Here is a 42,021-nt window from a genome sequence, read left to right as displayed (position 1 = left end):
AACCTGTGGATGGTCATCAAGACCGAGTGCATCCGCGGCCGCATCTTCGCCACCAGAGCCGAAGTGAACCTCGCGCTCTTCGAGTACATCGACGGCTTCTACAACCCCCGCCGCATCCAGAAACGACTCGGCTACCTCAGCCCGATCGAGTACGAGGAGAAGCACTACGCCGACCAGGCAACGACCGAACAAGTGAACCTGAAACCACGTCAAACCGCCCTGACCGGCTAGTCAGCCGCCCCGCACAGCGGGGGAACCTCAGAGGACGCAGCCGCCTTCGCCTTGGGAAGGTGGCTCGCCGAGAAACGGCGTTTTCCGCAGGCCCTCTCGCGAGAACAACTGGACGCCCTGGAAGCCCTCGACATGCGCTGGATCTCACGCCACCGGCACCGCACACCCTGAACCGCCGTACCGACCGGCAGACCACGGGACCACGGGCGTCCCTCCGCTCCGCCCCCCCTCGCGCACGAACAGCTGTACCGGATCCTCCCGGCAGCACCCGCCGCACCCGCCCAACAGACCCGGAACCCGAGCCCCGGCTGACATCACCAGACGTACCGCAGCCCAAAAGCACGAAAGAACCGAACAACCTCAACCAGGAGTACAGCATGATGACGACACCGCTCCACTCGCCCGGCCGGCTGCCTGTCTTCAACATCGGCCTCACCCACGTCACACTCCCCGCCTCACAGGTACAGGTCAACCGTCTGACCGAACTCATCAATGAAGTCACTCTGGGCACCGACGTGATCGTGATCGTGGTGAGCCCCGCCACCCACCTGGCCGAGACCGGCGTCGATCCAAGCCGCTTTATCTGGCCGACCTGGCAGGGAGAGGCCATCCCCGAGGCCCACCAGAAGTGGAAGGCAGTCTTCGCCACCGAGGACCGCACCTTCAGGGGCCTCTACTGCGAGGGCCCCACCCTTGAAGAGACGCAGACTTTCCGCGTCCCAGCCACCGTTCTGTCCGACGCGATGTGGAAGATGGTCCAGAACGAGCCGCCCTGCGCGGTCCTGTGCACCGGCCTCACCGGGGACCCCTCCGCAGCCGAAATCACGACCGCCCTGGAAGAAGGAAGGCTCCAAGCAGTCCTGGTGGAAGCCCTGTTCGCCTAGCCTCCAGACCAGCCCCGCGGCATCCCCTAGCGTTGCACGACACGACCCACGCCCGACCGGCCCGGCCCGCAAGCCCCCGTAACACCACTCAGCGAAGGACACCCGACACGATGGATCCCGCCGGCCACCGTTCCATCGCGCACTGAGGATCTTGTTTCATGCCCTCCGAGGAGCCCATCGCCGAGATCGCCGCCGTCACCGCCTCCCGCGCCCGCCCCGTCCGGCTCCCGCTACGCCCGGACCAGCAGCGGGCCGTGGACAGTGCGGCACGTCACCTGGCACGCGCACACACCCGCGGACACATGGTGTCGGCCTGCGGCACTGGAAAAACGCTCACCGCGCTGCGGACCGCCGAAGCCCTTGATGCCCGGCACCTGTTGATCGCCGTGCCGAGTCTGGACCTCATCTCACAGTGGGTCCGCACAGCCCGCAACGACGGACGTCCAGAGCCGATGATGGCCGTCTCTTCCCTGGCTGCGGCCAAGCACCCGGTCCTGGCTGGAGCGGCCGTGCAGAGCACCAACAACCCGGAGTTCCTGGCGACCTGGCTGGCCCGGCACGAGCGCGCCACCGTCTTCGTCACGCTCGACTCCCTCCCGAGAATCGAACAGACCCAGCACACCCGCGCTCCCGCACCGACCTTCGACCTCCTGATCGTCGATGAGGCACACCGCACCGCGGGAAGCTGGGACAAGGACTGGACCGTCCTGCACGACCACACCCGCATCCGCGCCGACCGCCGTCTCTACCTGACCGCCACCCCCTACGAATGGGACCCACCCCGCCTGACCGAAGCACCCACCACCCGCCCCCAGCCCAGGCGCACCGCAGCCACCGCACCCGCCTGGGACACCCCCGCCCTCGTCGCCTCCATGGCAGACCCCAAAACCTTCGGCCCCCGCCTGCACACCTACAGTCACGCCGACGCCATCGAGGACGGAGTCCTCGCCGATTATCAACTGGTCGTCCCCACGATCACCGACACCCACCTGCGCACCGTACTCACCACCCCCGACACGCACGCTGGCTTCGGCCCGGCCGCACGCCGCACCACCGCCCTGCACCTGGCGATCCTCAAATCGATGACCGAACACGACCTCCACCACGTGATCGTGTACTTCCAGCAGGTCGCCGACGCCACCGACTTCGCCCGCCAGTTCCCCCACACCCTGCGCACCCTCACCGAAGCCCAACGTCCCGCCTGGACCAGCGACCTGGTCGTCCAGTCGATCAACGGCACCCACAGCCCCGGCCAGCGCCACGACATCCTGACCGACTTCGCCGCCGCCGACCGCGCCGTGCTGACCAACGCCCAGGTGCTGGGGGAGGGCGTGGACCTGCCGGCCGTCGACGCCGTCGTCTTCGCTGACCGCACTGCCAGCGTCCGCCGCATTGTCCAAGCCCTCGGCCGCGCCCTGCGTAAACCTCCCACCCAGGCCACGAAGACCGCCAGCCTCGTCATCCCCGCCTACGTCCCCCACGGCGCCGATCCCACCGACCTCCTCGGCACCCCCTACGAAGCCCTCTGGCTCGTCACCGCGGCCCTGCGCCACCACGACCAGACCATCGCCGCCCGCGCTCCGCGCACCACCGCCAAACACCGCCTCGGACAAGGCACCCGCACGCTCCTCGCCCGCCGCTTCCGTTTCGACTTCACCCTCGACCCCGACGCCATCGCCCGGGCCATGGACCTGATCGCCTGGCCCGCCGACAACGCGGCCCTCTCCGCCCCGCGCCGGGCAGGGCTGGCGGCCGCGACCCGCTTCCACGCCGAACACCACCACCTGCGCGTCCCCACCGACTACGAGGACGCCTACGGTTACCGGCTCGGCAGCTTCATCGCCGGCCAGCGCACCGCCCGCAGACAAGGCATCCTCACCGAGGACTGGACCGCCGACCTCGACGCGCTCGGCATGATCTGGGACGACCACGAAGCAGTCTGGCAGGGCCACCTCACCACCGTCACCGCCTTCCACACCGAGCACGGCCACCTCGCCATCCCTCTCCACCAGCCCGGCGGCCAGTTCCTCGTCAGCCAGCGAGCCCTCGCCCGCAACCACCGCCTCCACCCCGACCGCCACGCCCAGCTCACGGCCCTGGACCCCCACTGGACCCTCCCGCACGGCCCCGACTGGCACCGCAAATACCACCTCCTGCGACGCCACATCGAAGCCGGCCACAGCCCCACCACGCTGCGCCGCGACACGGTGATCGACGAGGTGAAGGCGGGAAGCTGGCTGCACCGCCAGTTCTCCACCTGGGACCAGCTCGCCCCCGGGCAACGCGACCTCCTCGCCCGCCTGCGGCTGACCCCGAACGCCACCGCCCTGCCCCCTGCGAGGCGGATGAGCCCCCCCGCGGCGAAGCGGCTCCGCCGTTCCTTCGAGCAGACCGCGCAGATCCTCCGGGTCTTCGTCGAGCACTGGAACCGGCCGCCCGGTGCCCGGGAATGGGTTGAGGTCGACGGAGAACGCGTCATGATCGGACCCTGGCTCTGCAAGACGCGTGCCAAAAGGAACGCCGGTCAACTCACCTCGGAACAAGATGACGTGATGGCAGAGATTCTCAAAGCGGACTGGGCTGCCTGTGAATCCGGGTAGGGACCTCTTTTGGGTAACTGTCCCGCAGTCGGTGAAAGCGGTGGATGACCCGGCTGATCGAGGAGTTGGTGATCCACGTTCAGGCCGAAGGACCGCAGCTGACCGGCGCAGGTGGAGACGGCGCTCGAGTTCCTCGAACGACAGTGAGCATGGAGTGCTGTTGACGCCCGGGCCGAGGAGGCTGTCCTCGAGTCCCGCGCGGCCGGGCCGCAGCGTGCCGTAGCTCGCGACCTGCGTGCGCACGTGGTCGGCCATGACGTGGGCGACGAGGTCGTCCGTGGAGGCGAAGTGCGCGGAGAAGGCTCCGTTGGCGAGCCCGGCGTCCGACATCAGCGTGGAGATGCCCGAGCCGTCTATGCCGTCCTGCTTGAACCGCATCGTCGCTGAGGTTCCTCACGGTCTGCGGCCTGGGAGCGAGCGCACCGGTCAGGCTGGGCGGCGACGGCCCTCACCGTCGCCGCCCAGTCAGCCAAGGGCCTGCGCCGCCGTTGCGAGCAACTCCGCGGATGTCCCGGCAGGCGGGGCGTGTGGCGAAGCTCGGGCAGTTCCGGGGAGCCCCGGAACTGCCCTTCGACCCTCGGCATGGAGCTGAGGGCCGCCACCGCAGACAGCCCGCAGCGCCATCCATGGAGGTCAGGTCCGCGCAGAGACTTCAGTGTGGGCGGCGCGCAGCGAGACCTTGTCGATCTTGCCGACCGCGTTCTTCGGGATGGCTTCCACCACGAAGAACGCGGTCGGGCGCTTGAAGCCGGTGAGGCTGCGTGCGCAGAGAGACTGCAGCGCCGAGGGATCGACGGTCGAACCCGGTCGGGGCTGGACGTAGGCGACGACGACTTCTCCCCATTTCTCGTCGGGGACGCCGATCACGGCGGCCTCGAGCACCGATGGGTCACCGACGAGGACGTCCTCGATCTCCTTGGGGTAGATGTTCTCCCCGCCACGGATGATCATGTCTTTCGAACGTCCGACCAGGGTCAGGTATCCGTCGGCGTCGAGCCGGCCCACGTCGCCGGTGTGCAGCCAGCCGTCGACGAGGACGTTTGCTGTTTCTTCCGGGCGGCCGAGATAGCCCCGCATGACGTTGGGTCCCCGCACGACAATCTCTCCTTCCATGCCCGGCGGCACCTCGCTGCCGTCGGCGTCGACGATCCGGATCTCCTGGCCGGGGAAAGGCAGTCCCACGGTTCCGGCGCGTCGGGGGCCCGCGACAGGATTGATGGTGGATGCGCAGGTTCCCTCGGACAGCCCGTACCCCTCGACGAGCGGAAACCCGTAACGGGCCTCGAACCGGGTCAGCAGCTCGGCGGAGGCGGGTGCCGCGCCGCAGACTCCGAAGCGCAGGGACGACGTGTCCGGGCGGACCTGGTCCGGAAGCGCCGCGAGCATGCTGTAGATCGTCGGCACGGCGCTGAAGAAGGTGGGGCGCTCGCGCTCGACGACGTCGAAGAAGGTCTCGGGATGGAACCGGTCGGCGATGGCAACGCTCGCGCCCGCCAGCAACGGGATGAGGGTGCTGACCACGATGCCGTTGACGTGGAAGAGCGGCAGGATCAGCAGGCACCGGTCTGCCGGCCCGACCTCCAGCGCCCGACGCCCCATGTCCGCCATGGCGTCGATGTTGGCGTGGTCGAGCATCACCCCTTTGGGAACCCCGGTCGTGCCGCTGGTGTAGATGAGCAGGGCCAGCGCGGACGGGTCCGCAAGGGGTGTTTGATCCGGCTCCGCCGCTGCGTGGTGCAGTTCGCCGACGGCGAGGACGGCAGCCCCGTCCGCCACGGCGGCCTCACCGTCCTCGCTCACCAGGAGGCGTGCGCCGGAGTCCTTGAGCTGCCGGGCGACTTCGACGTCGGTCATGCTCGGGTTGACCGGCGTGATGGTGGCGCCGAGCCGCCAGGCGGCGAACAGCAGGACCACGAACTCGACGCGATTGGTGAGCCTGAGGGCCACGACGTCGCCGGGGCCGACCCCGAGGTCCTTCAGGTGACGTGCCGACGCCTGGACGCGACGCAGCAACTGGACGTTGGTGAGGGCCTGGCGGCCGTCCGAGACCGCGGCCCCATCAGGGTCGAGGGCCGCGCGGCGGTCGGGCAGAGATGCGAAATTCATGGCGAGGGCGTACCTGTCTGGGTGTGATGCGGTCCGGTCACGCAGCTGATGTGGCGGTTGCCGGGGTCAGCTGGCGGGTGAGGAACTCGATCTGGTCGCGCACCAGTACTTCGAAGGTCTCGCCGGTGTAGAAGTCGAAGTGGCCGGCGTCGTACCTCTTGATCTCTCCCTTGGGTGCGGTGCGCGCGTAGCGGAGGGTCTGGGCGGGAGGCGTGACGGAGTCGGTGTCGCTGACGCAGAAGAGGATCGGCATGGCGATCTTCCTGGCCGCGCGCCCGGGCCGGTAGGCGAGGATGGTCGGGATGACCCTCGCCGCCACCTCGTTGCGGAACGTCGTTCCCGCAGGCTGGAGCGCCTGGTATCCGGGCAGGGCGTCCGGGGCGTTCATGAGGGCCGGTGTGCCGGGGGTGGCGGTGATCGGCACCATCGCGGGTGGTTTTCCGCGGCCTTTGGCTGCCAGATCGCGGGCTATCACGGGGAGGACTTTGAGTGAGGCGGCAGGGCCGAGCGCGAGCGCGGAGGCGAGACCGTCGGTGAAGGGGCATTGGGACACTGTCGCGCGCAGTTCGGGGTGGCGGGAGGCGATGGTGATGGCATGGCCGCCGCCGAACGAGCTGCCCCATACGGCGATGCGGGTGCGGTCGACGTCCGTGCGTGCCTTGGCGTAGGCGATGGCGGCGTCCCAGTCGGTGAGCTGACGCTTGATCGACAGGAGTTGGCGTGGGTGGCCGCCGCTGTCGCCGAAGTGCCGGTAGGTGAAGGCCATCGCGGCGATGCCGGCCTGTGCGAAGCGCTCGGCGAAGGCGTCCAGGCGCATCTCGCGGATGGCGCCGAGGCCGTGCCCGAGGATGACGACGGGCGCAGACGTGACGCCCGTGGGGAGGTAGAGCCAGCCGGCGCAGGTGCTGTCGCCGGAAGGGAACGTGATGTCGTGACGGGTGAAGGACTGCGCAGTGGTCATCGTCGGTTCACCGCCCGCTCGTCGGGCGAAGGCCCGGCATGCTGCCCGACGCGAGGGCCCGGGCGTAGGTGCCCGGTGTGTAGAGCGGGAGTTCGCCGGTGGCGTCGGTAGTGGCCTGGTGGTCGAGCATCAGCCTCTGGCCTTCCTCCGATATGACCCGGGTGAAGAACTCGGCGCGTTCGACGTGCAGGCCGTCCTCCAGTGACATCGAGCCGCCGAAGTACACCGACCTCTTGGCGGCCGCGACCGACCCCTTCGACCGCTTCCCGAAGTGCTCGGCGAGTTCGACCGCCTGCGCGACCACCTTGTCCTGCGCGACGACCTTGTCCACCGCCCCGTTGGCGAGAGCTTCCGCGGGCGTGAACGGCTTGCCTTCGAGGATCGCGGCCAGGGACCGGTGGGTGCCGATCAGGCGGGTCAGCCGCTGGGTGCCGCCACCGCCCGGGATGATGCCGAGGAGGATCTCCGGCTGGCCGATGAAGAATTCCCCTTCGGCCATGACCCGCAGATCGCACGCCCAGGCGAACTCCGCACCGAGGCCGAGAGCCGAACCGTTGAGGGCGGCGACGTAGAGCACGCCGCTGGCGTTCATCCGCAGGAAGGTCGTGTGCAGACGTTCCAGCTGCAGGGCTCCCCGCATCGGGGTCCTGCGCATCACGGGCCCGAGGACGCGGGAGCGGTCCACGTGCTTCGCCAGGCGTACGACGGCCGCGGCACCGCGTCGGCCGACCGTAGGGCTCGCGGCGCCCTCCTCCTGCAGCCACCGGACCGCGGCATGGCTGACGAACCGCTCGGGATGCGCCCCGGTGAAGACGACGGCACGGACGTTCGGATCGCGGTCGGCTCGGGCCACCAGCCTGTCCAGCTGCTGGGCGATGTCGAGGCCGAACTCCTGATGCGGGCCGCCGTCGACCCGGACGATCAGGACGGCCCCGCGATCTTCGACCGTCAGACGGCCCTTGTCTTTGTATGGCATGAGTTCTGCTCCCGTGCTGAGTTCATGGCGGGGTGGGAAAGTGCGCCGGGGCGGCCGCGGATGCGTGTCGCAGCGATGAGGTCGGGTTCGCCCCGACACGCTGTGCCCGCACGGGCGGCAGGAGACTGGACCAGCGCGTGATGACGTGTCCGAAGGCGGACGCGTGTATCGAAGGCGGCACGTCACGTGCGATGTGTACTATTGCCGTGAGGAATTACATAACCAAGTTATTTCTAGTGTGTCAACGGTGGAGGCGTGCGGTACATGGCAGGGCGGGCGAGGCTCGAAGACGCACCGGAACGACTTGTGCAGGCGGCCATCGGCCTGCTGGCCGAGCAGGGTCCGTCGGCTGTGAAGGCGCGCACGGTGGCCTCCGCGAGCGGACTGTCGACGATGGTGGTCTACAGCCACTTCGGCGGGATCCCCGAGCTGATGAGCGCTGTCGCCGACCACGGGTTCAAGGAACTCGGCGCGGCGTTCGGCCGGGTACCGGTGACGGAGGACCCGATCGCGGATCTCTTCGCCATGGCCCTGACCTGCCGTCGGCAGGCCCGCGCGAACCCTCACCTCTACGACCTGATGTTCGGACTGTCCACTCGGGCGACCTACCGGCCTCTGCCGGATACGGACCGCCGCCTGAGCGGGCACTCCCCGGCCTTTCGGGAAGCCCACGCCCATGTCACCGCGGCATGCGAACGGCTCGTGGACTCCGGCAGGGTCGAGCGGCAGGAACCCGAAGCCGTCGCCGCCCAGTTGTGGAGCTACGTGCACGGTTACATCACCCTCGAACTGGCTGAACACTTCGTCGAGTTCGGCGACGCCGTGACGCAGGTCCTCCTGCCGATGGGCGTGAACTTCGCTGTCGGGCTCGGTGACCAGCGCGAACGTGCCGAAGCCTCCCACGAGGCCGGCGCGCGCCTGTACGACTCGATCGCCCAAGGCCGCTGAGAAGCCTGGTCGTCGGGTGCTGCCCCGGTGCGCGGCCGGCTAGGACGCCCTGGTCTGCGCGGGAGGGGCATCTGTGCCGGGCGTGAGTTGGTCCTGCCTCCCCAGCGCCGCGACCTCCCGTTCGAGGGACGGCACCGCCCGGGCCGCGAAGCGCCTCGCCCAGGGCCAGGCCAGCGGTGAATTCAGCGCCGCCTTGGCCCAGTTGGCCACGACGACCGCACGCGGGACGTACACGCGGGCGCGCCGGCGTACGAGTGCGTCGACGATCGCGGCGGCCGCCCGGTCGGAGCTCGTGGTGACATTGCCCGGATAGGGGAGTCGCGCGCGCAGGTCCTGGAACGAGGGGAGGTCCGCCTCGGCGCCTCGCACGAGGTCCGTGTCGATCCAGGAGGGGTGCACCACGCCGACCGTGACTCCGAGGTGGGCCACCTCCTGCCGGTAGGTCAGGGCGAGCAGCTCGGCCCCGGCCTTGCTCGCGCCGTAGGAGGCCATCGCGGCCAGCGGCATGAACGACAGCGCGGACGCCACGACCAGCACGTGGCCCCGGCTGCGCTCCAGGTGCGGCGTCGCGTACTTGAGGGTGCGGAACACACCGTTCAGGTTGATGTCCAGGACCCGCTCGAACGACGCCTCGTCCGTCTGCCGCACCGTCCCGTACGCCACGACGCCGGCATTGGCGACCACGAGGTCGATGCCGCCCATGACCTCCGCAGCCTCGTCGAGCGCCGACCGCAGAGCGGCCCCGTCGCGCACATCGGCCTCGTGCCACGAAGCGGCGGGACCCAGCTCGTCGGCAAGAGCCCGCAACCGATCCGCTTCGAGGCCGATCACCGTCACCCGGGCCCCGCGGGCGGCGGCCAGGCGGGCCACCTTCTCCCCGATACCGCGTGCCGCACCGGTGACAACCAGCTTTCTGCCCAGCAAGTCACGTTTCATGGCGGCAACATAACTTCGTTATTGATGTAGCACAAGAGACCGCGTACCTCGGTTGCCTGCGCCCGGACCGGTCGCCGCCTTCGGCCTCGGCGCCCTCAGGGCAGGCGCGGTGCCGCCGAGGCCGGAGTACGCGAAGCCGACGTGGCTCGCGGTCGGTGACGGCTGCATGGGCCTGCGACGTGGCAACGGGGCGCTGAAGCCCCGTGAGATTGTCGCCGTCGAACGACCTGTAAGCGGGCAGACTGCCTCGAAGCCGCCGACGACCGCGAAGGCGAGCGGCCTCGAATCAGTGGACCGGGGCGGCTGGCCGGCCGTGCAGCCCGGCCGTCACAGCCGAGGCGTATCGCCCCGGACTGTCGAGATCTCCTCCTGCTGTCAAGCCCTTTTCGTGCCGCTCTGCTCGCGGACGGCATCGAACATGGCGGTGAGGGCGGGACTTGCGGCGAGGCTGCCCAGCAGGGTGTGGAGCGAGTGCTGTTCAGTGGTGCCGAGGTCGGCGAGGATTTCGCTGTCGAGACCGACGAGTGTGCGGTTGAGGTCGGCCAGGACCTTGCGCCCGTCGTCGGTGATGTCGACGGCGTACCGGCGTCGGTCCTGCGGGTCGCGTGTCCGCTCTGCGTATCCGGCCCGCTCCAGGTCGTCGAGGCTCGTCACCATCGTCGCCGGGTCGATGCGCAGGAACGAGCCGAGCGCCAGTTGCGGCATGGCTCCATTGTCGGCCAGGGCCTGCAGGACGCTGTAGTGGCGCACGCGCAGGCCGGTTCCGCTGATGCCGTCTTCGGCGATCCTGAATGCCACCTGTCCGAGTTTGACCAGCAGGCAGATGGTGTGTTCGGCCACGGTCCCCGGTACCAGCGGAGCCTCGGACATCGTTTATCCCGCCTATGGTTAGCCCTGCGTATCGTCTGGCTCCATCGTACGAGAAGGCCTGAGGCGGCCGGACCCGTGAGGTGACCGGACCGGGGCAGCGATCTCGGTGCGCTGAATCGGGGCTCGAGGGCAGGGGATGCGCGGGGCCGTCAGCCGGTGATGGTCCGGCCGAAGATCTGCCGGGCGATGACCCACTTCTGGATCTCGTTGGTGCCCTCGTAGATCTCGCCGATCTTGCTGTCCCGGTAGATCGCCTCGACGGGGCCGGGGCTTCCGTCGGCGCCCAGTTCGCGGGCGAAGCCGAGGCCTCCGAAAGCCTGGACGGCGTCGCGCGCCATGTCCACCGACAGCTTGGTGGCGTAGTACTTCGCCATCGCGGCCTCGGGTTCCGGGGACGGGTTGCCGGCGTCCAGGCGCAGGGCGGCCTTGGTGACGAGGGTGCGGGCGTTGTCGATCTCGGTGGCCCGCTCGGCGAGCAGGAACTGCCAGTGCTGGTTGGCGGCCACCGGCTTGCCGAAGGCGTGGCGCGTCGACAGGTGGGCCACGGTGTGGTCGAAGGCGGCCTGTGCCATGCCGACCCCGGCGGCCGCGATGCCGATCCGGCCGTAGGTGAGGGTGGTCAGTGCGTGGCGCAGTCCGTGTCCCTCGGCGCCGCCGAGGAGGTCGCCGTCGGACAGGTGTACGTCCGCGAAGCGGATGTCCGCAGTGAGCTGGCCGCGGTTGCCCATCTTGCGGTCGGCAAGGCCCACTTGAACGCCCGGAAGCGCTGTGTCGACGATGAACATGCTCAGCCGCTCGCCGGTGCGGGCGAGAACCACCACGAAGGCGGCCACGGGCGCGTTGGAGATCCACCGCTTGCGGCCGTTCAGCACCCAGCCGGTCTCGGTGCGTACGGCCTCGGTCCGAACGGCCTGCGGAGACAGGTCGCTGGAGGCGTCCGCCTCGGTGGTGGCGAACGCGCCGACCACCGAGCCCTTGGCGACCTTGGGCAGCCAGCGCTGCTGCTGCTCCTCGGTGCCCTGCCGCAGGGCGTTGCCCGCCAGGATGCAGTGCACGTCGAAGACGGCCGCGACGCTGCTGGAGTAGTAGGCCAGTTCCTCGATCGCCGCGGCGGTGGCGGCCGCCGGGTGGGTCAGACCGTCGCCGCCGGCCTCGCCGGGGAAGGGGATCCGGAAGACCCCCGCCGATGCGAGCGCGTCGAACACCTGCCGGGGAAAGCCGTCGGTGCGCTCGTCGCCGTTCGCGATCGCCGCGGCGTGCGGAGCCACTTCTTCTTCCGCGATCCGGCGCACGGCGGCGCGTACGGACTGGGTCTCTTCGGGGGCGAGGAGCTCGTGGTAGAGCCGGTCGCTCTGGCGTGCGGGAGTGAAAGTCATGCGCGGACCATATCATTCGCATCACATATGATTAGTTGTCCAATCGATTGTGGAGGTTCGACCATGACACGAACGCTGGCCGGCAAGACCGTCCTGATGTCGGGAGGCAGCCGCGGCATCGGACTCGCCATCGCCCTGCGCGCGGCCCGCGACGGTGCGAACGTCGTGATGCTCGCCAAGACCGCCGTACCGCACCCCAAGCTCGAAGGCACGGTCCACACCGCGGTCGACGAAATCGAGCGCACGGGGGGCAAGGGGCTGGCCGTCGTCGGTGACGTCCGCGACGAGGACGACGTACGCACCGCCGTCAACGCCGCGGTCACTGCCTTCGGCGGCATCGACATCGTGGTCAACAACGCCAGCGCGATCGACCTGTCGTCGGCGGAGCAGCTGGAGATGAAGCGGTACGACCTGATGCAGGACATCAACACGCGCGGCACGTTCCTGCTGAGCAAGGCCGCGATCCCGCACCTGCGCGCGGCGGACAACCCGCACATCCTCACGCTCTCGCCGCCGTTGAACCTCGCGCCGCACTGGGTGGGCAGGCATCTCGGTTACACGCTCTCGAAGTACGGGATGAGTCTGTGCACCATCGGGCTCGCCGAGGAACTCGCCGCCGACGGCGTCGCCGCCAACTCGCTGTGGCCGCGAACCCTGATCGACACCGCCGCCGTGCGCAACGTGGTCGGCGGCGCCGGACAAGCCCGCAGTCCGCAAGATCATGGCTGACGCCGCGTACGCCGTCCTCACGCGTGACGCGCGCACGTGCACCGCCAACCTGTTCATCGACGACGAGGTCCTGCGCGACGAAGGCGTCACCGACCTGTCCGTCTACAGCCCTGCCGGATTCGAGGGTGATCTCGCGCTCGACATATTCGTCGACGCTGCCTGATCCGGCTCGGTTTCGAGGCGGGGGGCGGGCCTCACCCCGCTCGCGCGGCGGCGATCCGCGCCGCCGGTGCGCAAGGCGTGCGCAACTCGAATGCCATGTCGCGGCCGCCGGTGAGGAGCCGGGAGATGGTGGTCTTCCCGACCCGGGCGGCCCCGCACACATCTCGCGGCGCTCATCGGGCTCTGGGCATACCGGCGGGGTGCTGGAACAGCGTCCCGCGGCGTGGATCTCAGGAGCTTCGGTCGCCGGGAGCGGCCCGCTCGCTCGCCGCCTTCCCGGCTCAGCAGACCCCCCGGCCACCGATGGTAAGTGGATCGACTTGCCTCCGGGGTGTGCGGGAGCTACCTTCGAGTGGTGAGTCCACCGACTTACCTTTCGTCTCGGCAAGGAACAATCATCATGAATCGTCTTGCGGGCAAGCGCGCCCTCATCACCGGCGGAACGAGCGGGATCGGCCTGGAGACCGCACAGCGATTTGTCGCGGAGGGGGCCGACGTGCTGGTCACGGGCGTCACTCCGGCCAGCATCGACAAGGCGCGGCAGATCCTCGGGGACAAGGTGCCGGTGGTGCAGGCCGATGCACGCGATCTCGACGCGCAGCGCGGCCTGGCGAAGCAGGTGCGTGAGCACTTCGGGAAGCTGGACGTGGTGTTCCTGAACGCCGGTGTCTCGGACTGGCGGCCGTTCGAGGATCACACGGAGGACAGTTTCGACCGGCTCTTCGACATCAACGTCAAGAGCGTCTTCTTTCTCACGCAGGCCCTGGTGCCCGTGCTGGCCAATCCGTCCTCGGTCATCCTCAACGCGTCCAGCAGCGCGCACGGCGGCTACGGGCATTCGAACGCCTACGCCGCGACCAAGGCGGCTGTCTCCTCTCTGATGCGGTCGTGGAATGCGGACCTGCTCAGGTCGCACGGCATCCGGTTCAACGCGGTCAGCCCCGGCCCGGTGGACACCCCGCTGTACTCCAAGCTCGGGATCGAGGACCCTGCGCAGCAGGCGGCGGTGCTGGAGGGGATCAGCGCCGGCATCCCGCTGGGCCGCATGGGTATGCCCGAGGAGGTCGCGGAGGCCGTCGTGTACCTGGCCTGCGATGCCTCCGCCTTCGCGGTGGGCCAGGACCTTATCCTGGACGGCGGCCAGACCGTCCTCTGACAGCGGGGACGCGGCCGGGAGACGGGCGAGGAGCGTGGGTATGCCGGTGGCGGACCGAGCGGAGACCGGTGGCGATACGTGCCAGGCCGGGTCTGACGCGCAGACCAGAGCCGGCTATCACGCGCAGATCAAAGCGGAGAACCGCGCGCGCATCATCCGCGCCGCCCGCGACCTCTTCCTCGCCCGGGGATACGACAAGACCTCCCTGGCTCAGATCGCCAGGGAGGCCGGCGTCTCCACCGGCACCCTCTTCAAGCGGTACCCCTCCAAGGCCGCGCTGTTCGCGGCCGTCACCTCCGAACAGTGGCAGCTGGATGTGGAGTACGCCGAGCCGCCCCCGCCCGGTGATCCCCGGTACGGTCTGGACCACATCGGCCGTGACTACGCCTGCCTGGTCGCGCGGCCGGGCACGGCGGCGCTGTGCCGCCTCATCATCACCGAGCTGCCCCAGATGCCGGAACTCGCCGACATCGTCGGCACCGGCTTCGCCATCGACCGCGGACCCTTCTTCGACCGGCTCCGCGACTACCTGGACGCCGAGGCGCAGGCCGGCACACTCGACTTCCGTTCGGCCGGCGGACAGCCACAGTCGGCGGCCGAGGTCGCCGAACAGTTCCTCGGCATGATCTGCGCCCAGTTCCTGTGGCCCCAGCTCGTCCGGACCGACTTCGTCCCGCCCAACCCCACCGACGCCGCGATCGTGGACGAAGCCGTCGCCCTCATGCTCAGCCGCTACGGCACCGGAACCTGACCCCCGGACCACCTGTTCACGCTGCCACAACGCCAAGACGTCAAGACGTCATCCCTGCCATGACAGCCGCGGGTAGGGGTGACTCGACCGGCAACGAACACGGGCGAGCGCGACCGGTCCTTCCAGCAACCAACAGCGGCAGTCGGCCGAGCCGGGTCGGCACTCCACACCGTCGAGTCCGTCGGCCGCGTGCCCCTCGGGCTCCAGCCCGCCCCGTTACTCCGCGAGCAGCCGGCGCAGCCACTCCCTCTGGGCCGTCTGGCAGGCCTGGGAGAGGGTTGCCTGGGGGATGAGGCCGTCAAAGCCGTGGAAGCCGCCGGGCCATACGTGGAGCTCGGCGACTTTGCCGGCCTGCCACAGGCGGGTGGCGTAGGTGACGACCTCGTCGCGGAACGTCTCGGCCGAGCCGACGTCGAGGAAGGCCGGAGGCAGCCCGGACAGATCCTCCGCGCGGGCCGGGGCGGCGTACGGGGAGACGTCCGGGCCACCGCGCCGCTCGCCGAGCAACGCGGTCCACCCGGTCTCGTCGGCCGTGCGGTCCCACACGCCGGGGGCCGCCACCGCGTGGCGTACACCTCGCTGGACCTGACGGTGAAGTTCCTGCGGCGGATCACCGTGGACACGGGCACGGTGCGGGCGATCGGCACGGTTGTCAGCCAGAGGCGTCAAACTGTCCAGCGCGTGCGAGGTGATCCACACCGACGTCCGTCGGTGTGGAACGTGCTCCCCGTGGCTCATGTCCTGGGGCAGCCGTTCACGGCGTGTGATCGGTGCGGCGGAGAACCGGGCGCAGGGTTTCGATGACGCCGGGGTCGTCGACGGTGGAGGGGATGGGTTCGTCGTGGCCGTCGGCGATGCCGCGCATGGTCTTGCGCAGGATCTTTCCCGAGCGGGTCTTGGGCAGGGCCGCTACGACCGTGACGTCCTTGAGGGAGGCGACGGCGCCGATGCGCTCGCGGACGAGCTGGACGAGTTCGGCCTCGACCTCGCCCGGTTCTGGGTCGCTGCCTGTCTTGAGGACGACGAAGCCGCGCGGGATCTGTCCCTTGAGGGCGTCGGCGACGCCGATGACGGCGCATTCGGCGACGTCGGGGTGGGCGGCGAGGGCTTCTTCCATGCTGCCGGTGGACAGCCGGTGTCCGGCGACGTTGATGACGTCGTCGGTGCGGCCCATGACGAAGACGTAGCCGTCGTCGTCGATGTGTCCGCTGTCGCCGGTGAGGTAGTAGCCGTCGTAGGCGGAGAGGTAGGAGGCGACGTAGCGGTCGTCGTCGTTCCAGAGGGTGGGCAGTGCGCCGGGTGGCAGGGGGAGCTTGACGACGATCGCGCCGTCGACGCCCGCGGGTACGGGCTCGCCCGAGGGGTCGAGGACGCGGACGTCCCAGCCTGGGAGCGGGCGGGTGGGGGAGCCGGGTTTGAGGGGAGCGGTTTCGATGCCGACCGGGTTGGCGACGATGGGCCAGCCGGTTTCGGTCTGCCACCAGTGGTCGATGACCGGGATGCCCAGGAGGGCGCTCGCCCAGTGGTAGGTCTCGGGGTCGAGGCGCTCGCCGGCGAGGAAGAGATACCGCAGGCCGGTCAGGTCGTGCTCGGCGGTGAGTGTTCCCTTCGGGTCCTCCTTGCGGATGGCCCGGAAGGCCGTGGGCGCCGTGAACATGGTCTTGGCCCGGTGGTCGGCGGCGACGCGCCAGAACTGGCCGGCGTCCGGTGTGCCGACCGGCTTGCCCTCGTAAAGGATGGTCGTGGCGCCGGCCAGCAGGGGCGCGTAGACGATGTACGAGTGCCCGACGACCCAGCCGATGTCGGAGGCGGTGAACATGGTCTCGCCCGGGCCCACGTCGTAGACGGCGCCCATCGACCAGTGCAGGGCGACCGCGTAGCCGCCGCAGTCGCGGACGACTCCCTTGGGTTTTCCGGTCGTCCCGGACGTGTAGAGGATGTAGAGGGGATCGGTGGCGGGGACGGGAACGCAGTCGGCCGGGGACGCGGCGGCGACCAGATCCGCCCAGTCGAGATCGTCCGGCCCCAACTCGGCCGACTCCTGCGGGCGTTGCAGGATCACGCTCTTCTCGGGCTTGTGGGCCGCGAGTTCGATCGCCCGGTCGAGCATGGGCTTGTACGCGATGACCCGCTTGCCCTCGATGCCGCACGAGGCGGAGACCACGACCTTGGGGGCCGCGTCGTCGATGCGCAGGGCGAGTTCGCGCGGGGCGAACCCGCCGAAGACGACCGAGTGCACCGCGCCGATCCGCGCGCAGGCGAGCATCGCGACGACGGCCTCGGGGACCATCGGCATGTAGATCACCACCCGGTCGCCGTGTCCCACGCCGAGCCCCGCCAGAACTCCGGCGAAGGCCGCCACCTCGTCTCTCAGCTGCGTGTAGGTGTAGGTGCGGCGGGCGTCGGTCACGGGGGAGTCGTAGACGAGCGCGGGCTGTTCACCCCGGCCGGCCTCGACGTGCCGGTCGAGTGCGTTGAAACAGACGTTGAGCCGTCCGTCGGGAAACCAGCGGTAGAAGGGCGCGCCCGAGGAGTCCAGGGCGCGTCGCGGAGTGACATCCCAGTCGATGCCTTCCGCCGCCTTCAGCCAGAAGCTCTCCGGGTCCTCGGTACTGGCGCGGAAGACATCCTCGTACGTTCCCATCGCGCACTCCTTTGTGGCATCGGGACGGTGGTGTGGTTGCGTGCGGAACGGTGTCGGGCACACGTACCGTATGCCGGTCGGCGTGGTCGAGCAGGATGCCGCTGACCGGTGGGCCGGTCACCGGCATCGCGGTGGTGCGGCGGCCTGGCGGGCAGACCTGAGGTCAGGCGCGGCTTTCGCTCACGCGCCGAGGTGCTTGCGGAGCCACTGGCCCATCTGCCCGATGGCCTGGTCCACCTCGGGTACGCGGCCCGCGCCCAGGACGAACGAATGCTGCCCTTCGGGCATCGCGTGGGTCTCGGTGGTGACCTTGAAGTCCGCGAGGCGGCGGCCGAGCTGCGCACCGTCGTCGGCGAGGGTCTCGTACTCGCCGTAGTAGACGAGCGTGGGCGGCAGGCCGGTCAGGTCGGCGTTCACGAGGCTGATCTCGGGGGATGTGAAGTCGACGGCGGGGTCCTGCAGCCAGGCGCCCCGGAAGAGTTCCAGCGTGCCCCGGCTGAGCATCTTGTCGTTCGTCTCGTTGGCGTCCACTGCCGGGTTCTGGAGCGTGAGGTCGGTCCAGGGGGAGACGCTGACGATCGCGCCGGGCGTGGTCTCGCCCTTGGCGAGCAGGCGCAGCGGCAGCATCACCGCCAGGGTGCCGCCGATCGAGTGGCCGGTGCTGCCGATGTTCTGCGGCTCGTAGCCCTGCGCGAGCAGCCACCGGTAGGCGGTCTCGGCGTCGTCGAGCTGCGCCGGATAGGGGTGTTCGGGTGCCAGGCGGAAGTCCACGACCAGCGAGCGGGCGCCGGCCGCCTTCGCGATGTGTCCCGCGGCCTTGCGGTCGGAGTGCATGGAGGCGGTGACGGATCCGCCGAAGTGGAAGTGCAGCAGCGCGCGGTCGGGATCGGCGCCCTCGGGGACGGCCCACAGGGCGGGGACGCCGCCCGCGTCCGCTTCGGCGTAGGTGACGCCTTCCGGCTCGCTCGACGCCTTGTGGTTCGAGTCGACGATGTCACGGATGACGGCCAGGTCGAGGCCCGGTGTCGACGACTTCGCGCTCACGCTCGCGAGGAACTCCGCGAACTCGTGTGCCTGTGGGCTTACTCCCATGGTGGTGCTCCTTCTCGGGCGGGTGCCGTGCCGGGTTCCCCTGCGGCAGCCGGGTCGATGTGCAGGTCATGACGCTACTGTCTGAGTATATGAAAGTAAACTCAGATGTGGTGAATCAGCCTCATGGATGCGAGGAGGCCCTTCAGGGCATCGCAGACGGGCCCCGTCTCGACCGGGGAGGCGTCCAGCGGCGCAGTCGCCCGCGCCCTGGAGGCCGGGGGTGAGACGTGGTCCGCTCTGATCCAGTGCGAGGTCGTGCAGTCGGTGGGGTGCTCGGTCACAAGGCGGCTGCTGGAGGGAACGCCGATGACGAGAGCAGGATCGAAACCGGACGGACGCAGGGCGAACTGCCGTGTCGCGGTGATGAGTTCGACCGGGAGCCTGGGGTAGCGGCGGCGAACGCGTCCCAGGGCGGGGGGCGAAGGCGGTGCCGCAGCCCCGCCGTGGCCGCCGGTAAGCTCGTCGAGCCGCTCCGCGCCGTGTGCAAGGGTCTTGAGGTGCCTGGTGCCTGCCCCTCAGGTCCCGCGGACCTGCTGGACACGGCGGGGGACGCCCTGGCCGGCGGCCCCGATGAGCCGGTGGACGTCGTCCTGAAGCGTCTCGCCGGCCGTTCCCCGGTGGCAAAGAGCAGGCTGGCGGAGGTTCGCGGGGGCGTGGACTGGGCTTTCGGCGCGTCGGCCCTCGGCGAGATCGACAAATGCCTGCGTCACCTCGACACCCCTTGGGCCGCAGCCGCGTTGGGCGCCCTGGAGTCCGCCTCGCCGCAGAGTCTGGAGATCACCCACGCCCTGCTGGCCCGAGGCGGACAGCGCACGTTGCGCGAGTGCCTGGAGGCCGAACTCGCCCTCACGCGCACGACCATCCGCACGCCGGACTTCCTGGAGGGCGTCAGGGCCGCCCTGGTCGGCAAGGACCGCACTGCCGCCTGGCAACGTGCGTCGCTCGGCGGACGGACGCTGGCGTCCTGAACACGTCCGCCGTGAGCAGGACATCGCCTTGCGCGAGGGGAGGGGCAGACGGGCCGCGCGTCAGCGAAACGGGAACGTATGGCCTCGCGGACTGCCGCGGGCAGACGTTCGACCGGGCCGGGAGCCGTGCGGCAGCCATACTGTCCATGACAGCCGGTTTGCCGCTGACGGGAGCGGTCTGACTGCGTCCGTACAGAGCCGGATCTCATCGACGACGGCGACAGCGTGCCACCGTCGTCGCGGTTGCGCGCGTTCTGGACCGGGTGGTGGCGAGGAGCGATCTGCGGGGATCTGGGGCGGCAGGGCACACTTCGCGCGGGCATCCGAAGCCGCGCGCCGCGCTGTGCCGCGGGCATACGGCGTGCCGAATGACCCGAACCCCTGCAACTTGCAGCTCTCCGCGGCATAGTCGCGATGTGGACCGCCAACGGGGCCGTCCTGTGATGACCGTGCCGGAACGGAGGGGCTGTTGCCGGCCGCGTCTCAGTCGTTGCCGGGACCCATGGAGACCACGACCTTGCCGGCCTTGGTGCGGCCCTGCTCGGCATATGCCATCGCCTCGAGCGTCTGGTCGAAGGGGAAGGTGCTGTCGATGACCGGGCGGAGCTTTCCGCTGTCGTAGAGGGCGCCGAGTTTGCGCAGCTGGGAGCCGCTGGCCTGCATGAAGAGGAACTCGTAGCGCACGCCCAGCGCCTTGGCCCGCTTGCGGATCTTGCGGCTGAGGGTGTTCATGACCAGGCCCAGGACGGAGGGGGCGCCGAGCTGCTTGGCGAAGGCGGCGTCGGGCGGCCCGACGACACTGATGGCCAGACCGCCGGGCTTCAGCACGGTCAGCGACTTCTCGAGGTTCGCCCCGCCCACGGAGTCCAGCACCAGGTCGTAGCCGGAGATCACCTTCGAGAAGTCCTCCTTGGTGTAGTCGACGACGAGGTCGGCGCCGAGGCTCCTGACCAGCTCCTCGCTCCTGGTGTTCGCGGTCGTCGCCACCGTGGCGCCCAGGTGCTTGGCGAGCTGGATGACCGTCGACCCGAGGCCCCCGGCACCGGCATGGATGAGTACCTTCTGCCCCGGCTTCACGTGCGCGCGCTCGACGAGGACCTGCCAGGCGGTCAGGGCCACCAGCGGCACCGCGGCTGCCTCCTCCAGGGAGAGCGAGGCCGGCTTGGGGGCGACATCGTCCGCGTCGACCGCGATGAACTCCGCGAAGCCCCCCACCCGCAGGTCGCGCGGACGGGCGTAGACCTCGTCGCCGACCTCGAAGCCGCGTACGGCGGAACCGACCCGCGTCACCACGCCCGCCACGTCGTGGCCGAGCACGAACGGAAGCTTGTACTTCAGCAGCTGCTTGAACTCCCCGTTGCGGACCATCTTGTCCAGCGGGTTGATGCCGGCGGCGCTCACTCTGACCAGGACGTCGCGGTCCCCGACGGCGGGCTCGGGTACCTCTGCGGCGCGTACGCCGTCCTTGCCGTACTTCTCGACGACGAACGCCTTCATGCCGGCGGCCTTCCTGTGCGGGTGTCCGGGTGGTTGATGCGGTTCTTCCGGCAGGTCCCCCTGCGCGCCCGTTTCTCGTGTGCGGGCCGGGTGGATGTGCCGACCATGACGCTACTTGTTGAGTATAGAAAAGTAAACTCAGATGAGGTTAGAATCAGTCCATGGATGCAACGACCGAAGCTCTGCAGGACGCCGGTGTGGACCCCCGGCTCGACCGGGACGCGTCGAACTGCTCGATCGCCCGGACCCTTGAGGTCGTGGGCGAGAAGTGGACGATCCTGATCCTGCGCGAGGTCTTCTACGGCTCGTCCCGTTTCGGCGAGTTCGAACGCGTCCTGGGCTGTCCCCGCAACCTCCTCGCGGCGCGGCTCAAGATGCTGGTGGAGGAAGGGATCCTGGCCACCGAGACCTATAAGGAGCCGGGCTCGCGGAGCCGGCCGAAGTACGTGATCACCCCCAAGGGTGTGGATCTGGTCCCGGCCGTGATGGGGCTCCTGCAGTGGGGTGACCGCTACCGCGCCGACCCGGAGGGCCCGGCCATGCTGTCCAGGCACCGTGGATGCGGCGCGCACGTCGACGCCCAGATCCGCTGCGGCCGGGGCCACGCCGTACAGCCGGAAGACATCGAGAGCGTCCCCGGCCCCGCCTTTCGTCTGAGGTCCGCCGAGTGAACTGACCGCGGTGGTGCCAGGAGCCCTTGGGGCTCAGTCTGCCGGGGTGTGCTCACTCCGTCTGGCCCGGGCCTGGTGGAGGCGGACCTTTGTGCGGTTGCCGCAGCGGGACATGGAGCACCAGCGGCGGTTGCGGGCGGGGGAGCGGTCCACGAAGCGCAGGGCGCATTCGTCCGCGCCGCAGACGCGTACCCGCCGGATCTCGGCGGACAGGAGAAGATCGACGGCGTCCTGGGCGATCAGCGCCACAGCGGCTGAGGCATCGGTGGCGATGTTCGCGGTTCCGGCGGGCTCCAGGCGCCCGTCCGTGACGGCGATCTGCAAGACGGGTCGAGGAGCCCTCGCTGCTGATCGGTTGAGCATGGTGATGTCGCCGGACAAGGGCAGCCGGTTGTCGGCGACCGCGAGTACGGCCCGGTCGACCGTCTCGCGCAGCCGTCGGCCCGAGGCCAGGACGGCGGCAGCGCCGGGGTCCGGGATGCCCGGTGTGAGCAGGCCGGCCTGCTGAAGCCAGAGAGCCAGGTCGCCCGGATTCCGGAGAGTCTCCTGCGGTGCGGTCCGCCACCGGTAGCGGAGGGTGTTGGTGAAGTCCAGGCAGACCCGCCCGCCGTCCCAGATCCACATGCCGTCCGTTGCCACGCCTCCATTCTGCACGTTAGCTTAACCGTCTAAGGCGGTTAGTCCTGCCGGGGAGGCGCATTGATGGGACAGCCGGCAGTGACGACCGGAGTGACGCAGGTGCACGGGGTCCGCCTGCACTACGTCCGGGCGGGATCCGGCCCCCTGCTCGTGCTGCTCCATGGCTGGCCGCAGACCTCCGACTGCTGGCGGCCGGTGCTGGCGGATCTCGCGGCCGGCCACACTGTCGTGGCGCCCGACCTGCGCGGCTACGGCCTGAGTGACAAACCCGCGGCCGGTTACGACAAGCGGCGGATGGCTGCCGACATCGCCGGTCTCGTCGAAGCGCTCGGCTTCGGGAAGGCCGCGGTCGTGGGGCACGACCGCGGCGCCCGTGTGGCGCACCGCTGGGCGCTGGACCGCCCCGAGCAGGTGGAGCGGCTGGCCGTACTCGACATCGTGCCCACCCGGGAGATGTTCCGTCGCCTGGACGCCTCCCTCGCCTCCGGGTACTGGCACTGGCTGTTCCAGATGCAACCCGACCTGCCGGAGCGCCTCGTGGGACGCGACATCCGCGGATATCTCGAGTACTTCTTCGAGCGCTGGACCTACAACCGCCACGGCCTGACACCCGAAGCAGTCGATGCCTACGTCCGGGCGTTCTCCCGTCCGGGTGCCCTGCGCGCGAGTTTCGACGACTACCGCGCCATGGAGCAGGACGTCGCCCTCGACGACATCGACGCCGCCGAGGGCCGGCGCCTCACCATGCCGGTACTGGCGCTGTGGGGTTCCGTGGGGCTGCCCTCCCGCCTGCCGACGCTGGAAATCTGGCGCGAGTACGCGGACGACGTCACCGGTGCCGAGATCCCGGAGTGCGGCCATTTCATCCCGGAGGAGCAGCCGGCAGCGCTGCTGGCGCATCTGCGGCCCTTCCTGGCTGACGCAGGGGCTGTGTAGCGCGGGTTTGCGTCCATGAGTGCATCGGCGGTCTCCTTGGAGAGCACCCACGATCAAGAGCGGCGAACGGATGCGTGCGAAGCCGGGAGTTGAACAGAGTGGTCAGCGGTTGGGGTGCCGGGTTCCCTGTGTGAGGTCTCGGGGAGGACGGCGATGCCGTAAGAGCTTCCTGCGCACAGGCCGATGCTTGCGCCCATGCCGAGACTGCCGCTGAGGAAGCCGACGCATACCGGGAAGGCCGGCGCGACGATGCGGCACCTCGCCGCGAAGAACGTGATGTCCCTGCGGCGGCCCATGCGGTCGGCCAGGGGTCGAGGACGAGGAGGAAGCTGACTGAGGAGTTCACGCCGTAGCCGGAGGCCCGCATCATCTGCGGCAGCCCGGTGCTCACGCCGTACACCAACAGCAGACCGCAGAAGGAGGCGAGCCAGAGCAGCGGAGTCGCCCAGCGCGCGTCGGGGTGGAACAGTGCCCGCACCGCGGCCAGGCGGACCCTGGCTCCGGCGGCCGGTGCGGCGACGACGGTGGGCCGGGGCAGGCCGTAGCGGTCCGCGACCGCGTGGGCCCTGTCCCGCTCACCCCGTGCCAGCAGCACGCCGGGCGCTTCCGGCAGCAGTGTGAGCAGCAGAGGCACGGCGATCACGGCCGGCGGCACGCCTGCCCGGAAGACCCGGTGCCAGCCCGCAGCCCGGGCCAGAGTCCGTCGCCGCCATGCCGCCGGCGTGGTACGAGGTCATGAGCAGGCCCGTGGTGAGGGCGGCTCTGCGCGGTGGTGCGAACTCCATGACCATGGCCAGGCACAGCGGCATGAGCCCGCCCGGCCCGAGACCGGCGATGAACCGGCCGCACCCGATCAGTCCGCCCCCTCCCGCCGTGGCGCAGATCGCCGAGCCGCAGTGAGCGCACCCGCGAGCATGCCGAACGTGGTCCAGCTGCCCATGGTGCCCGCCCGCACTCGCCTGGGTCAGGCCGAGTCCCGCGTTGTCGGGCATGTGGGGCATCACGGCGCCGTAGAGGTTGATGTCCATGCCAGTCGAAGATCACGGCCAGCCAGCACAGGGAACACCGTGCGGAACGTGCGGGAGGGAGCCGACGCGGCGGACGAGGGGAAGGAGAGCATCTGCGTCCGTGGAGGATGTGGGGGCCTCGAAGCGCGAGTCTGTCGACAAGCCGGTTCGTCTAGTGAAACATGGTTCACCCCAAGGCGAGCATGAGTCTCGGACGACGGTCGGCCGGTGTCAATGGGACCCGCCGGTACTCCGTCTCGGTCACCCCACTTGTGCATCCCGTGCGTGGACCGTCTGCCCGGCAGCCGGTCCTCTGAGGAGTCATGATGAGCAGTAGCGAGTTTCCTGAGGTCAGGACGGCGGCGGGCGCGGTGCGCGGTCGCCGCGAGGGTGGCCTGGAGGTCTTTCGGGGCATCCCGTTCGCCCAGCCCCCGGTGGGTGCGGCGCGTTTCACGGCGCCGCGACCGGTGGACCGCTGGGACGGAGTGCGTGAGGCGTTCGCGTTCGGACCGCCGCCCCCGCAGGAGCCGATGGGCCCCGAGGCGGAACTTGCCGCCGGCCTTCCGGCTGGTGACGACTGGCTGACGGTCAATGTCTGGACGCCGGAGACGGACCCGGCCGCACGCCGGCCGGTGATGGTGTGGATCTACGGCGGCGCCTACAAGTTCGGCTCCGCCGACGACCCGGCCTACGACGGCAGTCGGCTCTCCCGCGACGGTGACCTGATCGTGGTCACCCTCAACTACCGAGTCGGGATCGAGGGGTTCGCCCTGATCGACGGCGCACCCGCGAACCGCGGACTGCTCGACCAGGTCGCCGCCCTGGAGTGGGTGCGCGAGAACATCAGCGCCTTCGGCGGCGATCCCGACCAGGTCACCGTCTTCGGCGAGTCAGCGGGCGCCGGGTCCATCGCCGCGCTGATGGCCATGCCGCGAGCGCGGGGTCTGTTCCGGCGCGCCGTCGCCCAGAGTGTGCCGGGTACGTTCTTCTCCGCCGCGCTGGCCGGTGACATCGCCGAAGCCCTGGCCGGCGGGCTGGGGCTGCGTCCGACGGTCGCAGATCTGTCCGGTGTGGACCCGCGCAAGCTGCCCGGGGCAGGAGCCGCGCTGACCGCCGGGATGCGCGGGTACGTCGACCGCTGGGGCCCGGTCGCTCTGACCCCGACCCCCTTCTCGCCCGTCGTCGACGGCGATGTCCTGCCCACCACCCCGTGGCAGGCACTCGCGAGCGGCGCCGCGCGGGACGTGGAGCTGATCGCCGGGCACAACCGGGACGAGTACCGTCTCTTCCTCATGCTCGGCGGGCTGCTCGGACAGGTGGACGAGGCCCTGGCCTCGATGGCGCTGGGCCTGTTCGGACCGGCACCCGACGGCGAACAGACCTACCGTGCAGCGTTCCCGGACGCCCCGTCGGAGTACCTGTTCGAGCTGGTCCAGTCCGACTGGCTGTTCCGCATGCCCTCCCTTCACCTGGCGCAGGCGCAGGTGGCGGGCGGCGGCCGGGCGCACGTGTACGAGCTGACCTGGGCCGCACCCGCCAACGGCGGCGTTCTGGGCGCCTGTCACGGACTCGACGTACCCCTGACCTTCGGTGTGTACGGCGGCCTCGGCGCCATGCTGACCGGGCCCGTGCCCTCGCCCGAGACCGAGGCGCTCTCCGCCCGTTTCCGCTCCGCCTGGACCGCCTTCGCCACCACGGGCGACCCGGGCTGGCCCGCGTACGACGCCGAGCGCCGCCTCGTCCAACTCCTGGACGCCGAACCGACGGTCACCAGGTACCCGGAAGAGGCCGCCCGCCGCATCTGGGAACACCACGTGTTCGCCCCGCTGCCTCTGACAGCGGCGTAGCCCGGCCACGCCGGGGTTGATTCGCTCCATGGTCGGCCAGGTGATGACCGGTCGGCCATGGCGGCCCTGGCCCGCTGTCACCCTTCGCCGCGAACCGGATAGATGACGGGATCCCTCCTGGCGTGGGGCGCCCGCCCGCGCGGCTCAGCCGGATGCCGTCCTCAAGCCCGGTGCGCACGGCCCGGTCGCCGCCTTCGGCCTCGACACTCTCAGGCTCGGTGCCGCCGAGGCCCAAGTGCACGAAGCCGACCGGGCGTCGGCCCGCCGCCGCTGAGGACTGAGCGGGCATAGATCACCGCGTCGCGGCGCTGAAGCTGACGTCGGGAAGCCGCTGCCGAGAGGGCGGACCATACGGTCGCCTCCACCGTTTCCCCACGGCGGAGGTGGCGGATGCCGCCGCCGGCGTGTTGATGAACAGATCGTTCGATCGGGAGTGAGTCCGCCCCTCGCGGGGGCGGGCCGTCCCAGCGGAAAGGAAGCCGTCCATGGACGAGCAGGGTGAGCGCTTCGACGTCGTCGTACTCGGCGCGGGCCCCGGCGGATACGTAGCCGCCATCCGGGCCGCCCAACTGGGCAGGAGCGTCGCGGTCGTCGAGGAGAAGTACTGGGGCGGTGTCTGCCTGAACGTGGGCTGTATCCCCACCAAGGCCCTTTTGCGCAATGCCGAGTTGGCGCACATCTTCACGCGCGAGGCGAAGACCTTCGGCATCAAGGTCGAGGGTGAGGTCTCCTTCGACTACGGCGAGGCGTTCAGCCGTAGCCGCCGGGTCGCGGACGGCCGGGTCAAGGGCGTCCACTATCTGATGAAGAAGAACAAGATCACGGAGATCGACGGCCGTGGCACGTTCCTCGACGCACACACCCTCCAAGTGGCGGGCTGCGACGGCGAGTCACGCACGATCGGCTTCGACCACTGCATCATCGCGACCGGCGCCACGCCCCGGCTGCTGCCCGGCACCAAGCGCACCGCGCGCGTGGTCACGTACGAGGAGCAGATCCTCGCCGACGACCTCCCGCAGTCCATCGTGATCGCGGGCGCGGGCGCGATCGGCATCGAGTTCGCGTACGTGCTGCACAACTACGGCGTGAAGGTCACGATCGTGGAGTACCTGGACCGGATGGCGCCCCTGGAGGACGTCGAGGTCTCCGCCGAACTCGCCAAGCAGTACCGCAAGTTGGGCATCGGCGTGCTCACCTCCACCCGCGTCGAGTCGATCGACGAGTCGGGCGCGCAGGTCCGTGTCACGGTCACCGGCAAGGACGGCGCCCAGCAGGTCCTTCAGGCCGACAAGGTGCTCCAGGCGATCGGTTTCGCGCCGAACGTCACCGGTTACGGCCTGGAGAACACGGGCGTGCGGCTGACCGAGCGCGGCGCGATCGACGTCGACGGCCGGTGCCGTACGTCCGTCCCGCACCTGTACGCCATCGGTGACGTCACCGCGAAGCTGATGCTCGCGCACGCCGCCGAGGCGATGGGCGTGGTCGCCGCGGAGACGATCGCGGACGCGGAGACCATGGAGCTGGACTACGTGATGATCCCGCGGTCCACCTTCTGCCGGCCCCAGATCGCCAGCTTCGGCTACACCGAGGCGCAGGCGCGGGAGAAGGGCTTCGACGTCCAGGTGGCCAAGTTCCCGTTCACCGCGAATGCCAAGGCCCATGGCCTGGGCGACGCGAGCGGGTTCGTGAAGCTGATCAGCGACGCCAAGTACGGCGAGCTCCTCGGCGGTCACCTCATCGGCCCCGATGTCACCGAACTCCTGCCCGAGCTGACCCTGGCCCAGCAGTGGGACCTCACGGTCCACGAGGTCGCCCGCAACGTCCATGCCCACCCCACCCTCGGTGAAGCGGTCAAGGAAGCCGTCCACGGCCTGGCCGGCCACATGATCAACATCTGAGCGTGAACGACCTGTACGACGAGCTGATGCGGCACCTGGGCGAGTCCACGAAACCCGGACCGGCCGGCTGGTCCTCGCGGCGGACGACGCCCGCGACGTCGTGCCTGGGCGCAGGGGGGACGGGGCCGCGTGCAGGCTTCCGGGTGCCGAGTGGACGCCTCTTCCCGTAGGGGTGCCGCGCCGCAGGTGAGGGGTTGGCGCGGCGTGGGCGGTGCGGCGCGCGCCGCGCAGTGTCTGTCTGTACGCCGGTCAGTGCGCCGTCCTGGTGTCCCCTTCGTGTTCGATGCCCAGGAGCGCGAGGGCGTTGTGGATGCCCTGGTCGAGGACTTGGTCGGCGAGCTGCGGGTCGGCGAGGGCCCGCGAGAGCTGGAGTGTGCCGGCCAGCATGGCGTAGGAGCTGAGTGCCATGGGGCGGACCGAGAGCGGGTCGTCCGGCGCCAGGCGGGCGGCGATGCCGTCGGCGACCACCAGTACGCCCTCGGTGTACGCCTGCTTGGTCGGGTGGGTGCAGCGCCCTATCTCGTCGAGCAGGGCGGCGGAGGGGCAGCCGGTGTCACGGCTGTCACGGTGCCAGGGGGACAGGTACCAGCGCACGATCTGTTCGAGGCCGGCGCGGCCCGGTTGTGCGTGCGCGACGATGCTCGCGTTCTGGGCCTGCAGCTGGTCGGCGATCGTGGTGGCCACCAGGTCGTCCTTGGACGTGAAGTGGGTGTAGAAGGCGCCGTTGGTCAGCCCGGCGTCCTTCATGAGCGCCGTGATGCCCGAGCCGTCGATGCCGTCCTCCTTGAAGCGCCGGCCCGCCGTCTCGATGATCCTCCGCCTGGTGGCCTGCTTGTGCTCTTTCCTGTATCGCACCGCACACTCCTCTGCGCGCCGGGTGGGCCGCTCGCCCTCCGTCGGCTCCTCCGATGTATTGTATTGTGAACGTAATTCAATGACCCCGGATTCCGGTGCCCTCGCGGCCGGTGCGGCACCGCCGCCCCTCGGTCCCCGCCCCTCGGTCCCCGCCGCGCCGGACCGCTTGCGCCGCCGGCCCCGCAGCCGGTTCCGCGGCGGGGTCGCGGGCTCCGCTCACCCCGGCAGCCCCCTTGCGTGCCCGAGTCGCCCCTGCTTAGTATTATGAGCATAATGTAATTGTTCTGCGGCTCGGCGCGGTGGATTCCGGGGTGATCGGAGCGAGCCGGTGACCGGGCGATCCGAGCAGGCCGTCTGCCTGATCCGCATTCCTGGCTCGCCGCATGGGGCGCCGGCCAAGGGCAGCGACCCCGCAGACCCGGCATGTCTTGGTGTGCTGCGTGAGCAGACCCGCGAGACATGACAGGCACCCGCCCACAAGAGAAGAAGGACGTCATGAGCACCTATCTGGCAGACAAGGCCGAGAACCTCACCGTGGAGGGGCCCTCCGCGACCTTCACCTACCGGCGCATGGGTCCGCAGGGCGGTGTCCCGCTGGTCCTGCTGCAGCGGTTCCGGGCGACCATCGACTGGTGGGACCCGGAGTTCCTGGACTACCTGGCCGCCGACCACGACGTGATCGTGTTCGACAACGTCGGCGTCGGCTGCACCACCGGCGAGCCGCGCGACTCCCTCGACGGATTCGCCGAGGGCGCCGCCGAGTTCATCGAGGCCCTCGGCCTGGCGCGGGCCGACGTGCTCGGCTGGTCCCTGGGGGGTTTTGTGGCCCAGCGCCTGGCCGCGCGTCGCCCGGAGCTGGTGCGCAAGATCATCGTGGCGGGCAGCGGCCCGACCGGCTGGGTGCCCGGTGCGCCGGAGGCGAGCGAGAAGGTCCTGGGCATCATGGCCAAGCCCGACGCCGACCAGGAGGACATGCTGTACCTGTTCTACCCGGAGACGGACGCGGCCCGCGCCTCAGGGCACGAGCACTTCGCCCACGTCGCGCCCCGGCTCGCCGCCGGCGGCCCCGCGGTCTCCGAGACGGCGGCGCAGGGCATGCTCGCCGCGATCGGCCAGCTCCTGGCAGCCCCCTTCGACGAGGTCAAGGCCGAACTGGAGTCCATCAAGCACCCCGTCCTGTACGCCAACGGCCTGCACGACGTGATGGTCCCCGCCCACGCGTCCTACGTCGCCGTCCAGCACCTGGCCGACGCCACCCTCCTCCTCTACGGCGACGCCGGCCACGCCTTCCTCTTCCAGCACGCCAATGCCTTCACCAAGCAGGTGGCCGACTTCCTCGCCGCCTGAAGACGCCGACCGCGCCGCCGGTCCCGAACCCCGGGCGACGGCCGGTCAGCCCTCGTGCAAGGGCCGCCTCACAGCCGTGAGGCGGCCCTTGCACGGCTCCGGCCGGGTCATCACCGTCGAGCCCGGGCAGCCGGTGCGTACCGGCGACGTGACCTCGTAGCACTCCCCGACACGACAGGCGGCACGCATTACTGGTCGCCCGCCTGCCGTCACCCCGCGCCTGTCCTGCGGGCAGGGGTCCGCGGGTCTGCTCCCGCCGCCGGCGGTGACCGGCGACCGGGGCTTTCGGCGGCACGCAATTTTGTCTTGGTGCCGGGTCTCGCGAAGAGACCGTGAAGCGTCCCGCCCGCGCGCTCACAGTGAAACGATCACACGCACCGGGCATCACCGCGTTGCCGGGCCCGTCCAGAGGATGCCGTAGCGCTCGCTCCGCGCAGGTGGTCGACGGTGAAGGCGGCGGCGCGGAGGTCCTCGATGCGTGAGCTGCTGCCGAGCAGGAGATCGAACTCGCCCGGTCCGACGACGCGGCGTCCCGAGCGGCGACGACGGTGCAGTCACCGGCGAGGACGAGGATCATCACCTCGACCCATTCGCCCGGCTCGACGCCGACCTGGGTGAAGGCCTTCACTTCGCGATCGGTCCACGTCACGCTCGGGACGCGGTCGCGGGCATACCCCTGCACAGTCTCCCGTGCCGGACGGCGGCCCGTCCTGGTCAGCGTCACCGTGGCCCGCAGCGTCCCCGTGGACGTGACAACGGATTCTGGATCGTCGGGTCCGAGTCTTGCACCGCCGTGCAGTTGAGGCCCTCGCCGAAGGCGAACAGCGGATCCTGTGTCAGATCGGCGCACCTGTAGCCGTACTGCCCCCGGCCCTGGTCGGTAATGGACCGGCAGCCGCCCGCTCGGCCCAGTGCGCCCGACCAAGAACTCGGCGACCGCCCGACCGCCTGCATCCCCGGGGTGAAGGCCTGGACGATGGCGTCGGCGCCGACTGCCCGAGCGCGGGCAGGGCCGAGGGCTTGCCCGGGACCAGGACGACGAAGGGCCGGTCGAGCTTCCGGAGGGCGTCGGGAAGTGCGATCTGACGTCCCATGAGCTTCAGCGTCGCCATGGAGCGGCCTTCCCCGGTCAGGCCGACGGTGTTGCCGACGAGCGCCGCAAGCGCTGCACCAGGTCCGCTGCGGGTGCAGGCGGGAGGTGGGCCGTACCGGTGGCGGGGGGGCGGGGCTGAGGCGGGCGTCGTCGTGGTCCACGGTGTGCACTCCGGCCCAGTCCTCGTCCTGAAATCCGGGGCGCAGCCAGGCGTCGTCCTCACGCCGGGCATCGAAGTCCGCAAACCGTTGTACAGATCGTCGGCTGTCCCCGGTCCGGGGCCGGACGGCCACGACCAGCGTCTCGTGGCCGCCGGCGCAGGTGAGCCGCTCCTGCTCTGGTGGTTCGCTGTGCTGGTGCACCCCCGACGCCCGGGGAACCCGTGATTCCGCCGCTGTGCATTCCGTTCGGCCGGCCCACTTGCACCCCGATGGAATTATGGTCATACTTCAATGGTCGACGGGTTGTTCAGGGACCTGATCCAAGGGGTTTCCCGCTTCCTGGGCCTCCTCTGACCGCCGACCCCGGACTGCAGCCGCAGCCGGGAGACCCGGGAACCGCTCTGCGCCCACCTGCGAGGAAGCAGAGCCGGCGCACAGCGGCGGTAATCCTCACACCGAAGGGCACGACCGTGAACGCACACGAAATACGAGGCGACGTGGTGACGTCGTACAAGAACGCGCAGACCCGCACCGTCACCGCCGACGGAGTGACCTTCGCCTACCGCGACCTCGGCCCCCGGACCGGCATGCCGGTCGTCTTCATCACCCACCTCGCCGCGGTCCTGGACAACTGGGACCCCCGGGTCGTCGACGGCATCGCCGCCAGGCACCGGGTGATCACGTTCGACAACAGGGGCGTGGGCGCCTCCACCGGCGTGACGCCGAAGACCATCGAGGAGATGGCCAAGGACGCCGTCACTTTCATCCGGGCGCTGGGCTTCGAGCAGGTCGACGTCCTCAGCTTCTCGATGGGCGCCATGATCGCCCAGGTGATCGCCGAGACTGATCCGCAGCTCATCCGCAGGCTGGTCCTCGCGGGCACCGGTCCGGCCGGCGGCGAGGGCATCAAGAACGTGACCCGGATCTCGCACTATGACACCCTCCGGGCACTGCTCACCCTTCAGGATCCGAAGCAGTTCCTCTTCTTCACCCGCACCGCGAACGGGCGCCGGGCCGGCAAGGAGTTCCTGGCCCGCCTGAAGGAGCGCACCAAGGACCGGGACAAGGCGATCCGCCTCACCTCCTACTTCTCCCAGCTCAAGGCCATCCACCGCTGGGGGCTGGCAAAGCCGCAGGATCTCTCCCGCATCCAGCAGCCCGTGCTCGTCGCCAACGGCGACAACGACAGGATGGTTCCGACGTCGAACTCGTACGACATGGCCAGGCGACTGCCGAACTCCGAGCTGGTGATCTACCCCGACGGCGGACACGGCGGCATCTTCCAGTACCACGAGCAGTTCGTGCCGACGGCTCTCGAGTTCTTCGGCCGGCCGTAGGGCCGCGGTGCGGTGTGCGTACGGGGCCAAGGACGCTGACTCAGAGCCGTGACGCCCGCCGGGCGTCACGGCTCTCGTCACGTGTTCGACGTAACTGACCTGCTCGCCTCTCGGCCCTGCGGCGCCGAGGCGGTTGACGTGCAGGACGGCGATGCGGAGACCGGCCGGCGTCCCGTCCGGGCGCCAGGACCCAGGCCCAGGACCTGCACTGCCGCTACGGCGTATGTCGAACGGGCGCAGAGTCGGCCGCCGTACGAGCGCAGGACCCCCGCGCCGGCCGCTCCCGAGATCGCAGTTGCCCCGGGGGCCACCCGCTCACGCGGCACCGGCGTCCCGGCCCGTGCCAGGTCATCCAGCCGGTGTTGACGTGCATCGCGCGATGGCGAGGGCGTTCTCGATTCCCTGCTCGAGGACCTCGTCGGAGAACTTTCGGTCGGAGAGCGCGCGGGACAGCTGCAGCGTTCCCACCGCCAGGGTGAAGAGCCCGACGGCCTGACCGCGGGCGGACTGCGGATCCTCGGGTGCCAGGCGGGCGGCGAACTCGTCCACGATGGCTTTGGCGCCGTGGGTGTAGGCGTCCTTGGTTGCGTCACCGCAGCGGCCGATCTCGTCCAGCAGGGCGGCGTTCGGACAACCGTTGCCGGGGTTGTCCCGGTGCTCGGGCGACAGATACGAGCGGATGAGATCCTCGAGGCCCTCGCGGCCGGGCCGCAGCGCTCCGAACTGCTCCACCTGCGCGCGCAGCTGCTCGGCGACGACGTGAGCGACGAGGTCGTCCTTGGACTCGAAGTGGGCGTAGAAGGCCCCGTTGGTGAGTCCGGCGTCCGACATCAGCGTGGAGATGCCGGAGCCGTCGATGCCGTCCTGCTTGAACCGGTGGCCGGCCTTCTCGATGATCCGCTGCCGCGTCACCTGCTTGTGTTCCTTGGTGTAACGCGCCACAGGGTTCCTCCCCGACGTTGCCGGACCATTGCCTTGTATCTCATCCTAATCTATGGTCTGACGCACGTAATATTATGGTCGGCAGGTGATTGTTGGCCGAGCTGTCGCCCAGCAGACGGCAGGCCCGGGCTCGACCGCCCCCACCCGCAGAACCAGGAGAGCAATGATGCTCAGCCCGAGCCGCAACGTGTCACGACTGCTGACGGACACCGCGTCCCGACACCCCGAGCGCACCGCGATCGTCTTCGGCGAGTCCGGATGCGGAGCCGCGGGACGGGACCTCGTGGTCATTGACGGCGCACCGCTCGCGTCGCGAGTGCATGTTCACCGCTGTTTGGCTGCGCCGTGCGTACGCCGAAGCGCCCGAGGAAGGCGACTGCCTCGGGCGCCGGGGGCTGTGGTCAGGCGGTGTGGGTGGGGTAGTCGGTGTAGCCGGCCGCGCCTCCGCCGTAGAAGGTGGATGCGCTCGACCAGGTCGGGGTTGGCGAGGGCCATCGAGCCCACGGTGATGACGTCGGCGATGCCGTTGTCGATGTCCTTGGCACGGGTGGCGATGTCGGTGCCGGCCCGGTTGAGGATCAGCGTGTTCGGCCACAGCTCGACTCGCGGGTGCGTTTGCTGTCATACGCGCGACCGATACCGGTTCCCGGCATGACCGATGGCATGACGTGCATAATTTTACGGTCGAGGGCGACGTGCTTGACCGTCCCGCCGGGCATCCGACGCGGCGGCACGGCTCGTTGCCGGTGCGCCTCGGAAGGTGCGCCGGTAGGCCAGTGGTGTGACGCCGATAGCGGCGTGCAGGTGTTCGCGCAGCGAGGTGCCGCCGGCGAAGCCGACCTGGCCGGCGATCTCGTCGACCGGCAGGTCGGTGGATTCCAGCAACTGCCGGGCCCGGTCGACGCGTTGCTGGATGAGCCAGCGTCCGGGGCTCAAGCCGACTTCTTCGTTGAAGCGGCGGGCGAAGGTGCGCAGGCTCATGTTCGACTGCTCGGCGAGGTCGCTCAGGGTCAGCGGCTTGTGCAGGTTCTGCAGCGCCCACTGCCGGGCGGCGGACGTGTCGTTCGCCGTTGCGTCGGGGACCGGGTGTTCGATGTACTGCGCCTGGCCCCCGTCGCGCCACGGGGGGACGACGCAGGTGCGGGCCACACGGTTGGCGATCTCGCTGCCGTGGTCCTTGCGGACAAGGTGCAGGCAGACATCGATGCCGGCAGCGGCACCGGCCGAGGTCAGCACGTCGCCTTCGTCGACGAACAGGACGTTCGGGTCGAGTTCCACCTGCGGGTACCACTCCCGGAAGAGGCCCGTGGCGTGCCAGTGCGTGGTGGCCCGGCGCCCGTCGAGCAGCCCCGCCGCGGCCAGCACGAAGGCGCCGGTGCAGGTCGACACGATCCGGGTGCCGGGGGCCACGTACGCGAGGACTTGCGCCAGGTCGACCGGCGTTTGACGGCCGGGGTTGCTGGTCTGGAACGGTGGGATGATGACGGTGTCGGCGGTGCGCAACGCCTCCGGGCCATGATCGACGGTGATGGAGAAGTCCGTGTTGGTGCGCACCGGGTGGCCGTCGATGCTGCAGGTCACGACCTCGTAGCGGCCGTCTGCGGCGCCGAAGACGCGGTGGGGAATGCCCAGGTCGAACGGGTACACCCCGTGCGAGGCGAGGACAACGACGCGGTGCACCTTGATCACGGCAGGATCCCGTCGAAAATTGGCGATCACGCCATTGTAGTGGGCCTGTGACGGCGGCCAGGCTGGGCCCATGACGGACACCGAGACCATGCGAGTCATCAGCCAGGACACCTACGGCACCCCAGACGTGCTGCAGGAGACCCTGCTACCCAAACCGGCGCCAGGGGTGAGTGAGATCCTGGTCGCCGTCCACGCGGCCGGGGTCAACCCGACCGACTGGGGGAACCGTGCCCGGTCCGCGACCATCGCCCGGCTGCCGCTGGTGCTCGGCTGGGACGTCTCCGGCGTCGTCGAGGCCGTCGGCGTGGGCGTCACCCTGTTCAAGCCCGGCGACGAGGTCTTCGGCATGCTGCCCTACCCGGGCGGAGTGGGCTCGCACGCCGAGTACGTGACCGGGCCGGCCCGCGTCTTCACGCACAAGCCCGCCGGCATCGACCACGTCCAGGCCGGTGCGCTGCCGCTGGCCGCGCTGACCGCCTACCAGGCACTGGTCGACACCGCCGGCGTCCGGGCCGGGCAGCGAGTCCTGATCCACGCGGCGGCCGGCGGCGTCGGTCACCTCGCCGTGCAGATTGCCAAGGCCCGCGGCGCGTACGTGATCGGCACCGCCAGCGCTGCCAAACACGACTTCCTGCGATCCCTCGGTGCCGACGAGGTCATCGACTACCACAGCGTCGACTTCACCGAGGTGCTCAGCGACATCGACGTGGTCCTCGACCCGATCTCCCGCGACTCCGCCGCCCGCGCCCGATCCGTGGCCGTGCTGCGCCAAGGCGGCACCCTCGTCTCGATCCTTCCGGTACCCGTCGACGCCGGCGAACTGGCGGCGATCGCCGAGCGGGGGATCCGCTACGAGTCGCTGCTGGTCGAGGCCGACCAGGCCGGCATGCAGGCCATCGCTGCCCTCGTCGAGACCGGCGCACTGCGCGCCCACGTCGAGGCCACCTTCCCGCTCGCCGAGGCTGCGAAGGCGCATACGCTCGGCGAGACCGGCCGCACCACCGGCAAGATCGTGCTGACCGTCCGAGACAGCAAGGCACACGTTGCCAGCCAACTGCTGCATGACGTGTTCGTCCTCGGCGACACGGCCATCGTCGATCGGGTCGTGCGGCCCGATTCCTACATCCAGCACAACCCCCTGGCGCCCGACGGAGCCGACGCCCTCAAGTACTTCAGCGGCGCCATGCGACAGCAGTTCCCGCAGGCCGCCTTCGAGCCCCGCCGGATCATCACCGACGGCGATCTGGTGCTGCTGCATTCCCGCTATGTCATGGTGCCGGGCACCGAGGGTCTGGCCGTGTTCGACCTGTTCCGCTTCCAGGACGGCAAGATCGCCGAGCACTGGGACGTCATTCAGGAAGTGCCCGCCACCACGGCCAGCGGCAACGACATGTTCGCCACGCTCAGCGAGCCGCGGACCGACGCGGTCGGGCAGCGCTGGTTCAGCGCCTACCACAAGGAACTGGTCACCGCGTTCGTCGACCAACTGCTGGTCCGCAAGGACCTGACCGCCATCGACACCTACGTCGGCGCCGACTACCACGAACACAGCCCGACCATCTCCGACGGCGCGGCTGGCCTCAAGGCCGACCTGGGCAGCTACTTCGACAAGTTCCCGCAGTCGAGTGTCACACCGAAACGCGTCATCGCCGAAGGCGACCTGGTCGCCGTGCACAGCCACTACGTCGACACGCCGGGCGAGCGTGGCCGGTCGGTCATCGACCTCTTCCGGGTCCGCGATGCCAGGATCGTCGAGCACTGGAGCTCCGAACAGGCCGTGCCCGAGACCGCCGCCAACGACAACACGATGTTCTGACAGCCGCCGGGGGCGGGGCGCATCGTGTCCAGCCCCCACAAGAGCGACCGGCATCAGACCATCAGCGCGGCGATCCCCGAACCGTCGATCCCGTCGCTCTTGAACCGACGCCCAGCCGTCTCGCTGATCCGCCGCCGCGTCTCCTGCTCGCGCTCTCGCCCGTGTCGAGTTCGCGCAGTTCCTGGACGGCGTGCGCACCAAGTGGATGACGCCGGGCCTGGACCTGGGCATCGTGCGCGACATCGCCGAGACGCACCACCTGGCGTCCACCGAACCGGAAGACGTCACCTACGCCGAGGTCGACGCCGACGGCGTCCCCGCCCTCTGGGCCATCCCCGCCGGCACCGACCCCGACCGGGCGCTGCCGCACTTCCACTTCGGCGGCTCAGCCACCGCCTCCATGCATGCGGACCGCAAGGCCGCCGGGCACATCGCGAAGGCCGCCGGGATCCGCTCGCTCGTCGTGGACTTCCGCCATGCCCCCGAACACCCCTACCCGGCACAGCTCGACGACGCCGAGACCGCCTACCGACTACGCCCCTTTCGACTCCAAGGACGATCCGGTCGCGACGGCGGTCGCCGACCAGTTGCGCGCGCAGTGCGAGGCTGTGGGTGCGGCGGTGCCCGGCCAGGCCGGGATGGAGCAGATCCTGCGGGCCTCTCTCTCGGTGCAGCACCGTGACAGTCCTGAGCACGGCTGCCCGTCGGCCGCCCTGCTCGACGAGATCGCCCGCGGCACGGACGCGACCCGACGCGCGTACACCGACGGGGTGCTCACCGTGATCGACGACGTTGCCGCCCGGGTCGCACCCCAGGACCCGCGCTCGGTACGCGTGCGGACGTTCAGCATCTATGCCCTGGCGTGCGTACGCCGGAGCGCCCGAGGGAGGCGATTGCCTCGGGCGCCGGGCGCTTGGGTCAGGCGGTGTAGGTGGGGTAGTCGGTGTAGCCGGCTGCGCCGCCGCCGTAGAAGGTGGCGGGGTCGGGGGTGTTCAGGGGTGCGCCGGCACGTATGCGCTCGACCAGGTCGGGGTTGGCGAGGGCCATCGAGCCCACGGTGATGACGTCGGCGATGCCGTTGTCGATGTCCTTGGCACGGGTGGCGATGTCGGTGCAGCCCATGGTGATCGACATGCTCGCCCATTCGGTCGGAGCGGTCATGCTGTCGCGGGCATGCCCGGACGATTCTCCGCTGGCGGACGAAATCCTCGATGTCTGCCGCAAGGAGATTCTCGCCTCGCTGGCGCACGGCAGCAGCGATCAGCCGGCAGCACTGGGCCCAGAAGCCTGACCGCAGCCGACCGACACAGGGCCGACCACCCGAGAGGCAGACACTGACGCAAGAGCCTGCGATTTCGAGCCGTTGGTGCGGCATTGCAGCAGAAGCCCTCTCAAAGGATGGGCTGCGCCGCTGCCGAGAGCTGTTCATGTGCCGTGGGCGACGTCACGGCACCGGACGCGAGAACGTTCGGTCCACTTGCACGTGACGACGGTGGGACATTGGCCGTCGCGTTTTCCGTGTTCGGAGACCGGTGGGTGCGGCGGGCCCTCCGGCCGGGAAGCCGGCGGCCGGGCTGCCGTTGAGGCGTGCCCGGCCGCCGTGGGAACCCTGATGGGTGGGGGATGGACGCTGCCCGGGGTGTCGCGGCGCCTACGGGCGCCCTGTGGGGCGCTGCGATCGGTCGTGGGTGATCAGAGGGCTTCGCTGACCCGGCCGATGTACTCGCCCAGCTGGTACTCGACGTCGAGGCCCTTTTCGGCGACCAGTGCGCCGAGCCCGACCGCGCGCGCGGCGAATCCCGGCTGCGTCAGGGTGCCCGCGAACTCGCCGAAGGAGGCGACCAGGTGGGCGTCCGGCGGCAGTGTCGCCCGGTTGACCTGGGACTTGGCGGTCGCCAGTGCCTGCCGGTCGAAGGAGGCGAGGCGGGCGACGGTCGCGTCGACGAAGGCGTCGAGTTCCGCGTCGGGCAGGGTTCGGGTGACCCATCCCCAGCGCTCGGCGGTGTCGGCGTCGTAGTCGGCGCTGGTCAGGATCGCCTCCAGCGCGCGGTCGCGGCCGAGGGCGCGCGGAAGCCGCTCGCCGCCGCCTCCGCCGGGGACGAGGCCGAGGCCGACCTCGGGCTGGCCGAAGAACGCCTTCTCGCGGCTGGCGTAGCGCAGGTCGCAGGCGAGGGCCAGCTCGTTGCCGGCGCCCCGGGTACGGCCCCGGATAGCCGCGATGCTGACGAACGGGGCCTTGGTCAGCCGCAGGACCATGTCGGTCCACAGCGGGTTGTCGTCCTCGTGCTCGGGCGCGGGGATGTCGGCGGCCGCGGTGGCGTCGAAGTGGTTGATGAAGAAGTCGGGGAGTTCGCTGGCGAAGACGACGACCTGGATGTCCGGGTCGTTCTCCAGCTCCGAGACGATCTTGTGCAGCGTCACGATGGACTCAGGGATCACCAGGTTCACGGGGGGATTCGAGAACGTGATCCTCGCGGTCCGCGGGGTCGTCCGCTCCAGGCGGATCGTGCTGGGCCGGCTCATGGCGTGGTTTCCATTTCCTGAGGGGTTGGGCTTGCGTGGCCGTGATCGCGTCCGGCGACCACGGAGCTGTTGCGCCTGGTGGGGTGCGGGTGTCGTCGGCTTGTCACTCGGAGCTGCGTCGGCTGGGCCGGTCCCGCCTGCACCTGTGCGGCATGGCGTGGGCGTTCGTTCGCGCTGATGGCGAGTCACCGCTCTGTCCCCACCATTTACCTTACGTTCATAATACAATAGGCCGAGAAACGTCCAGCAGGCAAGACCCGACACACGGGGGGAACCGTCGTCGGCCGTACAGCACGTTTGTCCGACCGACGAATCACAGATGCTGTGCCGTGGCGTTCCCTTGACGGACGTGCCTGGCGGTTGGCCGGTGGGGCGGGTGCGCCTCAGGGGAGCTGCGGGTAGAGCACGGAGACGCCTCCGGACAGTGCTGCCTGTGCCTGGCGGGCGGCGTTGTCGGCGAGGATCTCGTAGGAGCCGGCGGCGATGCCGTCCACGGCGATGCGCGCGATGTCGGCGGGGTCGGACTTGGCCGCGTCGACGGTACGGACCATGTCGGTGTCCATGTAGCCGACGTGCAGGCCGGCCACGCGGATGTGCTGGTCGGCGAGTTGCACGCGCAGGGTGTTGGTGAGCGACCACTCCGCGGATTTGGCGGCGCAGTAGGCGCCGAACTCCGGGAAGCTGACCCAGGACAGGCCGGACAGGACGTTCAGCATGGCTCCGCCGCCGTTGGCCGCGATCTGGGGTGCGAAGGCGCGGGCCACCGTCAGGGTGCCGAGGTAGTGGGTGTTCATCTCCAGGCGGATGTCGTCCAGGTCGGCGGTGAGCAGGTCGGCACCGGTGGAGGAGCCCGCATTGTTGACCAGGACGGTCACGTCGCCGGTGGCCGCGGCGGCGGCCGCGACGGAGGCCGGGTCGGTGATGTCGAGCGCGATCGGCTTGGCGCCGGGCAGGTCGACCTGGTCGGGGTTGCGGGCGCCGGCGTAGACGCTGGCGCCACGGCTGAGCAGTTCGGCGGCGAGGGCCCGGCCGAAGCCCCTGTTCGCTCCGGTGACAAGGGCGGTGCTGGCGGAGAGGTCCATGAAGGTTCCCGGTGAAGTGGAGAGGAGATGACCGGTGCACGGATGGCGTGGCCTAATGCGGCCCAGGTCCATTAAATTACGATCGTAATAGTAAGCAGAGTGAGTCAGTGATCGCAACCGATCCGCCTGGTGAACGACGCTGCGCCAGGCACCTTGGCCGGAGCACCGTCAAGGAGACAGGCGAATGGTGCCCTAGATCCGCCGCGCTCTACCGCGACATAGAGGACCCGGGCAAGCCCACCGGCCGGCTGCGTGCCCGGCTGACCTCGATGACCGACCAGACCGGTATCGCGGTCATCGCCGTGGACCCGGCCTACACCAGCCGCTGGGGCCGCCCAGCACGGCAGAAACCCCTCAACTCCAAGACTCGTAGACCACTCGCCATGAGGCTGCCGCCGTGGCGATCAGAAGGCGCGCCCTGCGGCACCCGGTCCGGCGTCGGACGGCACCGCCCCCTGCTCACCGGAGTGATGAGCAGGGGCATCGGACCGTCCAGGCTGGACCGGGTGCCCCAGGGCGTCAGGGAACCCGCCACCCGCATTCCCGGACCACGGACACGATCCGTGCGCGCCGGATGCGGAGCGCACGCGGGGGACCAGAACGCCCAACACCGTTCGGGGCGTTCTGCTGAGCAGGGGGCCTGGCAACAGGACTCACTCCCGCTCAGTCTCTAGGAACGGTTCAACGCCGCCACGCTCTACGCCTACTCGCTGCTCCAGGAGAACGTCGCAGCCTGCGTCCGCCAGCGCCGTCCGAAGCTCGGGTCACGCACATCGGGCCAGGCCCGCGGATCCATCTGCGTGACCTCCACGAGAGATAGCAGGTGACTCCGCTGCGAACTGCCCGAGCCAAACTGACTCGATATCAGGCCGCATGACCTTGAAGAGGGGAAGACAACATCTCAGATACTCCATAGTTTTTTGCTTCCATCAGGAGGCATGAGGAGTGCTGGCCAGGTCCGGTCCGTGGGAGAACGGGCTGAACTGCTTCTTCCCTCCCCAGACGGGGGCCTGCCTCACAGGAGCCGCGCGGCACACTCTCGCCTACTTGCCAGCCAGTGGACGACCGCGGAGCGGACGTCCACTCAGATACCTTAACTACAAGCCAAGTTGCAGATTTTAAACAGAGCTGAAGGAGCGTGGAGAGCGGAGCGCGGAGCGATCGGCTCTCCACGCTCCTGACACCCACTCAGTGATCCACGGAGTGGATCACCTCCCAACTCCCGCGGAGCGGGGGTTGGGGTTTCCGCCGCGTAGCGGCGGCGCGTCGTGTCTGCGGAGCAGACCGCGCG

The 42,021-nt window shown here is 69.7% G+C and carries 35 protein-coding genes and 7 pseudogenes; 22 read left to right on the top strand and 20 right to left on the bottom strand.

The features are described 5' to 3' along the window. The 3 genes from AB0958_RS34005 to AB0958_RS33995 form a co-directional block, all read left to right on the top strand. The coding region (locus AB0958_RS34005; protein WP_366894318.1) for an IS3 family transposase at positions 1-231 on the top strand (231 nt) is incomplete at its 5' end. A gap of 377 nt (positions 232-608) precedes the next feature. Continuing rightward, positions 609-1,115, top strand: a complete 507-nt coding sequence (locus tag AB0958_RS34000; protein WP_366894317.1) for a hypothetical protein — start codon at positions 609-611, stop codon at positions 1,113-1,115. Between the two features lie 158 nt (positions 1,116-1,273). Continuing rightward, the gene (locus tag AB0958_RS33995; protein ID WP_366894316.1) at positions 1,274-3,715 is read left to right on the top strand and encodes a Helicase associated domain protein; all 2,442 of its coding nucleotides are present in this window, start codon (positions 1,274-1,276) and stop codon (positions 3,713-3,715) included. A 183-nt stretch (positions 3,716-3,898) separates the two neighbouring features. Here AB0958_RS33995 and AB0958_RS33990 read toward each other — a convergent pair. The 4 genes and pseudogenes from AB0958_RS33990 to AB0958_RS33975 form a co-directional block, all read right to left on the bottom strand. Continuing rightward, positions 3,899-4,093: pseudogene (locus AB0958_RS33990) on the bottom strand (TetR/AcrR family transcriptional regulator); the annotation flags it as partial. Positions 4,094-4,348: 255 nt separating this feature from the next. Beyond that, positions 4,349-5,821 (bottom strand): AMP-binding protein, encoded by a 1,473-nt coding sequence (locus tag AB0958_RS33985; RefSeq protein ID WP_366894315.1) that lies wholly within the window; start codon positions 5,819-5,821, stop codon positions 4,349-4,351. Positions 5,822-5,858: 37 nt separating this feature from the next. Further along, positions 5,859-6,782 carry an alpha/beta fold hydrolase gene (locus AB0958_RS33980; RefSeq protein ID WP_366894314.1) on the bottom strand — a complete coding sequence of 308 codons (924 nt, stop codon included), beginning with the start codon at positions 6,780-6,782 and terminating at the stop codon, positions 5,859-5,861. 7 nt (positions 6,783-6,789) lie between these two features. Further along, a complete protein-coding gene (locus AB0958_RS33975; protein WP_366894313.1) occupies positions 6,790-7,758 on the bottom strand; it encodes an enoyl-CoA hydratase/isomerase family protein in 969 nt (322 codons plus the stop codon). A 264-nt stretch (positions 7,759-8,022) separates the two neighbouring features. Here AB0958_RS33975 and AB0958_RS33970 point away from each other — a divergent pair, with 264 nt between their 5' ends. Next, a complete protein-coding gene (locus tag AB0958_RS33970) occupies positions 8,023-8,706 on the top strand; it encodes a WHG domain-containing protein (RefSeq protein ID WP_366894312.1) in 684 nt (227 codons plus the stop codon). Between the two features lie 39 nt (positions 8,707-8,745). Here the strand turns inward: AB0958_RS33970 and AB0958_RS33965 are convergent, their stop codons facing one another. The 3 genes from AB0958_RS33965 to AB0958_RS33955 form a co-directional block, all read right to left on the bottom strand. Further along, the gene (locus AB0958_RS33965) at positions 8,746-9,642 is read right to left on the bottom strand and encodes a short-chain dehydrogenase/reductase (protein ID WP_366894311.1); all 897 of its coding nucleotides are present in this window, start codon (positions 9,640-9,642) and stop codon (positions 8,746-8,748) included. A gap of 375 nt (positions 9,643-10,017) precedes the next feature. Beyond that, the gene (locus AB0958_RS33960; protein WP_366894310.1) at positions 10,018-10,512 is read right to left on the bottom strand and encodes a MarR family transcriptional regulator; all 495 of its coding nucleotides are present in this window, start codon (positions 10,510-10,512) and stop codon (positions 10,018-10,020) included. Positions 10,513-10,661: 149 nt separating this feature from the next. Continuing rightward, positions 10,662-11,888: an acyl-CoA dehydrogenase family protein gene (locus tag AB0958_RS33955; protein WP_366894309.1), complete on the bottom strand. Its 1,227-nt coding sequence runs from the start codon at positions 11,886-11,888 to the stop codon at positions 10,662-10,664. Between the two features lie 63 nt (positions 11,889-11,951). Here AB0958_RS33955 and AB0958_RS33950 point away from each other — a divergent pair, with 63 nt between their 5' ends. The 4 genes from AB0958_RS33950 to AB0958_RS33935 all read left to right on the top strand — a co-directional run bounded on the left by AB0958_RS33950 (position 11,952) and on the right by AB0958_RS33935 (position 14,686). Then, entirely contained in the window at positions 11,952-12,617 is a 666-nt protein-coding gene (locus tag AB0958_RS33950; protein WP_366894308.1) for an SDR family oxidoreductase, read from the top strand. Next, positions 12,610-12,780: a hypothetical protein gene (locus tag AB0958_RS33945; RefSeq protein WP_366894307.1), complete on the top strand. Its 171-nt coding sequence runs from the start codon at positions 12,610-12,612 to the stop codon at positions 12,778-12,780. Before AB0958_RS33950 ends, AB0958_RS33945 begins: the two co-directional genes overlap by 8 nt. Before the next feature lie 399 nt (positions 12,781-13,179). Then, complete coding sequence (locus AB0958_RS33940; RefSeq protein WP_366894306.1) at positions 13,180-13,935, top strand: SDR family oxidoreductase; 756 nt, start codon at positions 13,180-13,182, stop codon at positions 13,933-13,935. Between the two features lie 40 nt (positions 13,936-13,975). Continuing rightward, complete coding sequence (locus AB0958_RS33935) at positions 13,976-14,686, top strand: TetR/AcrR family transcriptional regulator (RefSeq protein WP_366894305.1); 711 nt, start codon at positions 13,976-13,978, stop codon at positions 14,684-14,686. 216 nt (positions 14,687-14,902) lie between these two features. Here the strand turns inward: AB0958_RS33935 and AB0958_RS33930 are convergent. Further along, positions 14,903-15,235 (bottom strand): annotated as a pseudogene (locus tag AB0958_RS33930) (alpha/beta hydrolase fold domain-containing protein); the annotation flags it as partial. Positions 15,236-15,250: 15 nt separating this feature from the next. Here AB0958_RS33930 and AB0958_RS33925 point away from each other — a divergent pair. Continuing rightward, positions 15,251-15,358, top strand: a pseudogene (locus tag AB0958_RS33925) (aromatic compound degradation protein PaaI); the annotation flags it as partial. An 82-nt stretch (positions 15,359-15,440) separates the two neighbouring features. On the opposite strand, the gene AB0958_RS33920 reads toward AB0958_RS33925, so the two are convergent. Further along, positions 15,441-17,330, bottom strand: coding sequence for a propionyl-CoA synthetase (locus AB0958_RS33920; RefSeq protein WP_366894304.1), 1,890 nt, complete (start codon positions 17,328-17,330; stop codon positions 15,441-15,443). Positions 17,331-17,510: 180 nt separating this feature from the next. Beyond that, positions 17,511-18,422: an alpha/beta hydrolase gene (locus AB0958_RS33915; protein ID WP_366894303.1), complete on the bottom strand. Its 912-nt coding sequence runs from the start codon at positions 18,420-18,422 to the stop codon at positions 17,511-17,513. Positions 18,423-18,865: 443 nt separating this feature from the next. Between AB0958_RS33915 and AB0958_RS33910 the strand changes: the two genes are divergently transcribed. Continuing rightward, complete coding sequence (locus tag AB0958_RS33910; protein ID WP_366894302.1) at positions 18,866-19,390, top strand: enoyl-CoA hydratase/isomerase family protein; 525 nt, start codon at positions 18,866-18,868, stop codon at positions 19,388-19,390. A 483-nt stretch (positions 19,391-19,873) separates the two neighbouring features. Here AB0958_RS33910 and AB0958_RS33905 read toward each other — a convergent pair whose 3' ends face one another. Continuing rightward, positions 19,874-20,887: an NADP-dependent oxidoreductase gene (locus tag AB0958_RS33905; protein ID WP_366894301.1), complete on the bottom strand. Its 1,014-nt coding sequence runs from the start codon at positions 20,885-20,887 to the stop codon at positions 19,874-19,876. Positions 20,888-21,048: 161 nt separating this feature from the next. Between AB0958_RS33905 and AB0958_RS33900 the strand changes: the two genes are divergently transcribed. Then, on the top strand, positions 21,049-21,558 hold the full coding sequence (locus AB0958_RS33900; protein WP_366894300.1) for a helix-turn-helix domain-containing protein: 510 nt from the start codon (positions 21,049-21,051) through the stop codon (positions 21,556-21,558). 33 nt (positions 21,559-21,591) lie between these two features. On the opposite strand, the gene AB0958_RS33895 is transcribed toward AB0958_RS33900, so the two are convergent. Further along, on the bottom strand, positions 21,592-22,197 hold the full coding sequence (locus AB0958_RS33895) for an ABATE domain-containing protein (RefSeq protein ID WP_366894299.1): 606 nt from the start codon (positions 22,195-22,197) through the stop codon (positions 21,592-21,594). A gap of 63 nt (positions 22,198-22,260) precedes the next feature. Here AB0958_RS33895 and AB0958_RS33890 point away from each other — a divergent pair, with 63 nt between their 5' ends. From AB0958_RS33890 to lpdA, 4 genes are all read left to right on the top strand, one after another. After that, positions 22,261-23,133 carry an alpha/beta hydrolase gene (locus tag AB0958_RS33890; RefSeq protein WP_366894298.1) on the top strand — a complete coding sequence of 291 codons (873 nt, stop codon included), beginning with the start codon at positions 22,261-22,263 and terminating at the stop codon, positions 23,131-23,133. 735 nt (positions 23,134-23,868) lie between these two features. Beyond that, a complete protein-coding gene (locus AB0958_RS33885) occupies positions 23,869-24,033 on the top strand; it encodes a hypothetical protein (RefSeq protein ID WP_366894297.1) in 165 nt (54 codons plus the stop codon). Positions 24,034-24,466: 433 nt separating this feature from the next. Next, positions 24,467-25,987 (top strand): carboxylesterase family protein, encoded by a 1,521-nt coding sequence (locus AB0958_RS33880; RefSeq protein WP_366894321.1) that lies wholly within the window; start codon positions 24,467-24,469, stop codon positions 25,985-25,987. A gap of 485 nt (positions 25,988-26,472) precedes the next feature. After that, positions 26,473-27,885 carry a dihydrolipoyl dehydrogenase gene (gene lpdA / locus AB0958_RS33875; protein ID WP_366894296.1) on the top strand — a complete coding sequence of 471 codons (1,413 nt, stop codon included), beginning with the start codon at positions 26,473-26,475 and terminating at the stop codon, positions 27,883-27,885. 249 nt (positions 27,886-28,134) lie between these two features. Here the strand turns inward: lpdA and AB0958_RS33870 are convergent, their stop codons facing one another. Beyond that, positions 28,135-28,740: a TetR/AcrR family transcriptional regulator gene (locus tag AB0958_RS33870; protein WP_366894295.1), complete on the bottom strand. Its 606-nt coding sequence runs from the start codon at positions 28,738-28,740 to the stop codon at positions 28,135-28,137. A gap of 495 nt (positions 28,741-29,235) precedes the next feature. Between AB0958_RS33870 and AB0958_RS33865 the strand changes: the two genes are divergently transcribed. Beyond that, positions 29,236-30,087, top strand: coding sequence for an alpha/beta hydrolase (locus AB0958_RS33865; RefSeq protein ID WP_366894294.1), 852 nt, complete (start codon positions 29,236-29,238; stop codon positions 30,085-30,087). Here the strand turns inward: AB0958_RS33865 and AB0958_RS33860 are convergent. Next, positions 30,053-30,769 (bottom strand): hypothetical protein, encoded by a 717-nt coding sequence (locus AB0958_RS33860; RefSeq protein WP_366894320.1) that lies wholly within the window; start codon positions 30,767-30,769, stop codon positions 30,053-30,055. The two genes, AB0958_RS33865 and AB0958_RS33860, sit on opposite strands and share 35 nt — an antisense overlap. Before the next feature lie 1,042 nt (positions 30,770-31,811). Here AB0958_RS33860 and AB0958_RS33855 point away from each other — a divergent pair. Then, a complete protein-coding gene (locus tag AB0958_RS33855) occupies positions 31,812-32,678 on the top strand; it encodes an alpha/beta hydrolase (RefSeq protein WP_366894293.1) in 867 nt (288 codons plus the stop codon). A 348-nt stretch (positions 32,679-33,026) separates the two neighbouring features. On the opposite strand, the gene AB0958_RS33850 is transcribed toward AB0958_RS33855, so the two are convergent. The 3 genes and pseudogenes from AB0958_RS33850 to AB0958_RS33840 form a co-directional block, all read right to left on the bottom strand. After that, positions 33,027-33,620 carry a TetR/AcrR family transcriptional regulator gene (locus AB0958_RS33850; protein ID WP_366894292.1) on the bottom strand — a complete coding sequence of 198 codons (594 nt, stop codon included), beginning with the start codon at positions 33,618-33,620 and terminating at the stop codon, positions 33,027-33,029. Between the two features lie 401 nt (positions 33,621-34,021). Continuing rightward, positions 34,022-34,217: pseudogene (locus AB0958_RS33845) on the bottom strand (alkene reductase); the annotation flags it as partial. Positions 34,218-34,298: 81 nt separating this feature from the next. Then, a complete protein-coding gene (locus AB0958_RS33840) occupies positions 34,299-35,309 on the bottom strand; it encodes a helix-turn-helix domain-containing protein (protein ID WP_366894291.1) in 1,011 nt (336 codons plus the stop codon). A gap of 88 nt (positions 35,310-35,397) precedes the next feature. Here AB0958_RS33840 and AB0958_RS33835 point away from each other — a divergent pair. The 3 genes and pseudogenes from AB0958_RS33835 to AB0958_RS33825 form a co-directional block, all read left to right on the top strand. Next, positions 35,398-36,333: pseudogene (locus tag AB0958_RS33835) on the top strand (NADP-dependent oxidoreductase); the annotation flags it as partial. Further along, the gene (locus AB0958_RS33830; RefSeq protein ID WP_366894319.1) at positions 36,322-37,125 is read left to right on the top strand and encodes a nuclear transport factor 2 family protein; all 804 of its coding nucleotides are present in this window, start codon (positions 36,322-36,324) and stop codon (positions 37,123-37,125) included. The pseudogene AB0958_RS33835 and the gene AB0958_RS33830, both read left to right, overlap by 12 nt. 190 nt (positions 37,126-37,315) lie before the next feature. After that, a complete protein-coding gene (locus AB0958_RS33825; RefSeq protein ID WP_366894290.1) occupies positions 37,316-37,807 on the top strand; it encodes an alpha/beta hydrolase fold domain-containing protein in 492 nt (163 codons plus the stop codon). Positions 37,808-38,043: 236 nt separating this feature from the next. Here AB0958_RS33825 and AB0958_RS33820 read toward each other — a convergent pair. Next, positions 38,044-38,238 (bottom strand): annotated as a pseudogene (locus AB0958_RS33820) (alkene reductase); the annotation flags it as partial. A gap of 7 nt (positions 38,239-38,245) precedes the next feature. Between AB0958_RS33820 and AB0958_RS33815 the strand changes: the two are divergent. Then, positions 38,246-38,416, top strand: coding sequence for a hypothetical protein (locus AB0958_RS33815; RefSeq protein ID WP_366894289.1), 171 nt, complete (start codon positions 38,246-38,248; stop codon positions 38,414-38,416). A 401-nt stretch (positions 38,417-38,817) separates the two neighbouring features. Here AB0958_RS33815 and AB0958_RS33810 read toward each other — a convergent pair whose 3' ends face one another. Next, positions 38,818-39,648, bottom strand: coding sequence for an enoyl-CoA hydratase/isomerase family protein (locus AB0958_RS33810; RefSeq protein WP_366894288.1), 831 nt, complete (start codon positions 39,646-39,648; stop codon positions 38,818-38,820). 383 nt (positions 39,649-40,031) lie between these two features. Beyond that, positions 40,032-40,730, bottom strand: a complete 699-nt coding sequence (locus AB0958_RS33805; RefSeq protein ID WP_366894287.1) for an SDR family oxidoreductase — start codon at positions 40,728-40,730, stop codon at positions 40,032-40,034. Positions 40,731-40,960: 230 nt separating this feature from the next. On the opposite strand from AB0958_RS33805, the pseudogene AB0958_RS33800 reads away from it, so the two are divergent. Next, positions 40,961-41,404 (top strand): annotated as a pseudogene (locus tag AB0958_RS33800) (IS200/IS605 family accessory protein TnpB-related protein); the annotation flags it as partial. Positions 41,405-42,021: the final 617 nt, after the last annotated feature.

Source organism: Streptomyces sp. NPDC006655 (assembly GCF_040703965.1).
Lineage (GTDB): Bacteria > Actinomycetota > Actinomycetes > Streptomycetales > Streptomycetaceae > Streptomyces.
The sequence above is the reverse complement of the archived record's forward strand: the minus strand, read 5'-3'. Positions and strand labels throughout refer to the sequence as shown.

What these genes read in the sequence shown, in the direction of transcription:
- AB0958_RS33880 (WP_366894321.1), top strand. Translation starts at nt 24,467, where the DNA reads ATGAGCAGTAGCGAGTTTCCTGAGGTCAGGACGGCGGCGGGCGCGGTG.
- AB0958_RS33985 (WP_366894315.1), bottom strand. Translation starts at nt 5,821, where the DNA reads ATGAATTTCGCATCTCTGCCCGACCGCCGCGCGGCCCTCGACCCTGAT.
- AB0958_RS33945 (WP_366894307.1), top strand. Translation starts at nt 12,610, where the DNA reads ATGGCTGACGCCGCGTACGCCGTCCTCACGCGTGACGCGCGCACGTGC.
- AB0958_RS33935 (WP_366894305.1), top strand. Translation starts at nt 13,976, where the DNA reads ATGCCGGTGGCGGACCGAGCGGAGACCGGTGGCGATACGTGCCAGGCC.
- AB0958_RS33810 (WP_366894288.1), bottom strand. Translation starts at nt 39,648, where the DNA reads ATGAGCCGGCCCAGCACGATCCGCCTGGAGCGGACGACCCCGCGGACC.
- AB0958_RS33975 (WP_366894313.1), bottom strand. Translation starts at nt 7,758, where the DNA reads ATGCCATACAAAGACAAGGGCCGTCTGACGGTCGAAGATCGCGGGGCC.
- AB0958_RS33995 (WP_366894316.1), top strand. Translation starts at nt 1,274, where the DNA reads ATGCCCTCCGAGGAGCCCATCGCCGAGATCGCCGCCGTCACCGCCTCC.
- lpdA (WP_366894296.1), top strand. Translation starts at nt 26,473, where the DNA reads ATGGACGAGCAGGGTGAGCGCTTCGACGTCGTCGTACTCGGCGCGGGC.
- AB0958_RS33965 (WP_366894311.1), bottom strand. Translation starts at nt 9,642, where the DNA reads ATGAAACGTGACTTGCTGGGCAGAAAGCTGGTTGTCACCGGTGCGGCA.
- AB0958_RS33960 (WP_366894310.1), bottom strand. Translation starts at nt 10,512, where the DNA reads ATGTCCGAGGCTCCGCTGGTACCGGGGACCGTGGCCGAACACACCATC.
- AB0958_RS33865 (WP_366894294.1), top strand. Translation starts at nt 29,236, where the DNA reads ATGAGCACCTATCTGGCAGACAAGGCCGAGAACCTCACCGTGGAGGGG.
- AB0958_RS33970 (WP_366894312.1), top strand. Translation starts at nt 8,023, where the DNA reads ATGGCAGGGCGGGCGAGGCTCGAAGACGCACCGGAACGACTTGTGCAG.
- AB0958_RS33940 (WP_366894306.1), top strand. Translation starts at nt 13,180, where the DNA reads ATGAATCGTCTTGCGGGCAAGCGCGCCCTCATCACCGGCGGAACGAGC.
- AB0958_RS33905 (WP_366894301.1), bottom strand. Translation starts at nt 20,887, where the DNA reads ATGAAGGCGTTCGTCGTCGAGAAGTACGGCAAGGACGGCGTACGCGCC.
- AB0958_RS33815 (WP_366894289.1), top strand. Translation starts at nt 38,246, where the DNA reads ATGGTGATCGACATGCTCGCCCATTCGGTCGGAGCGGTCATGCTGTCG.
- AB0958_RS33805 (WP_366894287.1), bottom strand. Translation starts at nt 40,730, where the DNA reads ATGGACCTCTCCGCCAGCACCGCCCTTGTCACCGGAGCGAACAGGGGC.
- AB0958_RS33915 (WP_366894303.1), bottom strand. Translation starts at nt 18,422, where the DNA reads ATGGGAGTAAGCCCACAGGCACACGAGTTCGCGGAGTTCCTCGCGAGC.
- AB0958_RS33980 (WP_366894314.1), bottom strand. Translation starts at nt 6,782, where the DNA reads ATGACCACTGCGCAGTCCTTCACCCGTCACGACATCACGTTCCCTTCC.
- AB0958_RS33885 (WP_366894297.1), top strand. Translation starts at nt 23,869, where the DNA reads ATGAGCAGGCCCGTGGTGAGGGCGGCTCTGCGCGGTGGTGCGAACTCC.
- AB0958_RS33950 (WP_366894308.1), top strand. Translation starts at nt 11,952, where the DNA reads ATGACACGAACGCTGGCCGGCAAGACCGTCCTGATGTCGGGAGGCAGC.
- AB0958_RS33920 (WP_366894304.1), bottom strand. Translation starts at nt 17,330, where the DNA reads ATGGGAACGTACGAGGATGTCTTCCGCGCCAGTACCGAGGACCCGGAG.
- AB0958_RS33955 (WP_366894309.1), bottom strand. Translation starts at nt 11,888, where the DNA reads ATGACTTTCACTCCCGCACGCCAGAGCGACCGGCTCTACCACGAGCTC.
- AB0958_RS33890 (WP_366894298.1), top strand. Translation starts at nt 22,261, where the DNA reads ATGGGACAGCCGGCAGTGACGACCGGAGTGACGCAGGTGCACGGGGTC.
- AB0958_RS34000 (WP_366894317.1), top strand. Translation starts at nt 609, where the DNA reads ATGATGACGACACCGCTCCACTCGCCCGGCCGGCTGCCTGTCTTCAAC.
- AB0958_RS33900 (WP_366894300.1), top strand. Translation starts at nt 21,049, where the DNA reads ATGGATGCAACGACCGAAGCTCTGCAGGACGCCGGTGTGGACCCCCGG.